The sequence below is a fragment of the Pseudomonas sp. ADAK2 TE3594 genome, from assembly GCF_053628675.1.
In genome coordinates, this window is the sequence record NZ_JBRJGV010000001.1 from 5,640,426 (window position 1) to 5,696,561 (window position 56,136).

Below are 56,136 nucleotides of genomic sequence, written 5' to 3' on the forward strand. Positions count from 1 at the left end.
ATACGTCATACACCGGCTTGATGCCGGTTTCTTTCTGGAAGTCGGCCAGGGTGGTCTCACCAATGTAGTCCGACCAGTTATAAATATGCACCGTGCCGGCGGCCTGAACACTGACGGCAAGCGTCAGTCCGGCGCCGACCAGCAGGGCATTGCGCAACAAAGAAAAAATAGGCAAGTGGAGGTCCTCTAAAATTAGTTGGGCCCAAGTTGCCCCGCGTTACATGACAGCCATGGCTGCCTGGCAACAAAACCGGCGCGCAACTTACCCTCGAAAAACCGTTCCAGCAAACTTTATGAAGATCCTGTAGCAGCTGCCGCAGGCTGCGTTCAACTGCGAAGCCGTTGTGCTGTCGAAAAGCGGAGGTCCTTCGGACCTCAACGCAGCCTTCGGCAGCTGCTACAGGGTTTATTACTTATTTACCGGATTTGATCTTGGTCCAGCTGCGAGTCAGGATCCGCTGGGTCGCGGCCGGCAAGTCGGCAATCGCGTACAGCTTGGCCAGCACTGCCGCAGGCGGATAGATGCCTGGGTCGCTGGTGATTTCTTTATCGACCAGTGGAGTGGACGCCGCGTTACCGTTCGGGAAACGCACGGCGTTGGTGATCTCGGCCATGATTTCCGGCTTCTGCAGGAAGGTCATGAACTTGTAGGCGCCTTCGACGTTTTCGGCATCTTTAGGGATGGCGACCATGTCGTAGAAGCTGCCGGCACCTTCTTTCGGAATGTTGTAGCTGACTTTCACCTTGTCACCGGCTTCAGCGGCACGAGCCTTGGCCTGGTAGATATCACCCGAGTAACCCACGGCCACGCAGATGTTGCCGTTGGCCAGGTCGGAGATGTACTTGGACGAGTGGAAGTAGCCCACCGAAGGACGAATCTTCAGGAACAGCGCTTCGGCTTCAGCCAGTTGTTTCTTGTCCTGGCTGTCGGTTGGATAGCCCAGGTAATGCAACGCCACCGGAATCATCTCGGTTGGCGAATCGAGGAAGCTGATACCGCACGACTTCAACTTGGCAGCGTTTTCAGGTTTGAACAGCAAGTCCCAGGAGTTGGTTGGCGCATCGGCACCCAGTGCAGCCTTGACCTTCTCGGCGTTGAAACCGATACCGATCGAACCCCACATGTAAGGGAACGCGTGTTCGTTACCCGGGTCGCTCACCGACACCGCTTTGAGCAGGTCCGTGTTCAGGTTTTTCCAGTTAGGCAGCTTGGACTTGTCCAGCTTCTGGTAGACGCCGGCCTTGATCTGCTTGGCCAGGAAGTTGTTCGACGGCACGACGATGTCGTAGCCGGACTTGCCTGCCAGCAACTTGGCTTCAAGGGTTTCGTTACTGTCGAATACGTCGTAGACGACTTTGATACCCGACTCGGCCTCGAACTTCTTGACGGTATCCGGTGCGATGTAATCGGACCAGTTGTACACGTGCAGCACCTTGTCGTCGGCCTGAACGGCACCCGCCATCACGCCCATCAGGGACATGGCGAGGAGGGTCTTGCCAGCTATCTTCATACCTAATGCCTTCATGGGTAATGCTCCAATTTTTCTTTTTAACCACGTGCTCAGCGGCCTGTTACTGGGCATCCGAACAACCGGTAGTCTGGCAAGATCCAAGGCAGGCTTTCAAGGAAAGACCCATCCTTTGTTTGCACTGAGCGAAGTGCAATCTTCGCACCTCGCTCAGAGCCTAGCACTTAGCCCTGCAACGCACTCAGGGTCAGGTCCAGGCACTTGCGCGCCTTGGTCACCAACTCGTCGATTTCAGCCGGTGTAATCACCAGTGGCGGAGAAATGATCATGGTGTCGCCGACGGCGCGCATAATCAGGCCGTTTTCGAAGCAGAACGTGCGGCAGATCATGCCAACGCCCTTGCCTTCGTAACGTTTGCGGGTGGCTTTGTCCTGAACCAGTTCGATGGCCCCCAACAGACCGACCCCACGCACTTCCCCCACCAACGGGTGATCGCTCAGTTCCCGCAGACGCTTTTGCAAATAAGGTGCCGTTTCTGTCCGCACGCGCTCGACAATTTTCTCATCGCGCAAGATGCGGATGTTTTCCAGCGCTACCGCAGCGGCCACCGGGTGCCCGGAATACGTGAAACCGTGGTTGAAATCACCGCCTTCGTTGAGCACCTCGACCACATCGTCGCGCACGATCAGGCCACCCATCGGGATGTAGCCGGACGTCAGGCCTTTGGCGATGGTCATCATGTGAGGTTTGAGGTCGTAGAAATCGGTACCGAACCACTCACCGGTACGGCCGAAACCGCAGATCACTTCGTCGGCCACGAACAGAATGTCGTACTTGGCGAGGATTTCCTTGATGCGCGGCCAGTAGCTGTCTGGCGGAATGATCACGCCGCCGGCACCCTGGATCGGCTCGGCAATAAAGGCACCGACGTTGTCGACGCCGACTTCGAGGATTTTCTCTTCCAGCTGATTGGCCGCCCAGATACCGAACTCGTTCGGCGTCATGTCGCCGCCTTCGCCGAACCAATACGGCTGGGCGATGTGGACGATGCCCGGGATCGGCAAGTCGCCTTGTTCGTGCATGTACGTCATGCCACCCAGGCTCGCGCCGGCCACGGTGGAACCGTGATAGCCGTTCTTGCGACTGATGATGACTTTCTTCTTCGGCTGGCCCTTGATCGCCCAGTAGTGGCGAACCATCCGCAGCATGGTGTCGTTGCCTTCAGACCCGGAACCGGTGAAGAACACATGATTCATGCCTTCAGGCGCGACGTCGGCGATCACCTTGGCCAACTCCAGCACCGGCGGGTGAGCCGTCTGGAAGAACAGGTTGTAATAAGGCAGTTCGCGCATCTGTTTGCTGGCGGCATCGGCCAGCTCATCGCGACCGTAGCCGATCGCTACACACCACAGGCCGGCCATGCCGTCGAGGATCTTGTTGCCTTCGCTGTCCCAGAGGTAAACGCCCTTGGCGCTGGTGATGATGCGCGGGCCTTTCTCTTTCAGCTGCTTGAAGTCGCTGAACGGGGCCAGGTGGTGATCGCTGCTCAGGGCTTGCCATTCACGGGTTTGCGGGTTGTTGCTGGTCATGCGAATTCTCCTAAGATTCGAGTGGAGGGCGCCGCCAGGAACAGCGGCGCCCGGCGCATCAGACGGCGAAGAGCAGGAATTCCCGCTCCCACGAACTGATCACGCGCTTGAAGTTTTCATGCTCGGCCCGCTTGACCGCGATGTAGCCCGTGATGAATTTCTTGCCCAGGTACTTTTCGATGGTCTTGCTGTTTTCCATGCGATCCAGGGCATCTTCAATAGTCAGTGGCAGGCGCAGGTTGCGCCGCTCGTAACCACGACCCACGACCGGAGCACTCGGGTTGTGCCCTTCGACCATGCCGATAAAGCCGCACAACAGGCTGGCGGCGATGGCCAGGTAAGGGTTGGCATCGGCACCCGGCAGACGGTTTTCCACCCGACGATTCTGCGGCCCGGCATCCGGAACCCGCAGGCCCACGGTGCGGTTCTCTTCGCCCCACTCCACGTTCACTGGTGCCGAGGTATCCGGCAGGAAGCGGCGGAACGAATTGACGTTGGGTGCGAACAACGGCAGCAGCTCAGGAATGAATTTCTGCAAGCCGCCGATGTGGTTGAGAAACAGCTGGCTCATGGTCCCGTCGTCATTGGAGAAGACGTTTTTGCCGGTCTCGATGTCGATGATGCTCTGGTGCAAGTGCATGGCGCTGCCCGGCTCGCCGGTCATGGGTTTGGCCATGAAGGTCGCCGCCACGTTGTGCTTGAGCGCGGCTTCACGCATGGTGCGCTTGAACACCAGAATCTGGTCGGCCAGGGACAGGGCATCGCCATGACGGAAGTTGATTTCCATCTGCGCGGTGCCGTCCTCATGGATCAGCGTGTCGAGGTCCAGCTCTTGCAGTTCGCACCAGTCATAGACGTCTTCGAACAACGGATCGAATTCGTTCGCGGCTTCAATCGAGAAAGACTGACGACCGGTTTCTGGACGACCAGAGCGGCCGATTGGCGGTTGCAGCGGGTAGTCCGGGTCATCGCTGCGCTTGGTGAGATAGAACTCCATTTCCGGCGCCACGATCGGCTGCCAGCCGTGGTCGGCGTAGAGTTTCAGCACCTTCTTGAGCACGTTGCGCGGCGACAGCTCGATCGGATTGCCCTGCTTGTCGTAGGTGTCGTGGATCACCTGGGCGGTGGGTTCAATGGCCCAGGGCACCAGAAACACCGCGTTCTGGTCGGGGCGGCAGATCATGTCGATGTCGGCCGGGTCGAGCAGTTCGTAATAGATGTCATCTTCGACATAGTCGCCCGTCACGGTCTGCAACAGAACGCTTTCAGGCAGGCGCATGCCTTTTTCGGCAATGAACTTGTTGGTCGGCGAGATCTTGCCCCGGGTAATCCCGGTCAAGTCGGCGATCATGCATTCGACTTCTGTGATCTTGTGGTCTTTCAACCAATCGGTGAGCTGGTCGAGGTTGTTACTCATAAATGCCTCTTAGGCTGAGTTTCCTGACTCTTATAAGTCAGGCGTTGTTTGACGCATCGGCGTCGCGTTGTAGAGCGTGCTTGCGGCAGGCATCGCCAAATGCCTGGAAAATCGCAAGGTAGTCCGGATTCAAGCTTACCTGCCATTCGGGATGCCATTGCACACCTAAAGCAAAAGCCTTGCCTTGGATAACAGAGACAGCTTCGATCAACCCGTCGGGCGCCACGGCTTCCACACGAAGGCCCGGCGCCAGACGATCAATACCCTGGCCATGAATCGAATTGACTTGAATCTCGCTCGCCAGGCCCAGCCCGGCCAGCACACCGCCCGGCTGAACGTGCATCGGGTGACTGGGTGCGTACTGCCCTTCCAGCGGCAGATTGTCGTCTTCACGGTGATCCATGAATGGACCGGCCTCGTGGACCTTCTGATGCAGACTGCCGCCGAACGCCACATTCATTTCCTGGAAGCCGCGGCAAATGCCGAGCACGGGAACACCGGCCTCGACAGCGGCGCGGATCAGCGGGAGAGTGGTGGCATCGCGTGCAGAATCATGAGCGGTACCCGGCGCACTGGCCGGGCCGTTATAGTGAAACGGTTCTATATTAGAAGGAGAGCCTGTAAAGAGAATGCCGTCCAGAGCGTCCAGAATATCGGACGGCGCCAGCTGATCCGCCAGGGATGGAAGAATCAACGGCAGGCCCTTGGCAGCTGATGCCACGGCGCGTACGTATTTGTCGCCACTGATGTGATAAGCATGCAGACCGATCTGCTTTGAGCAGGCGGTGACGCCGATTAACGGCAGGCGAGACATGAAGCACCCCGGTATTATTGCTGTTATGGGTTTAAATCGAGCTTAGCCTTGTTCATTTTTTTACACAACACCCCCGTAAAAAATACAACACGGCCCGCTCAAGCTCGCGGGCGCCAAGACGACTGAAGGCAAAAAAACGCCCCAAAGTGCCTCAAAAATGCCTCACGAGTGCTTTTTTAGGGCAAAAAAGGCCTCGCTTGACTTCGGCATGCCGTTCGGGTTGACTGGAATCCGAAGAGATCAATGATTGATATTTTTAACAACAAAGGTGTTGCATCATGTCGGTACCCCCGCGTGCCGTTCAGCTTAACGAAGCGAACGCGTTCCTTAAGGAACATCCTGAGGTTCTGTACGTTGACCTTCTGATTGCGGATATGAATGGTGTGGTGCGCGGCAAGCGCATTGAACGCACCAGCCTCCACAAGGTTTACGAGAAAGGCATCAACCTGCCGGCCTCTCTATTTGCTCTGGATATCAATGGCTCGACGGTGGAAAGCACCGGCCTGGGCCTGGACATCGGCGATGCTGACCGAATCTGCTATCCAATCCCCGACACCCTGTGCAATGAGCCCTGGCAGAAGCGCCCGACCGCGCAACTGTTAATGACCATGCACGAACTCGAAGGTGATCCTTTCTTCGCCGACCCGCGCGAAGTCCTGCGACAAGTCGTAGCCAAGTTCGACGAGATGGGCCTGACCATCTGCGCTGCGTTCGAACTGGAGTTCTACCTGATCGACCAGGAGAACGTGAACGGCCGCCCACAACCACCGCGCTCGCCGATCTCCGGCAAACGCCCGCATTCGACACAGGTCTACCTGATCGACGACCTCGACGAATACGTCGACTGCCTCCAGGACATTCTGGAAGGTGCGAAAGAGCAAGGCATCCCTGCCGACGCGATCGTCAAGGAAAGTGCCCCGGCACAGTTCGAAGTGAACCTGCATCACGTGGCCGACCCGATCAAGGCCTGCGACTATGCGGTCCTGCTCAAGCGCCTGATCAAAAACATCGCCTACGACCATGAGATGGACACTACCTTCATGGCCAAGCCTTACCCAGGCCAGGCGGGTAACGGTCTGCATGTCCACATCTCGATTCTTGATAAAGATGGCAAAAACATTTTTGCCAGCGAGGATCCCGAGCAGAACGCCGCACTGCGTCACGCGATCGGCGGTGTGCTCGAGACCCTGCCGGCGCAGATGGCTTTCCTCTGCCCGAACGTCAACTCCTACCGTCGTTTCGGCGCACAGTTCTACGTGCCGAACTCGCCGTGCTGGGGCCTGGACAACCGCACCGTGGCCATCCGCGTACCGACCGGTTCCTCCGATGCCGTACGCATTGAACACCGTGTAGCCGGCGCCGACGCCAACCCGTATCTGTTGATGGCTTCGGTTTTGGCGGGCGTGCACCACGGCCTGATCAACAAGATCGAGCCGGGCGCACCCGTGGAAGGCAACTCCTACGAGCAGAACGAGCAAAGCCTGCCAAACAACTTGCGTGATGCATTGCGCGAGCTGGATGACAGCGAAGTCATGGCCAAGTACATCGATCCAAAATACATCGACATTTTTGTCGCCTGTAAAGAGAGCGAGCTGGAGGAGTTCGAACACTCCATCTCCGACCTCGAGTACAACTGGTACCTGCATACCGTGTAAGCGATTGCAGTAAAAAAACGCCGCCGGCTGATAAGGCCGAGCGGCGTTTTTTTATGGCCGCCTGCGGCGGATCGCGGGCAAGCCCGCTCCCACAGGGATCGTCTGCGTATTCAATATCTGCATTCAACACATGACATTGTGGGAGCGGGCTTGCCCGCGATGGCGGCCGAGAAGACAACACACAACTCGACTCGTACAATGCCCGCTGCCCCGCAGGAGACTTCAATGACGCGCACCGCCACCATTCGCAAACCCCGCGCCCGCAGTCAGGCCCGGATCGATTCGATACTCGATGCCGCCCGCACGCTGCTGGCCGCCGAGGGCGTGGCCAGCCTGTCGATCTACAGCGTCGCCGAACGCGCGGAGATCCCGCCCTCCTCCGTCTACCATTTTTTCGCCAGCGTCCCGGCCCTGCTCGAAGCCCTGACCGCCGACGTCCACGCCGCGTTTCGCGCCTGCTTGCAAGCGCCCATCGACCACCACGCCCTCAACGGCTGGCGCGATCTGTCGCGACTGGTGGAACAACGCATGCTCGCCATCTACGACGAAGACGCCGCCGCCCGCCAACTGATCCTCGCCCAGCATGGCCTGACCGAAGTCACCCAGGCCGACCGCCAGCACGACATCGAACTCGGCGACCTGATGCACAAGCTGTTCGACCACCACTTCGAATTGCCGACGCTGCCAAGTGATGTCGATGTGTTTGCGCTGGCCATGGAGCTGGGCGATCGGGTGTATGCACGCTCGGTGCAACAGCATGGACAGATCACGCCGCGAATGGCTGAGGAAGGGATGCGGGTGTTTGATGCGTATCTGGGGCTTTATCTGCCGCCATATTTGCCCAAGCGCGAAGTGCTTTGATCGTTCCCACGCTCTGCGTGGGAATGCCTCTTCGGACGCTCCGCGTTCGGCTTTTGGGACGCAGAGCGTCCCGGGCTGCATTCCCACGCAGAGCGTGGGAACGATCAGGGCTCACACCCTCCAGGGTTGTTGTTTGCGCACGCGCTTACAACTTGGCGATCGACACCTCGGTGGATTTCACAAACGCGATCACTTCACTGCCGACCACCAGTTCCAGCTCTTTCACCGAGCGAGTGGTAATCACCGAAGTGACGATGCCGGAGGCCGTCTGCACGTCGATTTCCGACAGCACGTCACCCAGCACGATTTCCTTGATCGAGCCTTTGAACTGGTTACGAACGTTGATGGCTTTGATAGTCATGATGTTGATTCCTGTCGTTGGATGAATCTCTAAGTTATTGAGCCCAACGCAATTGCGTAGGCAGTGGTGAAACAGGTTCCGGTTCCGGCGGTTGGCCCGGCAGGGACAGCACGCGGTTGAGTACTTCGGTTTCCAGCGCCGCCAGCCGATGGGAGCCACGGACCCGAGGGCGCGGCAGTTCCACATGCAGGTCGAGGCCGACTTCGCCCTCTTCAATCAGAATCACCCGATCGGCAATTGCCACCGCTTCACTGACATCGTGGGTCACCAGCAACACGGTGAAGCCATGCTGTTGCCAGAGCCGTTCGATCAGTTGCTGCATTTCGATTCGGGTCAGGGCATCCAGTGCGCCCAGAGGTTCGTCGAGCAACAGCAAGCGCGGTTGATGGATCAACGCGCGAGCCAGGGCCACACGTTGTTTTTGCCCGCCGGACAAGGCTGCCGGCCACTCGTTGGCGCGATCCGCCAGGCCGACCGCTTCCAGCGCTTGCAATGCTTGCGGCCGCCAGTTGCCCTTGAGCCCGAGACCGACGTTGTCGATGATCTTCTTCCAGGGCAGCAGGCGGGCTTCCTGGAACATCAGTCGAGTGTCTTCCCGCGCATCACTCAGTGGCGCTGCGCCTGCAAGCAGCTCACCCCCCGTGGGCTTGTCGAGACCGGCGAGCAAGCGCAGCAAAGTACTTTTGCCGCAGCCGCTACGCCCGACCACCGCGACAAACTGCCCGGCCGGAATGTGCAGGTCGATTTCACGCAGCACTTGCCGCGAACCGAAGGTTTTTTGCAGCTTGCGCACAACCAGCGGAATACCGCGCAGCAGGCGTGGAGGTTGTTGAGCCGTCATGCGGCACCTCCCTTGGTTACCTGATAGGCCGGATGCCAGCGCAGCCACACACGTTCAAGCCCACGTGCCGCAAGGTCGGCCAGCTTGCCGAGCACCGCGTACAAAAGAATCGCCAGCACCACCACGTCGGTTTGCAAGAACTCCCGGGCATTCATCGCCAGGTAGCCAATGCCGGAGCTGGCGGAGATGGTTTCGGCGACGATCAGGGTTAGCCACATAAAGCCCAACGCGAAACGCACGCCGACCAGAATCGAAGGCAATGCACCCGGCAAAATCACTTGGCGAAACAGGCTGAAACCGGACAGGCCATAACTGCGGGACATTTCCACCAGCGCCGAATCGACGTTGCGGATGCCGTGATAGGTGTTGAGGTAGATCGGGAACAACGTGCCCAACGCCACCAGAAAAATCTTCGCCGACTCGTCGATGCCGAACCACAGGATCACCAGTGGAATCAGCGCCAGGTGCGGCACGTTGCGGATCATCTGCACCGAACTGTCGAGCAGGCGCTCGCCCCATTTCGACAAGCCGGTGATGAAGCCCAGGGTCAGACCGATGCCGCCGCCGATGGCGAACCCGAGCGCCGCGCGCCAGCCACTGATCGCCAGGTGAGTCCAGATTTCACCGCTGCGGACCAGGTTCACACCGGCCTCGATCACCGCGATCGGCGCCGGCAGAATCCGCGTCGACAACCAGCCCGCCGACACCGACAACTGCCACACCGCCAGCAACAAGACCGGCAACGCCCAAGGCGCGAGGTTGTGAATGATTTTCTTCATGGCGGCGCCTCAGCTCTGGGACGCGGCTTTGGGAAGAATGTCGTTGTCCACCATCTCGCCAAACGGGCTAACGTAGTTGGCGCCTTTGGGCAGCTCCGGACGCTCGATGTCCAGGTGCGGGAACAACAACTCGGCCACCCGATAGGATTCTTCCAGGTGTGGATAACCGGAGAAGATGAACGTATCGATGCCCAGGCCCGCGTATTCCTTCACCCGAGCCGCCACGGTCGGACCGTCGCCGACCAGCGCCGTACCGGCACCGCCGCGCACCAGACCGACACCGGCCCAAAGGTTGGGGCTGACTTCCAGATGGTCGCGGCTGCCGCCATGCAAGGCGGCCATGCGTTGCTGGCCGACCGAATCGAAACGCGCCAGAGACGCCTGGGCACGGGCGATGGTTTCATCGTCCAGATGCGAGATCAGTCGATCTGCCGCTTGCCATGCCTCGGCATTGGTTTCGCGAACAATCACATGCAGGCGAATACCGAAGCGCACAGTGCGGCCGAGCTTCGCGGCTTTGGCGCGAACCTGCTCGATTTTTTCTGCCACGGCGGCTGGTGGCTCGCCCCAGGTCAGAACCATTTCGACCTGTTCTGCCGCGAGGTCTTGCGCGGCTTCCGACGAACCGCCGAAATACAGCGGCGGACGCGGTTGCTGGATCGGCGGGTAGAGCAATTTGGCGCCCTTCACGCTGATGTGCTGACCGTCATAGTCGACGGTTTCACCTTCCAGCACCCGGCGCCAGATGCGGGTGAATTCCACCGAGGCCTGATAGCGCTCTTCGTGACTGAGGAACAAACCGTCACCGGCCAGCTCTTCCGGATCGCCACCAGTGACCAGGTTGAACAGCGCACGACCGCCGGACAGACGATCCAGCGTCGCGGCCTGACGCGCCGCCACCGTCGGGGAAATGATCCCGGGGCGCAGGGCGACAAGGAATTTCAAACGCTGGGTCACCGGGATCAGCGATGCGGCCACCAGCCACGAGTCTTCGCAGGAGCGCCCGGTGGGAATCAGCACCCCGCCAAAACCCAGACGATCCGCCGCTTGCGCGACCTGTTGCAAGTAACCGTGGTCGACGGCGCGAGCGCCTTCGGCGGTGCCAAGGTAATGGCCGTCGCCGTGGGTAGGCAGGAACCAGAAGATATTAAGGCTCATGGAGTGGTCTCCTTGGGAAGTCGAATTACGGCGCTTTGGCAACGGCCGCCGGGGGCGTCCAGATCACGTCCTTGATGCTCAAGGGTTTGGGAATCAGCTTGAGCTGGAAGAAGCTGTCGGCGATTTTTTGCTGGGCAGCGACTACTTCCGGCGTAAGGAACAGCGCGCCGTAACCCTGGCGTTTCACCGAGGTCAGGGTGATGTCCGTTGGCAGGCCGAGCAGCGGCGAAACTTGCTTGGTCACGTCCTCGGGATTGGCCTTGGACCATTCGCCAACCGCGCGTACTTCTTCCACCAGAGCCTTGATCACTTCAGGATTTTTCTGCGCATAAGGTTTGGTCGCCAGGTAGAACTGGTGGTTGTCGACGAGGCCTTTGCCATCGCGCAGGGTGCGTGCTTGCAGTTGTTGTTCGGCGGCGGCCTGGTACGGGTCCCAGATCACCCAGGCATCGACACTGCCACGTTCGAACGCGGCACGGGCATCGGCTGGCGGCAGGAACACGGTCTGGATGTCGGTGTATTTGAGGCCGGCGTCTTCAAGTGCACGCACCAACAGGTAGTGCACGTTGGAGCCTTTGTTGAGCACGACTTTCTTGCCCTTGAGTTCCTGCACCGATGTGATCGGCGAGTCCTTCGGTACCAGGACCGCTTCGCTATGGGGCGCTGGCGGTTCGTAGGCGACATAAAGTAGATCGGCGCCAGCGGCTTGGGCGAATACGGGCGGCGTTTCACCGGTGACGCCAAAGTCGATGGAGCCTACGTTCAGGCCTTCGAGCAGTTGCGGGCCACCGGGGAATTCAGTCCATTGCACGTCCACGCCTTGGGCGGCGAGACGTTTTTCCAGGGTGCCTTTGGCTTTGAGCAGCACCAGGGTGCCGTATTTCTGATAGCCGATTCGTAATGTCTCGGCCTGAGCTTGAGTAATGGCGCCGAAGGTGACAGCCGCAGCAAACAGAGCGACCAGACCACGACGCAAAATGACAGGGCGCATGGCGCTCTCCTTTTTGCAGTTGGGTTTTGGCTGCACCTGCTTGCCCGTTAGCGGGCCAGTAAGGTGGAGTACTTCAAATTCAGATATGGCTTGAGGGCTGGCTTAAATGCTCCAGCGAGCACTCAACAAACGTTCGTTCAACAGGTTCGGATCGAGCGGCTTGGGCCGTCGGGCCATGGCGCTGAAAAACTGCTCCAGCGCTTCAAACAATCGTTGCGCAAGCTCCGGCGCCAACTGCGCCTGGGCACTGCCTTCGCCGTAAGCGATCTGGCTGTCCACGGCGAAAATCCCCTGCAGCATTTCCTGGGCTTTCAACGCCGACAGCACCGGTTTGAGCGCGTAATCCACCGCCAACATGTGGGCGATACTGCCGCCGGTAGCCATCGGTAAAACCACCTTGTGGCTCAAGGCGCGTTCGGGCAGCAGATCGAGCAAGGTTTTCAGCGCACCGGAGAACGACGCTTTGTAAACCGGCGTGGCGATCAGCAAGCCATCGGCGTTTTCAATCTGTTGCAACAGGTCGATCACTTTCGGGCTGTCGAAGCGGGCATGCAGCAAATCTTCGGCCGGGAAGTCCCGTACCTGGTAACTCACCACTTCTACCCCTTGCTCTTGCAACCAGCGTCGCGAGCGCTCCAGCAAAACTCCGGAACGGGAGCGTGGACTGGGACTGCCACCGAGTGAGACGACCAGCATTCAGACAATTCCTTGAGCGGTGTTGGCGATTCGCGGCTTGCGATCTCGCTTCGATGGAGTGACCTTAACAGCTGATTTATATATCCATAAATCATATTTATTCATTTGGTTATGCATTGTAGATCTATGCGCAACTGCTTTTTCCAGGCAAAAAAAAGGCCGTAGAAACGGCCCAAAATCCCCTGCTTTATGGATGACATGAAATTTTCACTGGCCGGTCTGCCGCCTTCGCGGGCAAGCCCGCTCCCACAGGGATTCAGGTCTGCCACACATCTCTGATCCTCCCCAATCCACTGTGGGAGCGGGCTTGCCCGCGATAGCGATTTTAGCCACACCGCAAAATTCGGATGATTACCTGTTCGGCTGTGGCGTCAGACGCAGGTACGGCTTCACCGCGCGATAACCCTTGGGAAAACGTCGTTTGATTTCATCTTCATCCTTGAGCGACGGCACGATCACCACTTCATCACCGTCCTGCCAGTTGGCCGGGGTGGCCACCTTGTAGTTGTCGGTGAGCTGCAGCGAATCGATCACCCGCAAAATTTCATTGAAGTTGCGACCGGTACTCGCCGGGTAAGTAATCGTCAGCCGAATCTTCTTGTTCGGATCGATCACGAACAGGGAACGTACGGTCAGGGTGTCGTTGGCATTCGGATGGATCAGGTCGTACAGGTCGGACACTTTACGGTCCGCATCGGCGAGGATCGGGAAGTTGACGATGGCGTTCTGGGTTTCGTTGATGTCCTTGATCCACTTATGATGCGAGTCCACCGGGTCTACCGAAAGAGCAATGGCTTTGACGCCGCGCTGGGTGAATTCATCCTTGAGCCTGGCGGTGAAGCCCAGCTCGGTGGTGCACACCGGCGTGAAGTCCGCCGGATGGGAAAACAACACACCCCAGCTATCGCCCAGCCATTCGTGGAAACGGATAGTGCCGGCGCTGGAATCCTGTTCGAAATCGGGGGCGATATCGCCAAGTCTGAGGCTCATGCTGCTGCTCCTTGTGAGTGCTTGTTGAGCCCAACTGTGCCTGCGTTCGATATTAATTAAAAAGAATAAATATCGATTTATTTAGATCTAAAGTGAATATTAAATATCTGTTCACTGGACCTGAATAGCCATCGAGACGAACATCGATCACAAGGTTCGAGAAGGCCTTGAGTTGCTACAAAAGAGGGGAATTTCAAGGAGGGTTTACGGGGGTGAGCCCGCCTTGAAAACGCAAAAGCCCCGCCCGGCGTGATGCCGGGCGGGGCTTTTTTTACGTCGGTTACGCGAGCGCTGTTACAACAGCGGGATCGAGTAGCTGACGATCAGGCGGTTTTCGTCCTGGTCGCGCTGACCAGGGACGTCGTTGCGCCACATGGCGTTTTTCCAGGTGAAGCCCAGGTTCTTCAGCGGACCTTCTGGCACTACGTACGCCAGGGTCAGGTCGCGTTCCCACTCGGAACGGCCGGAACCGTTCTCGCGACCGTTGGTACCAACGGTGTCAATGTTGTCGCCACGCAGGTAAACGATGCCGGCAGTAGCGCCTGGCAGGCCAACCTTGGCGAAGTCATACGAGTAGCGAGCTTGCCAGGTACGTTCGCCGGCACGGGCGAACTTGGCGATCTGGCTGTCGGTAGTTATGTAAGCCGACGAGCCGTCACCCTGGTTCAGCCAAGGGAAGTCGCTGTTGCCATTGCTGACCTGATAACCGCCGCCGAAGGTGTGACCGGCAACGGAGTACAGGAACAGGCCGCTGTACAGGTTGTTGTCGACTTTACCGCGACCGGAACGGAAACCCTCATCGTTACCGGAGCTGAAATAAGCCGAGTCGTGACCGTTGGCACCGTCATCGGAGCTGTTGAAGTAACGCAAGTCAGACTTCAACACACCAGGACCGATCGACCAGTTGTGAACCAGGCCCAGGAAGTGTTGCTTGTAGAAATCTTCCAGGTTGCCGTAGTAGTACTGGGCAGTCAGGTCTTTGGTGATTTTGTAGTCACCGCCACCGTAGATGAACTTGTTGCTGTCACGACCGGCAGCAGTGTGAGCGTTCGCACCAGCAATCGACAACTCTTCGTTGTTGCTGGAGTTACGGCCCTTGGCGTGCTCGATCTGACCACCGACCAGTGTAAGGTCCTTGATCTCGCCCGAAGTGATCTGACCGCCCTGGAAGGTTTGCGGCAACAGACGACCATCGTTGGTCACAATCACCGGCAGTTTTGGCTGCAGGGTGCCCAACTTCAGTTCGGTCTGGGAGATCTTGGCTTTCGCAGTCAGGCCCAGGCTGGAGAAGTTATCAACCGCTTCGCCGTTGGATTTGCTTGGGAAAACAGTGCCGCCGTAAGAAGTCGAAGTGGCGCCGTTAGTGCCGCCGCCCGAGTCCAGACGCACGCCCAGCAGGCCGATAGCATCAATACCGAAGCCAACGGTGCCTTGGGTGTAGCCCGAGGTGAAACGCAGATCGAAGCCTTGGCCCCATTCTTCGCTCTTGTTCTGAGCGCCAGCAGCTTTGGTGCCCGAATCGCGGTTATCCGTGTTGATGTAGAAGTTACGCAGCCCCAATGTGGCCTTGCTGTCTTCGATGAAACCGGCGGCGCCTGCCTGCTGCGCCAAAACCCCTACGGCCACAGCCAGGGCCAAGGTGGACTTCTTCATTGTTTCGCTCCTCTCGTTCTAATTTTTGTGTTCTTTGGTCTCGGGTCTAACGCCCCAGATCCACAGATGCGCGATTAGCGCCAGACCGTGACTGACAAGTCAATCGTAACCATGTGTGTCTACGACCAAGGTCTAACCGCAGTGATTTGGTCCCTGCAGGGTAATGAATTTCTCATAAACCCAAAAAGAATTATTTCATTCTTTTTAATGCCCTTTAGGAATATAGCTCGCTATCGATGATCCGAACCGGGATCACAAAGTATCGGCTCATAAGCTAATTCCTAAATGGTATTTATTGGCCTTTTTTTAGATCGATTAGCGTTTGCGCATTCCTCATACGTCAATCACTTTCGAAAAGGCGACGCCATCATGGCCAAACGCGCACTATCTAGTCAATTTGTTACAGTTTGTATATCGCTGATATTTTCTTTTTCCGCCCAGGCGGGGACTCTCACTGTCGGTTATCAAACCGGTATCGACCCCAGCAAAGTCCCTCAGGCCGATGGCGTTTACGAGAAAACCATTGGCCAGAACATCGATTGGCGTCGTTTCAACAGTGGCCCGCAAGTGGTCACTGCCATTGCGTCCGGCGATGTGCAGATTGGCAACCTCGGTTCAAGCCCACTGGCGGCGGCCGCTTCGCGCAACCTGCCGATTGTCGCGTTCATTGTTTCTGCTCAGATCAACGCTGCCGAAGCACTTGTGGTGCGCAACGGCAGCGGCATTGATAAACCGGAAGATCTGATCGGCAAAACCATCGCCACGCCCTTCGTTTCAACCTCCCATTACAGCCTGCTCGGCGCGCTGAAGCACTGGGGGCTGGATGCCTCGAAAGTCAAAGTGGTGAACCTGCAACCGGCGGAAATCGCCGCAGCCTGGAAACGTGGCGACATCGATGGCGCGTTTGTCTGGTCGCCGGCGCTGGGGGAAATCCGCAAGACCGGCAAGACGTTGACCGACGCGGCGCAGGTCGGCCAATGGGGCGCGCCGACCTTCGAGGTATGGGTCGCTCGCAAGGATTACGCCGAGAAGCATCCTGAGGTCGTGGCCAAATTTGCCAAGGTCACCCTGGATTCATTTGCCGACTATGCCGCCCATAAAGACAGCTGGACCGCCGATTCGGTACCGGTGCAGAAAATCGCCAAATTGACCGGTGCCAATGCCGCCGATGTGCCTGAGCTGCTGGCCGGCTCCGCATTCCCGGATGCCAAGGCACAACAGACCACCGCGCTACTGGACGGAGGCACAGCCAAGGCAATTGGCGAGACGGCGAAGTTTTTGAAGGAGCAAGGGAAGGTCGAGACGGTGCTGCCGGATTATTCGCCCTATGTCAGCGCGAAATTCGTCACGGAATAACACCCCGCCCCTCTGTAGGAGCGAGGCTTGCCCGCGAAGAGGACATATCTGCCGACACAAGTGTTGAATGTCAGGCAGCCTTCGCGGGCAAGCCTCGCTCCTACAAGGTTCGGGGCATCAGAGGGCTTTTTCGAAGATCTTCGAATTACGCTGGTAGTTGTAAAGCGACGCCCGCGCCGATGGCAGGCGTTCGACGCTGCTCGGCACGAAGCCCCGCTCGCGAAACCAGTGAGCGGTCCGGGTGGTCAGCACGAACAAGGTTTTCAGCCCCTGAGTCCGGGCGCGGGTTTCGATGCGTTCCAGCAGTTCATCTCCGCGACCGCCATGACGGTACTCCGGGTTCACGGCCAGACACGCCAACTCCCCAGCATCCGAATCGGCAATCTGATACAGCGCCGCGCAGGCGATGATCATGCCTTCACGCTCTACCACGCTGAACTGCTCGATCTCACGCTCCAGCACCTCGCGGGAACGCCGTACCAGAATCCCCTGCTCTTCCAGCGGGCTGATCAAGTCCAGCAAACCGCCGACATCCTCGATGGCCGCCTCACGCACAACCTCGAATTGCTCCTGGGCCACCAGCGTACCGCCACCGTCACGGGTGAACAGTTCGGTTAGCAGCGCGCCATCTTCGGCGTAGCTGACGATGTGACTGCGCGCCACCCCGCCCCGGCACGCTTCAGCGGCTGCATCCAGCAGCTCGGCTTGATAGTTGCTGCCCAAACGCTGCAAATGCGCCGGTACTTGTTGCGGGCGCAATTCGCGAACCAGCCGGCCATTTTCATCGATCAAGCCCAGATCGGCACCGAACAGCAGCAGCTTGTCCGCCCCCAGATCGATAGCCGCGCGGGTAGCGACATCTTCACACGCGAGGTTGAAGATCTCACCGGTCGGCGAGTAACCCAATGGCGACAACAGCACGATGGAGCGTTCGTCCAGCAGGCGATTGATGCCCTTGCGATCGACCCGGCGCACTTCGCCGGTGTGGTGATAGTCGACACCTTCAAGTACGCCGATCGGCCGTGCAGTGACCAAATTGCCGCTGGCCACCCGCAGGCGCGACCCCTGCATTGGCGATGAGGCCATGTCCATGGACAGCCGCGCTTCGATGGCGATGCGCAGTTGACCGACCGCATCGATCACACACTCAAGCGTCGCTGCATCGGTGATGCGCATGCCGTGGTGGTAATGCGGGGTCAGGCCGCGAGCAGCGAGGCGTGTTTCAATTTGCGGACGCGAACCGTGAACCAGCACCAGACGCACGCCCAGGCTGTGCAGCAGCACCAGGTCGTGGACGATGTTGCCGAAGTTCGGGTGCTCCACGCCGTCGCCGGGCAGCATGACGACGAAGGTGCAATCGCGGTGGGCGTTGATGTAAGGCGAAGCGTGACGAAGCCAATTGACGTATTCGGGCATGAACCTGGGCCTGTAATAAATAGCAGCCGAAAAAAGGGTAACGCAGTAAACGCACAGCGGGCTGATGGTTATCGTCGGAACAGGCTTGGCGACACGCGCGCTCTCCTCATGAATACGGGTTGGATGACCGGCAATTTACAGCGTTTGATAGGACAAAACACAATCCCTGTGGGAGCGAGCCTGCTCGCGATAGGGCCAGCACATTCAAGATTGATGTGTCTGACCTGACGCTATCGCGAGCAGGCTCGCTCCCACAAGGACACATCATCGTTTGGCCGGCGTCAGGCAGTAATGTTCAATCAGTTGACGTAATAGATGCACGGTAGGCTGCAAACGTGACATTTCGAGGTATTCCCCCGGTTGGTGTGCGCAGGCGATATCACCCGGCCCCAATACCAGTGTTTCACAACCAAGACGCTGAAGATAAGGCGCTTCCGTGCCGAACGCCACTGCTTCGGCGCGATGGCCGGTGAGCTTTTCGGCAACCCTCACCAATTCCGAGTCCTCGGCCTGCTCGAAGGGTGGCACTTCGGGGAACAGCGGCGCGTAATCGATCTTCACCTTGTGCCGTTCGGCAATCGGATTGAGCTTCTGCAGAATCGCCGCGCGCAGGGCTTTGGGGTCCATGCCCGGCAACGGACGCAAGTCGAACTCCAGCGAGCACTGGCCGCAGATCCGGTTGGGATTGTCGCCCCCATGGATGCAGCCGAAGTTAAGGGTCGGCTGCGGCACGCTGAACTGCGGGTTATGGAATTCGCGCTGCCACGCCAGGCGCAAGCCGCGCAGTTCGCCGATGGCATCGTGCATGGCCTCGAGGGCGCTGTGGCCCAGGCGCGGGTCCGAGGAATGGCCGCTCTGACCGAGGATGTCGATGCGCTCCATCATCACGCCTTTGTGCATCCTGATCGGCTTCAACCCGGTCGGCTCGCCGATCACCGCGGCCCGGCCCAGCGGACGTCCGGCTTCGGCCAGAGCGCGAGCGCCAGACATCGAGCTTTCTTCATCGCAAGTGGCGAGGATCAGCAAGGGTTGCTTGAACGGTTGGTCGAGCAAGGGTTTGACGGCTTCGATGGCCAGGGCGAAAAAACCCTTCATGTCGCAACTGCCCAAGCCGACCCAGCGACCGTCCACTTCCGTCAGTTTCAACGGGTCGGTCTGCCACAACGCCTCGTCGTAGGGCACCGTATCGCTGTGACCGGCCAGCACCAGGCCGCCGGGGCCGGAGCCAAAACTGGCCAGCAGATTGAATTTGCCGGGGCTGACCTGCTGGATATCGCAGGCAAAACCCAAGTCCCCGAGCCATGTCGCCAACAAGTCGATGACCGGCCGATTGGTTTGATCCAGGCTGGGTTGGGTACAGCTGACAGACGGCGCGGCGATCAGCGCAGCGAACTGATCTTTCATGGACGGCAAAGGCATCGCTGACTCCCAACTCCCGAATTGAACTCCATCATAGAACCATCCGGCGACAGGAATAAACCGTCGCGGCTCGTCACCAAGCGTCAACAGACCCTATCTCGAATGAGTCCTGTACACTGCACGACCTTGGCAGCCACACATTCCCCCCGGCTGCGCTCCCGATCCTGGATTTTCCGGCCATGCAGAAAGAAACCGAAATCAAACTCCGCGTCAGCCGCGAAACCCTCGCCGCCCTGCGCGAGCACCCGTTACTGAAGAAACGCAACAAAAGTGGCTGGGAACGCCGTGAGTTGATGAATCAGTACTTCGACACGCCTGAGCGCGACCTGGCCCGCGCCAAGGTTGCCCTGCGCCTGCGCCGCGATGGCGAAGAAGTGATTCAGACCCTCAAGACCCGTGGCCAGAGCGTCGCCGGTCTGTCCGAGCGCCACGAGTACGACTGGAATTTGCCCAAAGCCAAGCTCGACGTGAAGAAACTCGACGGTGAATGCTGGCCCGAAGAGCTGGCCGAGTTGGACAAGAAAACCCTGAAAGCCATCTTCACCACCGATTTTGTGCGCGAACGCGCGGAAATCGCTTGGGGCCGTGGCAAGACCAAAGTGGTCATCGAAGCCGCGCTGGACCTGGGCCACGTGGTGGTCGGCAAGCAGAAAGAAGAAATCTGCGAGCTGGAACTGGAGCTGCGCGAAGGCGAACCGGCCGCGCTGCTGGAACTGGCCGCCGAACTGGCTGCGACACTGGCGCTGATGCCATGTGACATCAGCAAGGCCGAACGCGGTTATCGCTTGTTCGACGCCAACAGCTACTCGCTGAGCTTGCCGGCACCGCAGATCACCGCCGAAATGCCGCTGGACGATGCGTTCGCCGCCCTGAGCTGGCATTTGCTGAGCAGCAGCCAGCGTCTGGCCGAGCAGTATCGCTTCAATGGCCACTGGCGCCTGTTGCAGGACTGGGTCGAGAACCTCGCTGAAATGCGCGCGTTGATCAGCAGCCTCGGTCAGGCCGCACCGCGTCAGTCGACTCACGATCTACGGGTCGCGCTGGATGCCCTGCTGGAAGACTGGCGCCCGCTGGTACAAGCCGGCCTGGACGACGAAGACGTGCGCAAAGCCGCGCCGGAGCAATTCCTCGAAGAGCTGGAAGACGTGCGCTGGGGCCTGTTCTCCCTGAACACTTCGCGCTGGTTGCTGGCTCGCACCTGGGCCGCCGATCGCAACACCCGCGGCAATCGCCAGGGCGCTGCACAACTGGGCAGCTGGCTGCCGCGCATGCTGGGCGAAGAAGCCAACTCGCTGCAATTGCAGCGTTACCAGCAACAGCCGGAAGACTTGGCCGAGCAACTGCCGCGTATCGAGCGCATCCAGGCCTGGCTGCACCATGCCCGCGGCGTACTGGAGATCCCGGAAATGGATCGCCTGTATGGTGAGTTGAACAAACTGACGCAACTGGCCAACGAGCCGATCACCGATGAATCGCTGGATGCGCGCAAGCACCAGGCGATCGCGGTGTATCAGAATCGCGCCTGGAAGACTTTGCTGCGTCTGTAAGACCGCCATCGCGGGCAAGCCCGCTCCCACAGGGTTATCTGTCGCTCACATATTCGTGGACGCTGAAGATCAATGTGGGAGCGGGCTTGCCCGCGATGAGGCCAGCACATTCACCGCAAAAGCTTCAGACCGGCAAACTCGTCGTGGATTTGATTTCGGACAAAGCCACGATCGAGTTGACCTCCTGAATCCCCGGCACCATCGACAGCTTCTCGAAGAAGAAGCGCTCATAAGCCTCGATGTCCGCCGTGACGATCCGCAGCAAGAAATCCACCGACCCCATCAGCACATAACATTCCAGCACTTCGGGAAAACCGCGAATCGCCTCGGTGAACTCGGTGAAGTTCGAACGTCCGTGGGCGTTGAGTTTGATCTCGGCGAAGATCTGCGTGTTAAGGCCGATTTTCTTGCGGTCAAGCAACGTCACCTGACCACGAATGATCCCCTCCTCCTTCATCCGTTGAATTCGCCGCCAGCACGGCGACTGCGAGAGCCCCACCTGTTCGGCGATCTGCGCGCTGGAGAGCGAAGCGTCCTCTTGCAGCAACGCGAGAATCTTGCGGTCGTAGCCATCCAGCTCGCTGTGCATAGAAAAACCTATAGTTGGTACTAAATCGAATTGATCTATTCGATAAATGGTCAATAAGCCCAATCATAGATAAGAAATGCCCGGCACCGAATGTAAAAATTCCTCCAGTAATTTTGGAGCCCGACCATGCCACCTTTAGAAGCCGTGAACACCCCGCCCGCCCGCGCCGATGTCTGGAACGTCAGCAACGCCCACCGCCGCGTTCACTATCAATTACTGGCCGAGGCCGAGCCGGATCTGCTGTGTCGGGTGCTCAATCTTTTCGCCTTGCAGTTCCTGACGCCGCAGCAGGTCAACGTGCAGCGCATGGACGATCTGCTGTCGGTCGATATCGTCATGGACGGCCTGAGCTGGCACCGTGCTCAAGTGATCGCGGAAAAATTACGTAACCTGATCAGCGTCTGCTCGGTGAACCTGCAAGCGGCTGATTCTGCGTGGGAAGAGCCGGCTCAGGCGGCAGGCTGAAAAGAATCGACATGCCTTGGTCGGGTAGTGGCCCAACGGTCTACGGGTGCGCGACTATCCTTTGCGAACGGTTGTTCAAAAGGAGCCCGCATGTCCGTTCAACTCGCCACTCAGGACCGCTGGCTGGACCTCAATGATTTGCTGCGTGAATTGGTCGCCCAAGGCTTTATCAGCCAGGATTCGGCCGAACACGCGCTCAACGCCCGCCGCCGTCACGCCATAAATGGTCAGCAGCACCCGCTGGAGTTCATCGCCAGCCAACATCTGGACGACCTCAGCCGTCCCGGCAAACACCTCGATCTGGAAAGCCTGACGCTCTGGTTGTCTCAGCAGGCCGGTCAGCCTTACTTGCGCATCGATCCACTGAAAATCAACGTCGCTGCCATCACGCCGCTGATGTCCTATGCCTTCGCCCAACGCCACAAGATTCTGGCGGTATGCATCGACCGCGACGCCGTCACCGTGGCCAGCGCCCAGCCCTTCGTCAGCAGCTGGGAAGCCGACCTGACCCACGTGTTGAAGCTGCCAATCAAGCGCGTGGTGGCCAACCCCGTGGACATCCAGCGCTTCAGCGTGGAGTTTTTCCGCCTGGCCAAATCGGTCACCGGCGCCACCAACGCTGATCAGCAAATAAGCACCCTGGGCAACTTCGAACAGTTGCTCAACCTCGGCGCCAGCGACCAGGAGCCGGACGCCAACGATGCGCACATCGTCAACATCGTCGATTGGCTGTTCCAGTACGCGTTCCAGCAACGGGCCAGCGATATCCACATCGAGCCCCGGCGCGAGCAAGGCACGGTGCGCTTTCGCATCGACGGCGTGCTGCACAACGTCTATCAATTCCCGCCCCAGGTGACCATGGCTATCGTCAGTCGCCTGAAAAGCCTGGGGCGGATGAACGTCGCGGAAAAGCGCAAACCCCAGGACGGCCGGGTAAAAACCAAAACCCCGGATGGCGGCGAAGTCGAGCTGCGACTGTCGACATTGCCGACGGCGTTTGGCGAAAAAATGGTCATGCGGATCTTCGACCCGGAAGTGCTGCTCAAGGATTTCGATCAGTTGGGTTTTTCCGCCGATGACCTGCGTCGCTGGCAAGACATGACCCGCCAGCCCAATGGCATCATTCTGGTGACCGGGCCGACCGGTTCAGGCAAGACCACCACGCTGTACACCACCCTGAAGAAACTGGCGACGCCGGAAGTCAACCTCTGCACCATTGAAGACCCGATCGAAATGGTCGAACCGGCGTTCAATCAGATGCAGGTCCAGCACAACATCGACCTGAGCTTTGCCGCCGGCGTGCGCGCGCTGATGCGCCAAGACCCCGACATCATCATGATCGGCGAGATCCGCGACCTCGAAACCGCCGAAATGGCGATTCAGGCCGCACTCACTGGCCACTTGGTGTTGTCGACGTTGCACACCAACGACGCCCCGAGCGCCATCAGCCGCCTGCTGGAACTCGGCGTGCCGCATTACCTGATCAAGGCCACGGTGCTCGGGGTCATGGCTCAGCGTCTGGTCCGGACCCTTTGCCCGCATTGCAAGGCACCGCTGACCCTGGGCGAAGACGACTGGCAAACCCTGACCCGGCCTTGGCAAGCGCCACTGCCAGGTAACGCACAACGCGCCATCGGTTGCCTGGAATGCCGCGAAACCGGCTATCGCGGCCGCGCCGGGGTGTACGAAATCATGCAGCTGACTGATGGCATCAAAGCGCTGATCAACCCCGATACCGATTTGCTGGCGGTCCGGCGTCAGGCCTTCAAGGAAGGCATGCGCAGTTTGCGGCTGTCGGGGGCGCAGAAAGTGGCGGCGGGTTTGACCACGATCGAAGAGGTGTTGCGAGTGACGCCGCAGAGTGAGCAGAAATAAACAGCCCCCAAGGCCGGTAAGTCAAGACGCATAACCTGTGGGAGCGCGGCTTGCCCGCGAAGAATGCACCGCGGTTTTTCAGGTATTACGCGTCATCGTTCTTCGCGGGCAAGCCTCGCTCCTACAGGATTTTCGTCGCTCAAACTTCTTGACTGACTGGTATCAGCCATAGTTCCTGGCCCCTCCAAGTCACGTACAAGCCTTTTGCCCTACACTCTGCTCATCGCAACTCCACCAGACTGGACAGGGACCGTTATGGGTATTGCATTAAGTCTTTTCGTCGCACTGACCGTAGCCATTCTTTTCATGGGCTTCAAAGTGGTGCCTCAGGGTTTTGAATGGACGGTCGAACGTTTCGGCCGTTACACCAACACCCTCAAACCAGGCTTGAACATCATCATTCCGGTGATGGACCGCATCGGTCGCAAGATCAACGTGATGGAAAGCGTGCTGGACATCCCGCCTCAGGAAGTCATCACCGCCGACAACGCCACCGTGCAAATCGACGCCGTGTGCTTCTTCCAGGTGGTCAACACCGCCCAGGCCGCCTATGAGGTAAACAACCTCGAACACGCCATCCGCAATCTGCTGCAAACCAATATCCGTACTGTGCTTGGCTCCATGGAGCTGGACGCGATGCTCAGTCAGCGCGACAACATCAACGAAAAACTGCTGCGCACCGTTGATGAAGCCACGGCACCGTGGGGCATCAAGATCACCCGGATCGAGATCAAGGACATCAGCCCTCCCGCCGACCTGATGGCCGCCATGTCCGGCCAGATGAAAGCCGAGCGGATCAAACGCGCACAGATTCTTGAGGCCGAAGGTTTGCGCGCCTCGGCGATCCTCACCGCCGAAGGCAAGAAACAGGCACAAATTCTGGAAGCCGAAGGCAGCCGTCAGGCGGCGTTCCTCGAAGCCGAGGCCCGGGAGCGTCAGGCCCAAGCCGAAGCCCAAGCCACCAAAGTGGTGTCCGAAGCCATCGCCGGCGGTAACGTGCAGGCGGTCAATTACTTCGTTGCGCAGAAGTACATCGATGCCTTGGGCAAACTGGCCTCGGCCAACAACAGCAAAGTGATCCTGATGCCGCTCGAGGCCAGTTCAATGATCGGCGCAGTCGGCGGCATTGGCGAAATCGTCAAAGCCACGTTCGACGGCAAGAAAGGCTGAGGTCGGTGCCCATGGAGCTGTTTTCGTTCTGGAGTTGGTTGGCCCTGGGCACGCTGCTGCTGATCCTCGAGGTGTTCGGGGCCGGTGGTTATCTGTTGTGGATCGGCATGGCAGCCGCCGCCGTCGGCGTGCTGACCTTCGTGATACCGGGCTTGCCCTGGGAATTGCAGGTGTTGTTGTTTGCAGTCTTTTCAATCCTCACCGCCCTGTACTGGTGGAGACGTCAGCGCAGCGTGGTACGGGCCAGCGATCAGCCGAATCTGAACCTGCGAGGACAAGAGCTGATCGGCAAGGTGTTCGTGGTCACCGAAGCGATTGTCAACGGCCGTGGCAAGATCAAGGTCGCCGATGGCGTGTGGATGGCCCGAGGGCCTGACACCGCATCCGGCAGCCGTGTTCGGGTGATCGGGCAACAAGGGGCGATTTTACTGGTGGAGCGAGCCGACTAACGTCACGGAACTCGATTGGGTTATTGGCAATCAAAGCCCGCAGTTAAAACCCAGTGGAGTCACCTTTTATGCGTCTCAAACTTGCTGTCGCTACCTTCGCCGTGTTGTCCCTTCAAGTCGGTTCGGCGATGGCTGATGACAGCTTTTTGCGTAACGTTCTTACTTCCGGTGCCACCACCGGTACCTCCTACCTGACCTCCAGGGATCACAAGTTGGTCGTCGCCGCCCAGGACGACGCCGGCAGCTTTGTCGCCAGTGACGGCGCCATTCGCGGCCCCTATCTGGAAGCCGCCATACAGAAAGTCCGTGCCGACAATCCTGGCCTGCAAGCCACGGACATGGAACTGGCGAACGCCATCCTGGCGAAGAATGCCATCGCCTCGAAATAAGGTTCGTTGCTGAACAAAAAATGCCGCTCTAAATGAGCGGCATTTTTTTGCGTGCGATACCTGTAGGAGCGAGGCTTGCCCGCGAAAGCGGTGAATCAGTCGACATAAATGTTGAATGTTAAATCGCTTTCGCGGGCAAGCCTCGCTCCTACAGGGGACAGCGACTTCAGCGGTATTCATCCACCGGCACACACGCGCAAAACAGATTGCGGTCACCGTAGACATTGTCCACACGGTTCACCACCGGCCAGTACTTATGGGCCTTGGTGTGAGCATCCGGCGTCACCGCCCGCTCAATGCTGTACGGCCGCTCCCAAACCCCGGTGATGTCGGCCAAGGTATGCGGCGAGCGTTTCAGCGGGTTGTCCTCTGCCGGCCAGTTGCCGTTCTGCACCTCGGTGATTTCCGCGCGGATACTCAGCATCGCGCCGATAAAACGGTCCAGCTCCGCCTTCGATTCACTCTCGGTCGGTTCGACCATCAACGTCCCCGGCACCGGGAATGACATGGTCGGCGCATGGAAGCCGTAGTCCATCAGGCGTTTGGCAACGTCCTCTTCACTGATGCCGGTCTGCGCCTTGAGCGGTCGCAAATCGAGAATGCACTCGTGGGCCACTCGCTCGTTGCGCCCGGTGTAGAGCACTGGAAATGCGCCGGCCAAATGCTGCGCCAGGTAATTCGCGGCGAGAATCGCCACCTCGCTCGCATCCGCCAGTTGCGGCCCCATCATCGCGATGTACATCCAGCTGATGGGCAGAATGCTTGCGCTGCCCCAAGGTGCCGCGCTCACTGCGCCGTTTTCCGGCAGCGGGCCATCGATTGGCACTACCGGGTGATTGGCAACGAATGGCGCCAGGTGCGCCCGAACGCCGATCGGGCCCATCCCCGGTCCGCCACCGCCGTGGGGAATGCAGAAGGTTTTGTGCAGGTTCATGTGCGACACGTCGGCACCGATGTCTGCCGGCCGTGCCAATCCAACCTGCGCGTTGAGGTTGGCGCCATCCATGTACACCTGACCGCCATGGCTGTGGATAACTTCACAGATCTCGCTGATGCCTTCCTCGTAGACCCCATGGGTCGAAGGATAAGTCGCCATCAGGCAGGCGAGTTTATCCCCCGCCTCCGTGGCCTTTTCCTTCAGATCATCCAGATCGACATTACCTCCCTCGTCGCACTCGACGATCACCACCCGCATCCCGGCCATTTGCGCCGAAGCCGGATTGGTGCCGTGGGCCGAGGACGGGATCAGGCAGATATCCCGCGCGCCCTGATGGCGGCTCTCGTGATATTTGCGAATCGCCAACAATCCAGCGTATTCGCCCTGAGCGCCCGAGTTGGGTTGCATGCAGATCGCATCGAAACCGGTGATCGCGCAGAGCCAGCGCTCCAGTTCCGCGATCATCAAGGAATAACCCACCACCTGCTCTTTCGGCACGAACGGATGCAGGTTGGCGAACTGCGGCCAGGTGATGGGGATCATCTCGCTGGTGGCATTGAGCTTCATGGTGCAGGAGCCCAGCGGGATCATCGATTGGTTGAGCGCCAGGTCTTTGTTTTCCAGTTGCTTGAGGTAACGCAGCATTTCGGTTTCGCTGTGATGAGCGTTGAACACCGGATGACGCAGATAAGGCGTGCTGCGCTGCAACCCGGCAGGAATACCGGACACCAGGGTTTCAGCGTCCAGTTCGTCGACGTTGAGCCCATGATCGGCCCCGAGAAACACATCGAACAGCTTCGCCACGGTGGTTTCGTCACAGGTTTCGTCGAGGCTCAGCCCCAGTTGCCCACGGCCGAGAATGCGCAAGTTGATCTGCGCCGCCTGGGCACTTTCGATGATCGCGGTCTGAGTGCCACCGACCTCCAGGGTCAGGGTGTCGAAGAAATGTTGGTTGAGACGAATGATCCCATGACGCTCCAGGCCGGCAGCGAGGATGCAGGTCAGCCGATGGACGCGCTGGGCAATCCGTTTGAGCCCTTCCGGGCCATGGTAGACCGCGTAGAAACTGGCGATATTGGCCAGCAGCACCTGGGCGGTACAGATGTTGGAATTGGCCTTCTCCCGGCGGATATGTTGCTCGCGGGTTTGCAGGGCCATGCGCAGGGCGACGTTGCCGCGAGCATCTTTCGACACGCCGATGATCCGCCCGGGAATCGCCCGTTTGTACTCGTCGCGACTGGCAAAAAAAGCCGCGTGGGGACCGCCGTAACCCATGGGCACGCCGAAGCGCTGGGACGAACCGAACACCACGTCAGCACCCAGCTCCCCCGGCGGGGTCAGCAACAGCAGGCTTAGCAGATCGGTCGCCACACAGGCCAAGGCTTGCTGGGCATGCAGATGATCGATAAATGGGCGCAGATCACGCACTTCACCGTGGGTATCGGGATATTGCAGCAGCGCGCCGAACACCTGGTGCTGTTTCAAGTTATCCACAGCGTCGACGATCAGTTCGAAACCGAACCCTTCGGCCCGGGTTCGCACCACGGAAATGGTCTGCGAGTGGCAATTCTCATCGACGAAAAACAGGTTACTTCTGGATTTGGCCACGCGCTTGGCCAGCGCCATGGCCTCGGCTGCCGCCGTGGCTTCATCCAGCAGCGAGGCGTTGGCCAGTTCCAGGCCGGTCAGGTCGATGGTCAGCTGCTGGAAATTCAGCAACGCTTCGAGGCGGCCTTGAGCGATCTCCGGTTGATAGGGTGTATAGGCGGTGTACCAACCGGGATTTTCCAGCACGTTGCGCAGGATGACGGCCGGCGTGAGGGTGCCGTGGTATCCCATGCCTATCAGACTGGTCCAGACCTGGTTCTGCTCGGCGTAGCCCCGCAGCTTGGCCAGCGCGGCTTCTTCGTCGAGGGCCGGTGGCAAGTCCAGTGGCCGGTTGAGGCGGATTCCCGGCGGCACCGTCTGCTCGATCAGCTCGACCCGGCTGCCAAGACCAAGGCTGTCGAGCATCGCCTGCTGCTCGGCGGCATCGGGGCCCAGATGGCGGCGCAGGAAGGTATTGGGGTCGCGTAACTGGCTCAAGGACGGCAACTGGGACATGACGGGCTCTCTCTTGACTGGCGCTCGGCGTCGATGCAATGCGGTCAAACCAGCATAGCAGTCGATACCCGCACCGATGGCGTGGCGCCGTTGGTCAATCCGGATCATCATGCTCGGCGCCTATAAACGTTCGCTGACCGGGTATCCACATTTATGAGCCAACTGCCTTTCCTGCCCTTCTCCAAACCCACCATTGATGAAGCCACGATTGCTGCTGTCAGCGATGTGCTGCGCTCGGGCTGGATTACCAGTGGCCCCAAGGTGCAGGCTTTTGAAGCGCAACTCTCGGAATATTTTGGCGGGCGCCCGGTGCGTACGTTCAATTCCGGCACCTGTACCATGGAGATCGCATTGCGCATTGCCGGAGTCGGACCGGGCGATGAAGTGATCACCACGCCGATTTCCTGGGTGGCCACCGCCAACGTGATTCTGGAAGTTGGCGCTACGCCAGTGTTTGCCGATATCGACCCGGTCACCCGCAATATCGACATGGCGCAGCTTGAAGCTGCGATTACCCCGCGCACCAAAGCCATCATCCCAGTGTTTCTCGCGGGATTGCCCGTGGACATGACGCGCCTTTACGCGCTGGCAAAGAAGCACGGTTTACGAGTGCTGGAAGATGCAGCCCAAGCCTTGGGTTCAAGCTGGAACGGGCAGCGAATCGGTGCGACTGGCGATTTCGTGTCCTTCAGTTTCCAGGCGAACAAGAACGTCACCTGCTCGGAGGGCGGTTGCCTGGTGCTGAACAATGCCGAGGAAGTGCGGTTGGCGGAAAAGTACCGGTTACAGGGCGTCACCCGCAGCGGTTTCGATGGGCTGGACGTTGACGTGCTGGGCGGCAAGTTCAACATGACTGATGTCGCGGCAGCCATTGGCCTGGGGCAATTTGCCCACATCGAGGCGATCACCGCTCATCGTCGTGAGCTGGCCAAACATTATTTCGCCTGTTTTGGCGCAGACTTCGAAGCGCAATACGGGGCTCAACTGCCCCCGGCGGATTTCGAGAACAGCAATTGGCATTTGTTCCAGCTGGTGCTCCCGGAGCGCCAGGATGGCAAACCGGCACGGGCTACTTTCATGGAGCAGATGCAGGCACTGGGCGTCGGTATCGGCTATCACTACCCGCCAATCCACCTGCTGAGTCTTTACCGCGAACGCGGGTTCAAGGAAGGCATGTTCCCGGTAGCCGAACGGGTCGGACGACTGATCGTCTCGCTGCCGATGTTCACGGCCATGGATAAAGCGGATGTCGAGCGTTCGGTGGTCGCTGTGAAAACCGTTCTAAAGCCGTAGAACCTGCTCGCGAAGTGGGCGTGTCAGTTGGCATAAATGTTTACTGACACACCGCTTTCGCGAGCAGGCTCGCTCCCACATGAATTACTCGCCGATGGCGGCCTTGTAGGCAACTGCATCGAGCAGCAGATTGTCCAGTTCGGTGGTATCGCTTGGCTCGAGCTTGAAGAACCAGCTGTCATAAGGCGCGCTGTTGACCAGTTCAGGGTTGTTGGCCAACTCTTCGTTGACGGCAATGACTGTGCCGGAAACTGGCGAGTAGATATCGGAGGCAGCCTTGACCGACTCGACGACACCCGCAGCCTCGCCGGCAGCGAACACTTTGCCGATTTCCGGCAGCTCAACGAACACTACGTCACCCAAGGCTTCCTGAGCATGGTCTGAAATACCCACTTTCACGCCGCCATCATGGTCTAGACGGGCCCATTCGTGACTTTCGGCAAAACGCAGGTCGACAGGGATTTCGCTCATGTTCTGTGTCCTCAAGAAAAATGTCAGCGGTCATTGCCCGCCAAAAATAGTTAGATCAAGGTTTTGCCGTGGCGTACGAAGGTCGGTTTGACCACTCGAACCGGGTACCACTTGCCACGGATTTCCACTTCGGCGCGGTCGGCGGTGGCCACCGGCACGCGCGCCAGTGCAATCGACTTGCTAAGCGTAGGAGAGAAACTACCACTGGTGATCTCCCCTTCGCCAACATCGGCGATGCGAACCACCTGATGCGCCCGCAAAACCCCACGTTCTTCCAGGACCAGACCCACCAGTTTGTGCTGTACGCCAGCGGCCTGCTCGGCTTCCAGGGCAGTGCGGCCAATGAACTGGCGCGTGGCCGGTTCCCAGGCAATGCTCCAGGCCATGTTGGAGGCCAATGGCGAGACTTCTTGATGAATGTCCTGACCGTAGAGGTTCATGCCGGCTTCAACACGCAAGGTATCGCGGGCGCCGAGGCCGATCGGGGAAATACCCGCACCCACCAGATCGTTGAAAAAGCCCGGTGCCTGATCGGCGGGCAGCACGATTTCCAGACCATCCTCACCGGTGTAACCGGTGCGCGCGATGAACCAGTCACCGTCGGTCTGACCTTCGAAATATTTGAGCTGCTGAATCAGCGTGCCACGGGACTGAGTCACCAGTTCGGCAATCTTGTGCCGGGCGTGAGGCCCTTGAATGGCCAGCATCGCCAACTCGGAGCGCTCGTTGAGCCGCACATCGAAGTCGCCGAGATGAGCTTGCATCCAGGCCAGGTCCTGATTACGGGTGGAGGCGTTCACCACCAGGCGATAACCTTCCTCGAGGCGGTAGACGATCATGTCGTCGACGATGCCGCCGTGCTCGTTGAGCATGGCGCTGTACAAGGCACGGCCGGGGCTGTGCAGACGCTCGACGTCATTGGCCAGTAAATACTGAAGCCAGGCCTTAGCCTGGGGGCCGTCAACATCGATCACGGTCATGTGGGATACATCGAAAACCCCGCAATCGCGGCGCACCTGATGGTGTTCCTCGACCTGCGAGCCGTAATGCAGAGGCATATCCCAACCGCCAAAATCGACCATCTTCGCGCCGAGGGCGAGATGAAGGTCATACAGAGGCGTACGCTGTCCCATGGGTTTCTCCTTCCGGGCGTGGCGAAGGTGCGGACAGGCGCTGTCCGGGTTGAAATGCCTTGAAATAAAGGCTTTCAGCCGTTTCAGCGACCCGGTCTGAAAGACGGACCGCACCGAATGCCGCGCATTGTAGCCGCAAGGTGTAGGACTGACACCTACGCGTTTCGATGCGCCGAACGTCGGATCAATCCGATGACCGGTAACAACCCGACCAACACCAGGGTCAGTGCCGGCAACGAGGCCCTCGCCCACTCGCCTTCGCTGGTCATTTCAAAGATCCGCACCGCCAGCGTGTCCCAGCCAAACGGGCGCATCAGCAGGGTCGCGGGCATTTCCTTGAGCACATCGACGAACACCAGCAACGCTGCGCTCAATGTGCCCGGCAGCAGCAACGGCAGATACACTTTGAAAAACAGTCGTGGCCCACTGACGCCAAGGCTACGTGCTGCTTCGGGCAAAGATGGCCGTATTCGCGCCAGGCTGCTTTCCAGCGGTCCATAGGCCACCGCGATAAAACGCACCAGATAGGCCAGCAACAACGCCGACAGACTGCCCAGCAGTAACGGTTTGCCCGCGCCGCCAAGCCATCCCGACAGCGGGATCACCAGTTCGCGATCCAGGTAACTGAACGCCAGCATGATCGACACCGCCAGCACCGAGCCCGGCAAGGCGTAGCCAAGGTTGGCCAGACTGATGCCGGAACGGATCGCCCGGGTCGGCGCCAATCGACGGGCAAAGGCCAGCACCAGAGCGACACTGACGGTGATCAACGCCGCCATGCCGCCCAGGTACAGGGTGTGGATGATCAATCCGGCATAACGCTCATCCAGATCGAAGCGCCCACGTTGCCAGAACCACACCATCAGTTGCAGCACGGGAATGACGAAGGCGCAGGCAAATACCAGACCACACCAGCTCATGGCCGCCAGCGCCTTGACCCCGCGCAGGTGATACAACGCCTTGACCCGCGGTCGTTCGTTGCTCGCCCGATTGGCCCCACGGGCACGGCGCTCGCCATACAGTACGATCATCACCACCAACAGCAACAGGCTGGCCAGTTGCGCGGCCGTGGAAAGACTGAAAAAGCCATACCAGGTTTTGTAGATAGCGGTGGTGAACGTGTCGAAGTTGAATACCGACACCGCACCAAAATCCGCCAGGGTTTCCATCAGCGCCAACGCCACTCCCGCGCCAATGGCCGGACGTGCCATGGGCAACGCCACTCGCCAGAACGCCTGCCACGGGGATTGCCCAAGGACTCGCGCTGCTTCCATCAAGCCTTTGCCCTGAGCCAGGAAAGCGGTACGCGCCAACAGGTAAACGTACGGATAGAAAACCAGCACCAGCACCAGAATCACACCGCTGGTGGAGCGCACTCGGGGCAGCCTCAGGCCACTGCCGAACCATTCGCGCAGCAAGGTTTGCACGGGGCCGGCAAAATCCAGCAGGCCAACGAAGACGAATGCCAGCACGTAAGCAGGAATCGCAAAGGGCAACATCAACGCCCAGTCCAGCCAACGCCGCCCGGGGAATTCGCAGAGGCTGGTGAGCCAGGCCAGGCTGACGCCCAGCAGCGTTACGCCGAAACCGACGCCGAGGACCAGCGTGAGGGTATTGCCCAGCAGTCGCGGCATCTGGGTGTCCCACAAGTGGGACCAGATCTGCTGATCGATGGTTTGCCAGGAAAGAAGCAGGACACTCAGGGGCAGCAGGACCAGCGCAGCAATGGCGAAGACCAGAGGATACCAGCGGCGTTGGGCGGGGTGGGCCAAGGAAAAGCTCTCGGGTAAATCAACGAAGTGTATGCAAACCGCAAAAAGATCGCAGCCTGCGGCAGCTCCTACATTGGGATGATGTACACCCGGTAGGAGCCGCCGCAGGCTGCGATCTTTTGACCTTTAAAACAACAGACTCAGTTCCAGCCAGCCCGATCCATCAGCCGGATCGCTTCGGCCTGACGCTTGCCGGCGATTTCTACCGGCAAGGTGTCGGCCACGAATTTGCCCCAGCTCGCTACTTCAGCTGAAGGCTGAACGGCAGGATTGGCCGGGAATTCCTGGTTCACGTCAGCGAAAATCTTCTGTGCTTCAGGCGTGGTCATCCATTCCACCAGCGCCTTGGCAGCTTCCAGATGCGGTGCGTGTTTGGTCAGGCCGATGCCCGACAGGTTGACGTGCACGCCACGGTCGCCCTGATTCGGCCAGAACAGCTTCACCGGCAGGTCCGGCTTCTGTTTGTGCAGACGGCCGTAGTAGTAAGTGTTGACGATGCCGACATCGCACTGACCGGCGTTGATCGCCTCCAGCACGGCAATGTCGTCGGAGAACACGTCAGTGGACAGGTTGTTGACCCAGCCCTTGAGGATCTTCTCGGTTTTCTCGGCGCCATGGACTTCGATCATCGTGGCGGTCAGGGACTGGTTGTAGACCTTCTTCGCCGTGCGCAGGCACAGGCGGCCTTCCCACTGCTTATCGGCCAGCGCCTCGTAGGTGGTCAGCTCACCGGGTTTCACCCGGTCGGTGGAGTAGGCGATGGTCCGCGCCCGCAGGCTCAGGCCGGTCCAGGCATGGGAGGAAGCGCGGTATTGCAGCGGAATGTTGGCATCGATCACCTTGGACGTGAACGGCTGGAGGATGCCCATCTGCTCGGCCTGCCAGAGGTTGCCGGCGTCGACGGTCAGCAGCAGGTCGGCGGTGGCATTTTCGCCCTCTGCCTTGATCCGCTGCATCAGCGGCGCTTCCTTGTCGGTGATGAACTTCACCTGCACGCCGGTTTTCTGGGTGTAGGCATCGAAGACTGGCTTGATCAGCTCATCGATACGCGAGGAGTAAACCACCACCTCGTCGGCGGCCTGGGCGGCGGTGCTGCCAATCAGGGTCAGGGCCAGTGCGGTCAGTAGACGCTTGGGTGCCAACATGGAAGCGGTCTCTCGAATGGGGAAAGTGGGGCCAAATGATAAGGACTCACATTTCGCTTCTCAATCGAACAGTGAGTGGAGGAGTTACCGGATGTTGCACAGTTAGGGATATGAGGTGGCTGATCTGCCGCCATCGCGGGCAAGCCCGCTCCCACAGGTATTCAGGTGTTAATGCACTAGGTGTGAGCGCTGAAGATCCTGTAGGAGCGAGGCTTGCCCGCGAAGAGGCCATCAGCCCCAGCGAAGATCTCAGGCCTTGGCCAACGCCGGCAAATCCCCAATCAACCCAAGCGCTTCACGGACGAACAACGCCTTGGCCTCGGGCATCTGGTCGACCATCTTCAACCCGGTATTACGCAACCAGCGCACCGGCAACGGATCGGCCTGGAACAGTCGCTCGAACCCTTCCATCGCCGCCATCAATGCCAGATTGTGGGGCATGCGCCGACGCTCATAGCGACTGAGCACTTTCACGTCCGCCAACCGCTCGCCGCGCGTGGCCGCTTGCAGCAGCACTTCGGCCAGCACCGCGGCATCGAGGAAACCGAGGTTCACGCCCTGCCCGGCCAGCGGATGGATGGTATGGGCCGCGTCGCCGATCAGCGCCAGGCCTTCAGCCACGTAACGCTTGGCATGACGCTGACGCAGCGGCACGCACAGACGCGGGTCGGCGCTGAGCACCGTGCCGAGGCAGCCCTCGAAGGCCCGCTCCAGCTCCTTGCAGAAGCCTTCGTCATCCAGCGCCATCAAGCGCTCGGCTTCGCTCGGCGTGGTCGACCAGACGATCGAGCACCAATCCTGCCGGCCGTCCCGCTCCAGCGGCAGAAACGCCAGCGGGCCATTGTCGGTGAAACGCTGCCAGGCGGTCATTTGATGAGATTTTGAGCTGCGCACACTGGTAACGATCGCGTGATGCATGTAATCCCACTCGCGAGTCGCAACGCCGGTCAGGCGCCGAACGGCCGAGTTGGCGCCATCCGCCGCGATCACCAAAGGTGCCCGCAAGGTGCGGCCATCGGCCAGGGTCAGCAACCAGTCGTCACCGGAGCGGCGCATCTGCTCCAGACGCGCATTGGCCAGCATCCCGAGATCGCAGTCGTGCAATCGGTCGAGCAAGGCGTCCTGCACCACGCGGTTTTCGACGATGTGCCCGAGCACTTCGGCGTGCACGCTGGTCGCCGAGAAATGAATCTGCCCGGTGCCGCTGCCGTCCCAGACGTGCATGTCGGTGTAAGGACTGCTGCGTCGATTGGCGATGCCATCCCAGACACCCAGGCGTTCGAGTATTCGCTGGCTGGCGGCCGACAAGGCGCTCACCCGCGGTTCGAACGGAGCTTGCCCATCGAAGGGCTTGACGCTCAGGGGACTGCCGTCCAGCAACAGGACTTCGAGCCCGCTGTTTTGTAACGCCAGCGCCAGGGCGCTGCCGACCATTCCGGCCCCGACAATCAGCAGATCTGCGCGCATTTCCATGCTTTAAGCCTGTCTCGCTTGCGGCTTGAGCCGCACGTAAAGGGTTCTCTCGACGCACGCCACCAAGGTGCCTGCGTCGTCGTGAATTTCGACTGGGTTCGCCAGCCACTCAAGCATCGGGACGCGTACCCAGCCCCATGGCCTGCCGGGCAAACCAGCGCTTGGCCGGTGGCAGCAGATCAAGGCCAAGCAGGCCGATGTTGCGGCCCAGGGAAACCAGCGGCTGAGTGCTGCCGAATAACCGGGTGACCTGATCGGAGAAGCCCACGGTCAGGTTCTGATCCATTCGCTGACGCTCGCGATAGGCCTGCAAGGTGGCGAAGTCGCCGGGCGCTGTCTCGCTGCCCAACAAACTGTCGGCCAGCGCCTGGGCGTCACGCAACGACAGGTTGAACCCTTGCCCGGCAATCGGATGCAGGCTGTGAGCGGCGTTGCCGAGGATCGCCAGATGCGGGCGGACTTGTTCCTCGGCCTCGATCAGCGACAACGGATACAAATGCCGGGCGCCGACCTGCTTCAGCGTGCCGAGGCGATAGCCGAATATGCCCTGCAACTCGCCGAGAAAGCTGCGGTCATCAAGGGCTGCCAACCGTTGCGCGTCCATGCCCAGGCGGGTCCAGACCAAGGCGCAGCGGTTTTCCGGAAGCGGCAGCAAGGCCATCGGGCCGTCGTCGGTGAAGCGTTCGAAAGCCATGCCGTTGTGCGCTTCGCTCGGGGTGATATTGGCGATCAGCGCGCTCTGGTTATACGGGCGTTTCTTGATGCCGATCCCCAGTTGCTCACGCAAGCCGGAACGGCCGCCATCGGCGAGCACCGCAAGGTCGCATTCCAGGATGGTTTCATCGTTGAGCGTCAGACGATAGCCGTCGGTCAGCGGCTCCATGCGGGTAACTTCCGCCGGGCAGCGCCAACTGATCACGTCCTTGTCCAGTCCTTGCCAGAGGCATTGGCCAAGCCAGGCGTTTTCAACCACATAACCCAGCGCCGGAACGCCCTCTTCCATCGCCGACAGCCGCGCGGTGGAGAAACGTCCACGGTCGGAGACATGAATCTGCTTGATCGGCTCGGCGCGGCGGGAGATTTCCTGCCACACGCCCAACCGTTGATAAATCTGTCGTGCACCGAAGGACAGCGCCGAAGAGCGGGCGTCATAACTCGGTTGATAGGTGTCGCCGGGGGCAAACGGCTCGATCAGCACGATCTTCCAGCCACGGGCCTTGGCCCCAGCCTGCAACGCCAACGCCAGACTGGCGCCGACCAGGCCACCACCGATAATTGCCAGATTGACTCGACTCATGCCGCTTGTGTCCGTGCGGCGGCCATCAAGGCTTCGATCTCGGCGACCGTTTTCGGCACGCCGTTAGTCAGGATTTCACAACCGGTTTTGGTGACCACTACGTCGTCCTCGATGCGCACGCCAATGCCGCGCCATTTCTTCGCTACGTTCTGGTTGTCCGCAGCAATGTAAATGCCCGGCTCGACCGTCAGCGCCATGCCGACTTCCAGCACGCGCCATTCGCCGCCGACCTTGTATTCACCGACATCGTGCACATCCATGCCCAGCCAGTGGCCGGCGCGGTGCATGTAAAATGCTTTGTAGGCTTCGCTGGCGATCAACTCGTCGACGTCGCCCTGCAACAGGCCCAACTTCACCAGACCGGCGGTAATCACCCGGACCGTGGCTTCGTGCGCCTGATTCCAGTGTTTGTTCGGCGCGATCTCGGCAAACGCTGCTTCCTGGGAAGCCAGCACCAACTCGTAAATCGCCTTCTGCTCCGGGGAATACTTGCCGTTGACCGGCCAGGTGCGGGTGATGTCGCTGGCGTAGCAGTCGATCTCGCAACCGGCGTCGATCAGCACCAGATCGCCGTCCTTGAGCACCGCGTCATTTTGCTGGTAATGCAGGATGCAGCTGTTGCGCCCCGCCGCGACGATCGAGCCATAGGCCGGCATCTTCGCCCCGCCCTTGCGGAACTCGTAATCGAGCTCGGCTTCCAGACTGAATTCATGCAAACCGGCACGACTGGCCTGCATTGCACGAATATGTGCCTGGGCGGAAATCCGTGCGGCTTCGCGCATCACTTTCACTTCTGCCGCCGATTTATACAGGCGCATGTCGTGAAGCAGATGATCCAGGGCAACGAATTCGTTCGGCGGCTGGGCGCCGAGGTGCGCTTTAGAGCGGATCACGTTGATCCAGTCCATCAGGTGCCGATCGAATTCCGGGTTGCTGCCCATGGCCGAGTACACCCGGTCACGGCCTTCGATCAGGCCCGGCAGGATGTCGTCGATATCGGTGATGGGGAATGCGTCATCGGCGCCGAAGTCGCGGATCGCGCCTTCCTGGCCGGCGCGCAAGCCGTCCCACAATTCCCGTTCGGCATTACGTTCCCGGCAAAACAGCACGTATTCGCCATGCTCACGGCCGGGCATCAAGACGATGACGGCTTGAGGCTCGGGGAAACCGCTGAGGTACTGGAAGTCGCTGTCCTGACGGTAGACGTGCTCGACGTCACGGTTGCGGATGGCCACCGCGGCGGCAGGCAGGATGGCGATGCTGTTGGGTTCCATCTGCGCCATCAGCGCCTTGCGGCGACGGCTGTATTCCGATTTCGGGATATGAATCATGGGCAGATGGCTTTCCCTGGCACGCGATTAATGCAACGACGGTTTGGCAGCCGCTTCGTCGGTTTTCTTGGTTTCGGTGAACAGCAGCAACGGAGCGACGCGCAGGTACTCCATCACTTCCATGTAGTCGCTTTCGCCGTCGTCGGACTCTTCCAGCGCGTCTTGCACTTGGGCAATGGCCGCCAGATCCTGCAGCACTTCGGTGGCTTCAGTGCTCAAGGCATATTCACGGCGGGTCAGACCGAAGCCGGTAAGGAAGCCCTGGCACCACTGGCCCAGTGCGGCCGCACGCTCGGTAAGCGGCGCGTCATCGGTCGGCAGCAGCAGAACAACGGTCATGTCGTCGCTGGTAAGCTCACCCTTGACCATCTCTTGCAGGCCGATCAAGGCGTTGCGAACGTTGTCTTGCGGCTCGCCTTCGAGCAGCTCGGCGGCATCGGCCAACCAGCTGTCGGCTTCGAAGCCGGCACCGGCGCAACTGCGGCCGAGCAACAGGCCGTGCAGTTCGGCAGGCGAGACGGGATGGCCGCTGGTGCTCAGCAGGGTGGCAAAGGCTTGGTACGGAGAATTCTGAATGGGCATGGGCAGCTAGGCGCCAGACGGCGCTATGTCTAGAATGAAGGCCTTGTATCCTACATCGACAGACTCGCCAAGACTATTAAAGGCTGTCCGCCAGCTACCACCCATCAGACGAACACGTGGACACAATGGAAGACACCGACCTGCAAGCGCTGATGGCCAGACTCGAACTGCTAATTACTCGAGTCGAGCAACTAAAGAGTCAGAATGGACTCCTATTAGCTCAGGAAAAGAGCTGGCGCGAAGAACGCGCGCACCTCATTGAAAAAAATGAAATCGCCCGGCGTAAGGTCGAATCGATGATTTCGCGCCTCAAGGCCCTGGAGCAAGACTCATGAGTTCAAGCAATAGCGTTACCGTGCAGATCCTCGACAAAGAATATTCGATCATTTGCCCCCAGGAAGAGCGCAGCAACCTGGTGAGCGCTGCCCGTTATCTGGACGGCAAGATGCGCGAAATTCGCAGCAGCGGCAAAGTCATCGGCGCCGACCGCATCGCCGTGATGGCCGCACTGAACATCACGCACGATCTTCTGCACAAGGAAGAACGCCCGGATGTGCAGGCCAGCGGTTCGACCCGCGAGCAAGTTCGCGACCTGCTGGACCGCGTCGATCTGGTGCTGTCGACCGATCCGGATGTCACCAAGGGCTGAAACGCGAAACCGCTTGGGGTATACTCGCATCACTCCCTGGGGTGCTTGCCAGTTGACGACGTCCCTGAGCCGATTCGCACTACCCTGGAGGTTGCACGTTGGGCTGGTGTGCATGTCCGCTAGACGGAAAGCCTTAAAGCCTACTGCATCTTCCACCTTGAACTTTCGGGTTCAAGGGCTAAGTCGACAGCGGTTCATCCGGGGAGCCTGATTCCAGTCCGATGCCGGTTTAAATACCGGCATCGGCTTTTTTACGGGTACGCTTTAGTACTCGCACCTCGAAGCCTGAATCCATGACCGAACCTGCGCTGCTGCCCCGCCCGCAACTTCGACGCATGCTGCGCAAGGCCCGCCGCGCACTGACCCCTTGTCAGCAGCGCGAGGCCGCTCGCGGGCTGTATAAACAATTGGCCCGGCACCCGCTGTTCCGTCGCGCAAAACACATCTCTCTATACCTGCCCACCGACGGTGAAATCGATCCGCGCCTGCTGATGCGTGCCGCGCAACGTCGGGGCAAGGCGACGTATCTGCCAGTGCTCAGTGCCTGGCCAAGAACCAAAATGGTGTTCCAGCGGATTCGTCCCGGCGAAAAGCTCAAACCCAACCGTTTTCGCATCCCCGAACCTCGGCACAACATCGCCCGACAACGCAAGGTCTGGGCGCTTGACCTGGTGTTGTTGCCGCTGGTGGGGTTTGACGATGTCGGCGGACGCCTGGGAATGGGCGGTGGTTTCTACGACCGAAGCCTGGCGTACCTGGCGCGCCGCAAAAACTGGCGCAAGCCGACGCTGCTGGGCCTGGCCCATGAATGTCAGAAGGTTCAACGTTTGGCTCAGGCGAGCTGGGATGTGCCGCTGCAGGGAACAGTCACGGACAAGGCGTGGTATTTCGCGGACTAGACGCCACTGACATCAGCGGCGTCCAAAAGACAGGTTCAGCGTTTGAAGGCCGACGGCTGTTGCTGCGCGATCTCGACGGGAGCATCGGTCTTGTTGGCCCACAGGCTTTGGGCATAGCCGGTGGTCACGACGCCCAAACCGAACAAAATAACCAATATCCATAGTAAATCCGGTTTGCGTTTCATCGATAGCCCCCCTCAAGGCACATCAACACGATGACAGCAGCGGTTTCCGTTTAGGTGTAGGCCGTGCAGCAGCGTCAAGCTTGGAAGGCCGGCATTTTGCGACAACGTGAACCGACACGCAAACGCTGGCGTCAACCGACTGTCGGTTTGTCATAAAATTGCCCGACAACTTGCCCACTCACCTCGCAAGGAGCAAAACCATGGCCTATTGGCTGATGAAATCCGAGCCCGACGAACTCTCGATCAAAGACCTGGAGAAGCTTGGCCGAGCGCGCTGGGACGGGGTTCGTAACTATCAGGCGCGCAACTTTCTGCGCGCCATGGCGGTGGGCGACGAGTTTTTCTTCTATCACTCCAGTTGCCCGGAGCCGGGGATTGCCGGGATCGGAAAGATTGTCGAAACCGCGTACCCGGACCCGACGGCACTGGAGCCGGAGAGTCATTACTTCGATCCGAAGGCCACTGCCGAGAAAAACGCCTGGAGCGCGATTGATGTTGCGCATGTCGAGACGTTTCCCAAGGTGCTGAAGCTCGATTATCTGAAGCAGCAAACGGCGCTGGCCGAGATGCCACTGGTGCAGAAGGGTTCGCGGCTATCGGTGATGCCAGTGACAGCCGAGCAGTGGGCGGCGGTGATTGCACTCAAACCATGAAATCTCCAGCGCTACTTCGAATGTCATCGCGGGCAAGCCCGCTCCCACAGGGATCTGGGGTGGATGCAAAGGCTGCATTCACTGGAGATCATTGTGGGAGCGGGCTTGCCCGCGATGAGGCCCGCCCGGACAGCAAAAGACTTATTGAATGATCAGGTTGTTGAACAACAAATCCTCAACCACCGGCTTGCCGGTTTCGTCGTTCATCACTTGCTGGGTCTGCTTCAAGGCTTCCTGACGCAGCTTTTCCTTGGCTTCGACGTTGTTCATGGTTTCAGTGGTCTGCTGGGCAAACAACGCCACCAGCTGATTACGGATCAATGGCTCATTGGCCTTTACCGCTTTGGTCGCCTCGTCACCGGTCACCCGCAACGCCACATCGGCCTTGTAGACCTTGAGCTTCGGCGTGCCGTCCAGCCCATAGTTGCCCACGAATGGCGGGCTCAGGGTGATGTAGTTGACCTTCGGGGCTTCACCTTCTTTGGCTTCTTCGGCCATCGCTGCCACGGGCAGAGACAGGGCCAGCATCAACATGATCCACGCTTTCACAATTCGCTCCTTATCCGGTTTGCGGCCAAGCATAACGGCCCGCCGCTCAAGCACAAGCTTATGGCTGACTATCAGGGTCGGGCATGCTCGTTGACCCAATGACTCACACACCTACACTTATCGGCCATCACTCCCAAAGGAATAGCCCTGATGAAAGCCGTGCTGTGCAAAGCCTTCGGCCCTGCCGAATCGCTGGTGCTGGAAGACGTCGCCAGTCCTGTCGCGAAGAAGAATGAAATCCTGCTGGACGTGCATGCGGCTGGGGTGAATTTCCCGGACACGTTGATCATCGAGGGCAAGTACCAGTTCAAACCGCCCTTCCCGTTTTCTCCGGGTGGCGAAGCGGCCGGCGTGGTCAGTGCGGTAGGCGAAAAGGTCAACCACCTCAAGGTCGGTGACCGGGTCATGGCCCTGACTGGCTGGGGCAGTTTTGCCGAGCAGGTCGCGGTGCCGGGCTACAACGTGCTGCCGATCCCGCCATCAATGGACTTCAACATCGCCGCCGCATTCAGCATGACCTACGGCACGTCGATGCACGCCCTCAAGCAACGGGGCAACCTGCAACCTGGCGAAACCTTGCTGGTGCTCGGCGCTTCCGGCGGTGTCGGCCTCGCCGCGGTGGAAATCGGCAAAGCCATGGGTGCTCGAGTTATAGCCGCCGCCAGCAGCGCAGAAAAACTCGCGGTGGCCAAGGCTGCCGGTGCCGATGAGTTGATCAACTACAGCGAAACCAGCCTCAAGGACGAGATCAAACGCCTGACCGACGGCCAGGGCGCCGACGTGATCTACGATCCGGTGGGCGGCGACCTGTTCGACCAGGCGATCCGCGCCATTGCTTGGAACGGCCGTCTGTTGGTGATCGGTTTCGCCAGCGGACGAATCCCGGAGCTGCCAGTGAACCTGGCGCTGCTCAAAGGCGCCGCGGTAGTCGGCGTGTTCTGGGGCTCCTTTGCCCAGCGCCAGCCACAGGACAACGCGGCAAACTTCCAGCAGTTGTTTGGCTGGTTTGCCGAGGGCAAGTTGAAGCCGCTAGTGTCTCAGGTGTATCCCCTGAGCAACGCGGGCCAGGCCATCAATGATCTTGGCCAGCGCAAGGCGGTCGGGAAAGTGGTCGTGCAGGTTCGCTGATTATTTTCTAGCCAGGTCGCAGCCCTGCGACCTGGCTCCGTCATCCCTACACCGACCCTCATTTATACCTGAGCGACATGTTCATAAAGGAACATGCGATCTCCAACATTTCCGCTGTTTTGCCGATGCGAACCGGTGCTATTTTCGGTAACGAAACTGTAACATTCGCATCCGCAGTCAAAACAAGAAATCTGGAGCTCTTGAATGTTTGCTTTCTTTCGTCCTGCCGCACATCAGGCTCCATTGCCTGAAGAAAAAATAGACGACACCTACAAACGACTTCGCTGGCAGATCTTCGCCGGGATTTTCATTGGGTATGCGGGTTACTACCTGCTGCGCAAGAACTTCACCTTGGCGATCCCGGATCTGATCGCCCAAGGCTATACAAAAGGCCAACTGGGTGTGGCCATGTCGGCGATTGCGATCGCCTACGGCCTTTCCAAGTTTTTGATGGGCATCGTGTCCGACCGTTCCAACCCTCGTTACTTCCTGCCTTTTGGCCTGATAGTGTCCGCTGGGGTGATGTTCGTTTTCGGTTTCGCACCGTGGGCGACGTCCAGCGTGACCATGATGTTCATCCTGTTGTTCATCAACGGCTGGGCGCAAGGCATGGGCTGGCCACCGAGCGGGCGCACCATGGTGCACTGGTGGTCGCAGAAAGAACGCGGCGGTGTGGTTTCGGTATGGAACACCGCGCATAACGTCGGCGGTGGCTTGATCGGCCCGCTGGCGATACTCGGCATGGGTTGGTTCAACGACTGGCACAGCAAGTTCTACGTACCGGCAGCGGTGGCGTTGCTGGTCGCTGTATTTGCCTTCATTGTCATGCGCGATACCCCGCAATCGACGGGCTTGCCGCCTATCGAGAAGTACAAGAACGACTACCCGGAAGGCTACGACGCCAGCCACGAAGAAGAATTCAGCGCCAAGGACATCTTCGTCAAATACGTGCTGCGCAACAAAATGCTCTGGTTCATCGCGTTGGCCAACGTCTTCGTCTACTTGTTGCGCTATGGCATCCTGGATTGGGCGCCGACCTACCTTAAAGAGGTCAAGCACTTCGACTTCGACAAGACGTCCTGGGCTTACTTCCTGTACGAGTGGGCAGGCATTCCCGGCACGCTGCTGTGTGGCTGGATGTCGGACAAGGTCTTCCGGGGCAACCGTGGTCTGACCGGCATGGTGTTCATGGCACTGGTGACCGTTGCGACGATCGTTTACTGGCTGAATCCACCGGGCAACCCGATGGTCGACATGATCTCGCTGTTCGCGATCGGCTTCCTGATCTATGGTCCGGTGATGCTGGTCGGTCTGCAGGCGCTGGAACTGGTGCCCAAGAAAGCCGCGGGCACGGCTGCCGGGTTCACTGGTTTGTTTGGTTATCTGGGTGGTTCAGTCGCGGCCAGTGCGCTGATGGGCTACACGGTGGACTACTTCGGCTGGGATGGCGGCTTCATCCTGCTGGTCGTCGCCTGCCTGCTGGCGATGGCGTTCCTGGCGCCCACTCTGGGTCACAAGAACGTCGCCAGTCAGAGCCGCGAAGCGATCGCCTGATCGGCCTTCGATTTGCAGCGCTTGAGCCGCGCCTCCAGATTCCGGTCTGGCATGGCGTGGCTACGCAGGGCGTGCGCGGTCTGCTCGACATATTCGCGAGTGGTGCCATAACGCCCGCAAGCGCTTTCGAACACTTGGCTCAGCACATGATCCGGCAAGTTGCCGGCATAGCTGGGCAGGTGCCGTTCCAAGACGAATCCCAATGCCTGAACCTGGCTTCCGTCCTCGAGACGGCAGTTGAGCCAGTGTGGGCGATAGGACGGGAATGGCATTTCACGCTGCCAGAGCGCATAAAGCGAAGCTTCGAGTTGCTCTTCGGGCAAGCGATAGGCAAACCCGCTGCATGAGCCGCCGCGATCCAGGCCAAACACCAGCCCGGGCACTTCCGGTGTACCGCGATGCTCGTGGGACCACAGGTACAAACCGCGATGGTAGCCATGCACGCGACCGCGCACTCGCTCCACAGCCGCGCATTCTGGACGCCAGATCAGCGAACCATAAGCAAACAGCCACACCGGCCCACCCTTGTGGCGCGCCATGGTCGATTGCATCGAGCTGAGCAATTGTTCGTGCGTAAGCTGCGGCCCCAGATCGAGCCGCGGAGGGTAAGCCAGATTCAAAAAAGCAGATTCAATGGCGCTCATGGCGAATAGCGTTCAGCTCCCCGCGGGTAAAGAATTACTTAATAGAACGCACCGCTGTAACAATAAGGCACATATGGTTTAAGGCAATTTAAGTGCCATGGCGGAGTTCGAAACGTATTGCCTGAATGAGATATAACCTACCGGCATTTATATAAATTTATAAATACCGATCGGCTATATGGGGAGTTATAACGATTTAAAATCACGGATCAAGATCGAGGATCAAGATCGGGGCGCGTAAGCGAACACATCCGCGCGCATTTGATGGGCATCCATCCCCGCTTCGACCAGCGCATCCAGCGTGCCATAGACCATGGCCGGAGAGCCGCTGGCGTAGACGTGCAGAGATTTCAGATCAGGGAAATCTTCACACACCGCCTCATGCAACATGCCGCAGCGCCCTCCCCAGCCGCATTGATCGCTGACGACTTTATGCAGGAACAGATTGGACAGCTTTTCCCATTCATCCCAATGCTCAATGTCATAAAAGTCTTCGGGACGACGCACCCCCCAATACAGATGCACCGGATGCTTGAATCCCGTGGCCCGGCAATGTTCGATCAGACTGTGGATCTGACCCATGCCGGTACCGGCGGCAATCAGTACCAGTGGACCGTCCGGCAGTTCCGCCAGATGGGTATCGCCGAATGGCATCTCGATGCGCACCATCGGGTTGCGCTGAAGCTGTTCGATCAGGCTCAGCGCACTGCTTTCGCGCGCCAGTACATGAATTTCCAGATCGCGTCCGGAATGCGGCGCAGAGGCCAGGGAGAAGGCGGATTTCTCGCCACTCTCACGCTCGATCATCAGGTACTGACCGGCGTGATAGCGTGGCGGCTTGCCCGCAGGCGCACGCAGACGCACGCGCCAGGTATCGCCGCCGACGTCCCTGCATTCAATGACCTGACACGACACGCTGCGCACCGGCAATTCTCCCAGCGCGAGCACGCCATCCCACAGCACGATGCAGTCTTCCAGCGGCTCTGCAATGCAAGTGTAGAACTCGCCATGGTCACGCACATCACCGGCCTGTTCGACCCGCCCTTCCACCAGCAATGCACCGCACACATGACAATTGCCGTTGCGACAGCTCTGCGGGCATTCATAGCCCAGGCGCCGCGCGCCATCGAGAATCCGCTCGCCGGGCAGAATCTCTAGCACTGCTCCGGAGGGCTGCAAGGTTACACGCATCAATCTATTCCTAACTGATTCCAGATGGCATCGATCCGTTGGGTAACGGCTTCATCCTTGACGATGACCCGGCCCCACTCGCGGGTGGTTTCGCCTGGCCATTTATGCGTGGCATCGAGCCCCATCTTCGAGCCCAGGCCGGAAACCGGCGAGGCGAAGTCGAGGTAGTCGATCGGCGTGTTGTCGATCATCACCGTGTCGCGCTTGGGGTCCATGCGCGTGGTGATGGCCCAGATCACGTCGTTCCAGTCCCGTGCGTTGATATCGTCGTCAGTGACGATAACGAACTTGGTGTACATGAACTGTCGCAAAAACGACCAGACACCCAGCATTACCCGCTTGGCATGCCCGGGATACGACTTCTTCATGGTCACGATGGCCATGCGGTACGAACAGCCTTCGGGCGGCAGGTAGAAGTCGGTGATCTCCGGAAACTGCTTTTGCAGGATCGGTACGAACACTTCGTTCAGCGCCACGCCGAGAATTGCCGGCTCATCCGGTGGACGGCCGGTGTAGGTGCTGTGGTAGATCGGCTTGATCCGGTGGGTAATGCGTTCGACGGTGAACACCGGGAAGCTGTCGACTTCGTTGTAGTAGCCAGTGTGGTCGCCATACGGGCCTTCGTCGGCCATTTCGCCCGGATGGATCACGCCTTCAAGGATGATCTCGGCGGTGGCCGGCACTTGCAGGTCATTGCCGCGGCACTTCACCAGTTCGGTGCGGTTACCGCGCAATAGGCCGGCGAAAGCGTATTCGGAGAGGCTGTCCGGCACAGGTGTCACGGCGCCAAGAATGGTTGCCGGGTCAGCGCCCAGAGCCACAGAGACCGGGAATGGCTGGCCGGGGTGTTTCTCGCACCACTCACGGTAATCCAGCGCGCCGCCACGGTGGCTCAACCAGCGCATGATCACTTTGTTGCGGCCGATCACTTGCTGACGGTAGATGCCGAGGTTCTGGCGATCCTTGTTCGGGCCTTTGGTGACGGTCAGGCCCCAGGTGATCAGCGGACCGACGTCGCCCGGCCAGCAGGTCTGTACCGGCAACATCGCCAGATCGACATCGTCGCCTTCGATGACCACTTCCTGGCACACCGCGTCTTTGACGACTTTCGGTGCCATGGCAATGATCTTGCGGAAGATCGGCAGCTTGGACCAGGCGTCCTTCAAGCCCTTCGGCGGCTCGGGCTCCTTGAGGAATGCCAACAGCTTGCCGATTTCGCGCAACTCGCTGACCGACTCTGCGCCCATGCCCATGGCTACCCGCTCGGGGGTGCCGAACAGGTTGCCGAGTACCGGAATGTCATAACCGGTGGGTTTTTCGAACAACAGCGCCGGCCCTTTGGCGCGCAGCGTACGATCACAGACTTCGGTCATCTCCAACACTGGAGAGACGGGGATCTGGATGCGTTTCAACTCTCCGCGCTGCTCAAGCTGCTGCACGAAATCCCGAAGATCCTTGAATTTCATTGACGATGGCACCCCTAAAATAGGCGTACATCCTACCTGCTCTGCCGACCAAACAGCAGCCTGTCAGTGCATAGCCAGCAATCAATTGTGATTTGCACCCAGCAGCACCGGAGCAAACAAGAGGCTCAACCGGGCACTGCCTGTGTCTGACAGATGGTCCTCGTCTTTGTACTGCGAACGGCCATTGACCTCGATACTGCAAATCTGGTCCGCACACATCAACGGCGTAGGATCGATAACATGTACGCCTGGGTCGGCCGCGCTCATCGAGTTGAACAAGGTACTGAGAAAATGCTGGCGCGCCAGGTGCTCTTCGAGTGGTCGGCCCAACCCCTCGGCCAAACGACCGACCTGGGCCAGACTCGTCAGTCGATCGATGGAGCCCTTGCGCTGCAGCGGTACTTCCTTGAACAACCAGACTTGCGCGCCCGCCGCCCTTAATGCCGTCACCCGTGCCTTGAGCGCCGTGGCCATGCGCTCCTCGGCCCGGGCCGTATTGTCATGCTGATTGAGCAGAACCTTTTTATCGCCGTCTTCGCGACCGTAAACGTAAAGACTCCAATTGGCTGCCAGCACCACATCCTTAATCTGCAGGCTACGAACCCGCTCCATTGTCTGTTCGTTGAAGTCCTTGCAACGCTGACGCACATCATCGCTCTGGATCGGCGGACAGGCACTCATGCTGTAAAGCCACACCGCGCGACTCTCGCGCTTTGCGCTACTTTCGATCGCAGGCAACAGCGCAGCTGCGTGACTGTCGCCCCAGAGCATTTGCGTCGCCGGAACCTCTTCGTTACCACCCACCAGACACGCCTTGTCCAGTTTTTTGTCCGAGGTCACCGACATGCATTTCAACTGCCCCGCCCGCCAATCCCGAGACAGTGCATATTCCAGCGCTTTGCCGGTAAGGCGTTGAGGAAAACCGTCCGCCGATCGCACTATCGAACCGGTGACCACCAGAGCGACCATGGTCAGCAAGCCCCCCAACAACACGGGTTTGCGTCCAGCCAGCAGGCGTCGTTCACGAAATGGAAGTTCGACGAAGCGCCAGCTCAACCATGCAAGACCCAGCGCCAACAGTATCCAGCCCGTAGCCTCCAAGGGCTGAATGCCGTCGATCGAAATGGCATTGGCGTAGACGTAGACCGGCCAGTGCCACAGATACAAGGAATAGGAGAGCAAGCCGATCCATATCAGCGCGCGAGCACTCAACACCTGACCGGCCCATGTAGAACCGTGCCCGCCTGACCAGATCAGCGCGGTGGCACCGAGCACAGGCAGTAAAGCCGCCCAGCCTGGGAACACCGTAGCCTTGTCAAAGGTGAAAACTGCCACCAGGACCGCCATTAACCCGGCCACTCCCACAGACTGATAGAGCCAGGGCCGTACAGCCTGTTTTGACGCCGGCAAGACCGCGAGCATGGCACCGCACAGCAACTCCCAGGCGCGTGTCGGCAGCGAAAAGAAAGCGACGTCGGGCTTGCGGTCGATATAAGCGATATTGAGCCCGAAAGATATCAGCAGCACGACAAACAGCATCCAGCGCCAATAGCGAACATGGCGCATCAACAACACCATCAACAGCGGAAAGAAGATGTAGTACTGCTCTTCAACGGCCAGGGACCAGGTATGAAGCAACGGTTTCAAATCCGATGCGGGCTGGAAGTAACCGTCTTCGCGCATGAACAGAATGTTTGAAATAAACAGCGCCTGATAACGAACCGTCCTTCCCAACTCGGAGAAGTCCTTGGCCGTCAGCAACAACCAGCCCAGAACCAGCGTCGCCAGCAATACCACGCTCAAGGCCGGAATGATCCGTCGGGCACGGCGAGCCCAGAAATCGACGAAACTGAAACGCTGGGCGCCGATCTCACGAAACAGAATGCTGGTAATCAGGAATCCGGAAATGACAAAGAAGACATCAACGCCGACAAAGCCACCGCTGAAAGTGCTGAAGCCAAAATGAAACAGCACAACCGGAATAACGGCCAGAGCCCGCAACCCGTCAATATCACGGCGATTGCCAAATGTGTGCATAACGTCCCTTGTCATTTCAGATACAAAGCCGATTGAAAAAGGGACTCGCCGTTAGCGCGACTGCGGATATTCGACGAAGGTCAACGTGGGGAACGACCTGTCAGAACACTTGATTCAATCGCCGGCAAGATTGAATGCAGCGGCGATAGATCAGCTATTAGCGGGCGGCGGCACCCATTGAATGGGCGCCAGTTTACAGCACGGTAAGTATCAATCCAGATACAAAATATCCTGCGAAAAAAAAAGAGCGCCCTTTTCGGGGCGCCCTTCTTTGAAGCGTATGTCCCGTCCTGAATGGGTTTAACCTGCTTCAGGGCGAGACAGTACTTCGTGTTACTTACGTTTCATCGACAAGAAGAACTCGTCGTTGGTCTTGGTCTGTTTCAGCTTGTCGACCAGGAACTCGATGGCAGAGACTTCGTCCATCGGGTGCAGCAGCTTGCGCAGGATCCACATACGCTGCAGTTCGTCGTCGGCCGTCAGCAACTCTTCGCGGCGAGTACCGGAACGGTTGATGTTGATGGCCGGGAACACACGTTTTTCAGCGATCTTGCGATCCAGAGGCAGTTCCATGTTGCCGGTGCCTTTGAATTCCTCGTAGATCACTTCGTCCATCTTCGAGCCGGTTTCAACCAGCGCGGTAGCGATGATGGTCAGCGAGCCGCCTTCTTCGATGTTCCGTGCAGCGCCGAAGAAACGTTTCGGTTTCTCCAGGGCGTGGGCATCGACACCACCGGTCAGTACCTTGCCAGAGCTCGGGATCACGGTGTTGTAGGCACGCGCCAGACGGGTGATGGAGTCGAGCAGGATCACCACGTCCTTCTTGTGTTCGACCAGGCGCTTGGCCTTCTCGATCACCATTTCGGCAACCTGCACGTGGCGGGTTGGCGGCTCGTCGAACGTCGAGGCAACCACTTCGCCGCGCACGGTGCGCTGCATTTCGGTCACTTCTTCCGGACGTTCGTCGATCAGCAATACGATCAGATGAACTTCAGGATTGTTACGTGCGATGTTCGCCGCGATGTTCTGCAGCATGATCGTTTTACCGGCTTTCGGCGGGGCAACGATCAGGCCGCGCTGGCCTTTGCCGATCGGGGCGCACAGGTCGATGACACGACCGGTCAAGTCTTCGGTGGAACCGTTGCCGGCTTCCATCTTCATGCGCACGGTCGGGAACAGCGGGGTCAGGTTCTCGAAGAGAATCTTGTTTTTCGCGTTCTCGGGACGATCGTAGTTGATCGTGTCGACCTTGAGCAGTGCGAAATAACGCTCGCCTTCCTTTGGAGGACGGATCTTGCCAACGATGGTGTCACCGGTGCGCAAGTTGAAGCGGCGGATCTGGCTCGGCGAGACGTAGATGTCGTCTGGGCCGGCGAGATAGGAAGCGTCAGCGGAGCGCAGGAAGCCGAAGCCGTCCTGGAGAATCTCCAGCACGCCATCACCGGAGATTTCCTCGCCGCTTTTAGCGTGCTTTTTGAGCAGGGAGAAAATCACGTCCTGCTTGCGCGAACGGGCCATATTTTCTATGCCCATCTGTTCGGCCAATTCGAGCAGTTCGGTAATCGGCTTTTGCTTGAGTTCAGTCAGATTCATATAGGAATGACGTAATCATTTATGGAGGGGGGAAATTAAGCTTTTGGCTTAATGAGGCCGCGCCGCAGAGAAGGCGACAGGATCGCGTACTTATTCGAAAAGGAGTGCGTCGGCGACGGCTAGCAGGGGGCAGTGGAGAAACCAGTGCGGGGCCGAATGTACCACCTGAGTTTCGGAGCGTCTAGCCCTCAATAACGAAAAGGCCCCGCATTATGCGGGGCCTTTTCATGACGCTTTATAACAACGCTTAGATGTTGGCGTCGAGGAAAGCAGCCAATTGCGACTTCGACAGCGCGCCGACCTTGGTGGCTTCGACGTTGCCGTTCTTGAACAGCATCAGCGTCGGGATACCACGTACGCCGTGCTTGGCCGGGGTTTCCTGGTTTTCGTCGATGTTCAGCTTGGCAACGGTCAGCTTGCCAGCGTAGGTGCCAGCGATCTCGTCCAAAACCGGGGCGATCATTTTGCAAGGGCCGCACCACTCAGCCCAGTAGTCAACAAGCACAGGGCCAGCAGCCTTCAGTACTTCTTCTTCGAAGTTAGCGTCGGTGACGTGCTTGATAAGATCGCTGCTCATGGATGTCTCCGGGTTGTAAGCAATAAAAAACGTGGCCCATCATAGCTGCCCTTCCCGTGTTCAGGAAGCCGCAGATGATTGAGTCTCGCTATGGTGGCCCATGAGTTTGGGTATAGCTCAAGTCATGAGGTGGCGGGAGCGACGAAAGCAATTCCAGTACGCAGGGCGGCGTTGCGCACATGCTCCTGCATGGCCTTCTGCGCGGCGCCAGAGGCCCGACGAGCCAGCGCACGGAGGATTTTACGGTGTTCCTGCCAGGTTTCCATGGCCCGTTCGGCCCGGATGAACGGTAGCTTTTGACTCTCCAGGAAGATGTCGGCGCTGGCCGTCAGAATGCTCAGCATCGCCTGGTTGCCGCTGGCCAGGAGGATGCGTCGGTGAAACTCGAAGTCCAGTCGCGCCGCGGCCTCGAAGTCGCCGGCCTTCAATTCGATGCGCATCGCGGCGACATTGTCTTCCAGTGCGTCGAGTTCATCGGTGCTCAGGGTCACCGCTGCCAGCCCGGCGGCAAACCCCTCCAGCGCATAGCGCAACTGGAAGATGTCCAGCGGCGATGCCTGGGCCGCGAACGGCCAGCCCGGCGCCGCATCGCCCCGGGGCAGATCCACCGGTGATTGCACAAACACGCCCTTGCCCGGCTGGATACTGATCACGCCCAGCGCACTCAGGGACGATAACGCCTCACGCAACGACGCCCGACTGACCCCCAATTGCACCGCCAGATCCCGTTGCGAGGGCAAGGCATCCCCCGCCCCGAAACCTTGCTCGGTGATCAGTTTGCGGATGGCTTGCAGCGCCACTTCGGGTACGGCGCGAGAGATCGAGTTCATGGTTTTTTCAGACGAGCCAGGCCAATAAGCGGCTAGTTGTAAAGCTATTCGCGGCGTCCGGCAAGTCGTGCCCCATGGGGGTTCGGGAATTTTCACGGGTGCGCCATCAGGGTGCGAAACACTCCCAACTGTTCAGACCAGTAAGACCGAACGACACCAGCAAAACCGTGGCCTGCGGCCCCCAAAACCGAATCTTGGCATGGCCTGTGCTCTGTCGATCCGCAGAAATCACTTCCCGCCGATCCGGAGATTTGCCATGACCATGCGTTACAGTGCCCTCCTCGCCGCTCTGTTTGCCAGCCTGATGCTGAGCCAGGCACCCGCCCACGCCGACGGTCTGGAGGATGTGGTCAAACGCGGCACCCTCAAAGTCGCGGTGCCCCAGGACTTCCCACCATTCGGTTCGGTCGGTCCGGACATGAAACCTCGCGGCCTGGACATCGACACCGCCCAACTGCTGGCCGACCAACTCAAGGTCAAACTCGAACTGACCCCGGTCAACAGCACCAACCGCATTCCGTTCCTGACCACCGGCAAAGTCGACCTGGTGATTTCCAGCCTCGGCAAGAACCCTGAGCGCGAGAAAGTCATCGACTTCTCCCGTGCCTACGCACCGTTCTACCTCGCCGTGTTCGGCCCGCCAGACGCCGCCATCAAGGGCCTGGACGATCTCAAGGGCAAAACCATCAGCGTCACCCGTGGCGCCATTGAAGACATCGAGTTGACCAAAGTTGCCCCCGAAGGCGCGACCATCAAACGCTTCGAAGACAACAACTCGACCATCGCCGCCTACCTCGCCGGCCAGGTCGACCTGATCGCCAGCGGTAACGTGGTGATGGTGGCAATCAGCGAGAAAAACCCGAAACGCGTGCCGGCGCTGAAAGTGAAGCTCAAGGACTCGCCGGTTTACGTTGGCGTGAACAAGAACGAGCCGGCGCTGCTGGGCAAGGTCAACGACATCCTCACCACGGCCAAGGCTGACGGTGCGTTGGAAAAGAACTCGAAAACCTGGCTGAAAGAGCCGCTGCCGGCCGATCTCTGATCGTTCGCGGAGACGACTTATGGCTTATCAGTTCGATTTCTTGCCGGTGGTGGAAAACACCGACCTGCTGCTGCGCGGTGCGCTGTTCACCCTTGAGTTGACGGCCATTGGCGCGATGCTCGGGGTCGGCCTGGGTATCGTCGGGGCACTGGTGCGGGCGTGGAATATCCGCCCGTTCGCCGGCATTTTCGGGGTTTACGTCGAGTTGATCCGCAACACGCCATTCCTGGTGCAGTTGTTTTTCATCTTCTTCGGTTTGCCGTCGCTGGGCCTGCAGATTTCCGAATGGCAGGCGGCGGTGCTGGCGATGGTGATCAACCTTGGTGCCTATTCGACCGAGATCATCCGCGCCGGCATTCAAGCGATCCCCCGCGGGCAGCTGGAAGCCGCAGCCGCCCTGGCAATGACGCGCTTCGAAGCCTTCCGCCACGTGGTTCTGTTGCCAGCGCTGGGCAAGGTCTGGCCGGCCCTGAGCAGCCAGATCATCATCGTCATGCTCGGCTCGGCGGTCTGCTCGCAGATCGCCACCGAAGAGCTGAGCTTTGCCGCCAACTTCATTCAGTCGCGCAACTTCCGCGCCTTTGAAACCTATGCCCTGACCACACTGATCTACCTGTGCATGGCGCTGCTGATCCGCCAATTGCTGAACTGGATCGGCCGGCGCTACATAGCAAGGAGCAGCCAATGAGCGATTTCACCTTCTGGGACATCCTGCGCAACCTGCTCACGGGCCTGCAATGGACTCTGGCGTTGTCGCTGGTGGCGTTTATCGGCGGTGGGCTGATCGGTCTGCTGATCATGGTGATGCGGATTTCAAAAAAATCCCTGCCCAGCCACTTCGCCCGCACCTACATCGAACTGTTCCAGGGCACGCCGTTGTTGATGCAGCTGTTTCTGGTGTTCTTCGGTGTGGCGTTGGCCGGTGTGGAGATTTCGCCGTGGATGGCGGCGGCGATCGCCTTGACGCTGTTCACCAGCGCCTACCTGGCGGAGATCTGGCGCGGTTGCGTCGACTCGATCCCCAACGGCCAGTGGGAAGCCTCGTCGAGCCTGGCACTCAACCCGCTGGAGCAACTGCGTTACGTGATCCTGCCGCAAGCCCTGCGCATCGCCGTGGCGCCGACCGTGGGCTTCTCGGTGCAAGTGGTCAAAGGCACCGCCGTCACCTCGATCATCGGCTTCACCGAACTGACCAAGACTGGCGGCATGCTCGCCAACGCGACCTTCGAGCCCTTCATGGTCTACGGCCTGGTGGCGCTCGGTTACTTCCTGCTCTGCTACCCCTTGTCCCTCAGTGCGCGCTACCTGGAAAGGAGACTGCATGCCTCTGCTTAGAATTTCCGCCCTGCATAAATACTACGGCGACCACCATGTGCTCAAAGGCATCGACCTGAGTGTCGACGAAGGCCAGGTGGTGGCGATCATCGGCCGTAGCGGCTCGGGCAAATCCACCTTGCTGCGCACCCTCAATGGTCTGGAGTCGATCAATGACGGCGTGATCGAAGTCGATGGCGAATACCTCGACGCCGCCCGCGCCGACCTGCGCAGCCTGCGGCAGAAAGTCGGGATGGTGTTCCAGCAGTTCAATCTGTTCCCGCACCTGACCGTGGGCGAAAACGTCATGCTCGCGCCGCAAGTGGTGCAGAAAGTGCC

At 59.3% G+C, this 56,136-nt stretch carries 54 protein-coding genes, 1 other RNA gene and 1 pseudogene (2 of these 56 running past the window's edge); 21 read left to right on the forward strand and 35 right to left on the reverse strand.

The features are described 5' to 3' along the window. The 5 genes from AB7M22_RS25380 to AB7M22_RS25400 form a co-directional block, all read right to left on the reverse strand. Positions 1-175 carry the 5' end (the start) of a polyamine ABC transporter substrate-binding protein gene (locus tag AB7M22_RS25380; protein WP_454188128.1) on the reverse strand. Its footprint begins 923 nt before the window's first position, so 175 of the gene's 1,098 nt are visible here — the first part of the coding sequence; its start codon is at positions 173-175; its stop codon lies beyond the left edge, outside the window. 238 nt (positions 176-413) lie between these two features. Beyond that, positions 414-1,511 (reverse strand): polyamine ABC transporter substrate-binding protein, encoded by a 1,098-nt coding sequence (locus AB7M22_RS25385; protein WP_032835874.1) that lies wholly within the window; start codon positions 1,509-1,511, stop codon positions 414-416. Positions 1,512-1,693: 182 nt separating this feature from the next. Beyond that, positions 1,694-3,058, reverse strand: a complete 1,365-nt coding sequence (locus AB7M22_RS25390; protein ID WP_454188129.1) for an aspartate aminotransferase family protein — start codon at positions 3,056-3,058, stop codon at positions 1,694-1,696. Positions 3,059-3,116: 58 nt separating this feature from the next. Continuing rightward, on the reverse strand, positions 3,117-4,475 hold the full coding sequence (locus tag AB7M22_RS25395; RefSeq protein ID WP_008012598.1) for a glutamine synthetase family protein: 1,359 nt from the start codon (positions 4,473-4,475) through the stop codon (positions 3,117-3,119). A 37-nt stretch (positions 4,476-4,512) separates the two neighbouring features. Beyond that, positions 4,513-5,289, reverse strand: coding sequence for a gamma-glutamyl-gamma-aminobutyrate hydrolase family protein (locus tag AB7M22_RS25400; protein WP_454188130.1), 777 nt, complete (start codon positions 5,287-5,289; stop codon positions 4,513-4,515). Positions 5,290-5,567: 278 nt separating this feature from the next. Here AB7M22_RS25400 and AB7M22_RS25405 point away from each other — a divergent pair, with 278 nt between their 5' ends. Then, the gene (locus tag AB7M22_RS25405) at positions 5,568-6,944 is read left to right on the forward strand and encodes a glutamine synthetase family protein (protein ID WP_008012595.1); all 1,377 of its coding nucleotides are present in this window, start codon (positions 5,568-5,570) and stop codon (positions 6,942-6,944) included. Positions 6,945-7,169: 225 nt separating this feature from the next. Beyond that, positions 7,170-7,805, forward strand: a complete 636-nt coding sequence (locus tag AB7M22_RS25410; protein ID WP_447795219.1) for a TetR/AcrR family transcriptional regulator — start codon at positions 7,170-7,172, stop codon at positions 7,803-7,805. A gap of 145 nt (positions 7,806-7,950) precedes the next feature. Here AB7M22_RS25410 and AB7M22_RS25415 read toward each other — a convergent pair whose 3' ends face one another. From AB7M22_RS25415 to AB7M22_RS25450, 8 genes are all read right to left on the reverse strand, one after another. Further along, positions 7,951-8,166 (reverse strand): TOBE domain-containing protein, encoded by a 216-nt coding sequence (locus tag AB7M22_RS25415; protein ID WP_003229256.1) that lies wholly within the window; start codon positions 8,164-8,166, stop codon positions 7,951-7,953. Positions 8,167-8,200: 34 nt separating this feature from the next. After that, entirely contained in the window at positions 8,201-9,007 is an 807-nt protein-coding gene (ssuB, locus tag AB7M22_RS25420; protein ID WP_454188131.1) for an aliphatic sulfonates ABC transporter ATP-binding protein, read from the reverse strand. Further along, entirely contained in the window at positions 9,004-9,786 is a 783-nt protein-coding gene (gene ssuC, locus AB7M22_RS25425) for an aliphatic sulfonate ABC transporter permease SsuC (protein WP_454188132.1), read from the reverse strand. The genes ssuB and ssuC overlap by 4 nt, the downstream gene beginning before the upstream one ends. Positions 9,787-9,795: 9 nt before the next feature. Next, positions 9,796-10,944: an FMNH2-dependent alkanesulfonate monooxygenase gene (gene ssuD / locus AB7M22_RS25430; protein ID WP_454188133.1), complete on the reverse strand. Its 1,149-nt coding sequence runs from the start codon at positions 10,942-10,944 to the stop codon at positions 9,796-9,798. 25 nt (positions 10,945-10,969) lie between these two features. Beyond that, entirely contained in the window at positions 10,970-11,935 is a 966-nt protein-coding gene (locus tag AB7M22_RS25435) for a sulfonate ABC transporter substrate-binding protein (protein WP_454188134.1), read from the reverse strand. A gap of 102 nt (positions 11,936-12,037) precedes the next feature. Further along, positions 12,038-12,631, reverse strand: coding sequence for an NADPH-dependent FMN reductase (gene ssuE, locus AB7M22_RS25440; protein ID WP_007899466.1), 594 nt, complete (start codon positions 12,629-12,631; stop codon positions 12,038-12,040). A gap of 351 nt (positions 12,632-12,982) precedes the next feature. Continuing rightward, a complete protein-coding gene (locus tag AB7M22_RS25445; protein WP_454188135.1) occupies positions 12,983-13,621 on the reverse strand; it encodes a peroxiredoxin in 639 nt (212 codons plus the stop codon). A 294-nt stretch (positions 13,622-13,915) separates the two neighbouring features. Next, on the reverse strand, positions 13,916-15,274 hold the full coding sequence (locus AB7M22_RS25450) for an OprD family porin (RefSeq protein ID WP_454188136.1): 1,359 nt from the start codon (positions 15,272-15,274) through the stop codon (positions 13,916-13,918). Between the two features lie 369 nt (positions 15,275-15,643). On the opposite strand from AB7M22_RS25450, the gene tauA reads away from it, so the two are divergent. Beyond that, positions 15,644-16,630 carry a taurine ABC transporter substrate-binding protein gene (tauA, locus tag AB7M22_RS25455; protein ID WP_454188137.1) on the forward strand — a complete coding sequence of 329 codons (987 nt, stop codon included), beginning with the start codon at positions 15,644-15,646 and terminating at the stop codon, positions 16,628-16,630. A 117-nt stretch (positions 16,631-16,747) separates the two neighbouring features. Here the strand turns inward: tauA and argA are convergent, their stop codons facing one another. Then, positions 16,748-18,046, reverse strand: a complete 1,299-nt coding sequence (gene argA / locus AB7M22_RS25460; protein WP_454188138.1) for an amino-acid N-acetyltransferase — start codon at positions 18,044-18,046, stop codon at positions 16,748-16,750. Between the two features lie 264 nt (positions 18,047-18,310). Continuing rightward, a complete protein-coding gene (gene argE, locus AB7M22_RS25465) occupies positions 18,311-19,465 on the reverse strand; it encodes an acetylornithine deacetylase (RefSeq protein ID WP_008012571.1) in 1,155 nt (384 codons plus the stop codon). A gap of 179 nt (positions 19,466-19,644) precedes the next feature. On the opposite strand from argE, the gene AB7M22_RS25470 reads away from it, so the two are divergent. Continuing rightward, positions 19,645-21,012: a CYTH domain-containing protein gene (locus tag AB7M22_RS25470; protein WP_454188139.1), complete on the forward strand. Its 1,368-nt coding sequence runs from the start codon at positions 19,645-19,647 to the stop codon at positions 21,010-21,012. Positions 21,013-21,136: 124 nt separating this feature from the next. On the opposite strand, the gene AB7M22_RS25475 is transcribed toward AB7M22_RS25470, so the two are convergent. After that, on the reverse strand, positions 21,137-21,601 hold the full coding sequence (locus tag AB7M22_RS25475; RefSeq protein WP_046045137.1) for an Lrp/AsnC family transcriptional regulator: 465 nt from the start codon (positions 21,599-21,601) through the stop codon (positions 21,137-21,139). Between the two features lie 126 nt (positions 21,602-21,727). Here AB7M22_RS25475 and AB7M22_RS25480 point away from each other — a divergent pair, with 126 nt between their 5' ends. The 5 genes from AB7M22_RS25480 (at position 21,728) to AB7M22_RS25500 (ending at position 25,949) form a co-directional block, all read left to right on the forward strand. Continuing rightward, entirely contained in the window at positions 21,728-22,066 is a 339-nt protein-coding gene (locus AB7M22_RS25480) for a hypothetical protein (RefSeq protein ID WP_454188140.1), read from the forward strand. Between the two features lie 90 nt (positions 22,067-22,156). Further along, complete coding sequence (locus AB7M22_RS25485; RefSeq protein WP_454188141.1) at positions 22,157-23,941, forward strand: GspE/PulE family protein; 1,785 nt, start codon at positions 22,157-22,159, stop codon at positions 23,939-23,941. Between the two features lie 255 nt (positions 23,942-24,196). Then, entirely contained in the window at positions 24,197-25,111 is a 915-nt protein-coding gene (locus tag AB7M22_RS25490) for an SPFH domain-containing protein (protein ID WP_454188142.1), read from the forward strand. Between the two features lie 11 nt (positions 25,112-25,122). After that, complete coding sequence (locus AB7M22_RS25495; protein ID WP_454188143.1) at positions 25,123-25,560, forward strand: NfeD family protein; 438 nt, start codon at positions 25,123-25,125, stop codon at positions 25,558-25,560. Between the two features lie 68 nt (positions 25,561-25,628). Beyond that, complete coding sequence (locus tag AB7M22_RS25500; protein ID WP_008076034.1) at positions 25,629-25,949, forward strand: DUF2388 domain-containing protein; 321 nt, start codon at positions 25,629-25,631, stop codon at positions 25,947-25,949. Positions 25,950-26,115: 166 nt separating this feature from the next. On the opposite strand, the gene gcvP is transcribed toward AB7M22_RS25500, so the two are convergent. Further along, on the reverse strand, positions 26,116-28,989 hold the full coding sequence (gcvP, locus tag AB7M22_RS25505; protein WP_454188144.1) for an aminomethyl-transferring glycine dehydrogenase: 2,874 nt from the start codon (positions 28,987-28,989) through the stop codon (positions 26,116-26,118). A gap of 153 nt (positions 28,990-29,142) precedes the next feature. On the opposite strand from gcvP, the gene AB7M22_RS25510 reads away from it, so the two are divergent. Continuing rightward, the gene (locus AB7M22_RS25510) at positions 29,143-30,282 is read left to right on the forward strand and encodes a DegT/DnrJ/EryC1/StrS family aminotransferase (RefSeq protein ID WP_454188145.1); all 1,140 of its coding nucleotides are present in this window, start codon (positions 29,143-29,145) and stop codon (positions 30,280-30,282) included. 84 nt (positions 30,283-30,366) lie between these two features. Here AB7M22_RS25510 and gcvH read toward each other — a convergent pair whose 3' ends face one another. From gcvH to AB7M22_RS25555, 9 genes and pseudogenes are all read right to left on the reverse strand, one after another. Then, positions 30,367-30,753 (reverse strand): glycine cleavage system protein GcvH, encoded by a 387-nt coding sequence (gene gcvH, locus AB7M22_RS25515; RefSeq protein ID WP_192344978.1) that lies wholly within the window; start codon positions 30,751-30,753, stop codon positions 30,367-30,369. Positions 30,754-30,803: 50 nt separating this feature from the next. After that, positions 30,804-31,886, reverse strand: a complete 1,083-nt coding sequence (gene gcvT, locus AB7M22_RS25520) for a glycine cleavage system aminomethyltransferase GcvT (RefSeq protein ID WP_454188146.1) — start codon at positions 31,884-31,886, stop codon at positions 30,804-30,806. A gap of 155 nt (positions 31,887-32,041) precedes the next feature. Beyond that, the gene (locus AB7M22_RS25525) at positions 32,042-33,658 is read right to left on the reverse strand and encodes an ABC transporter permease (protein WP_454188147.1); all 1,617 of its coding nucleotides are present in this window, start codon (positions 33,656-33,658) and stop codon (positions 32,042-32,044) included. A gap of 140 nt (positions 33,659-33,798) precedes the next feature. Then, the gene (locus tag AB7M22_RS25530; RefSeq protein ID WP_454188148.1) at positions 33,799-34,803 is read right to left on the reverse strand and encodes an extracellular solute-binding protein; all 1,005 of its coding nucleotides are present in this window, start codon (positions 34,801-34,803) and stop codon (positions 33,799-33,801) included. Between the two features lie 249 nt (positions 34,804-35,052). Beyond that, positions 35,053-36,270 (reverse strand): 2-octaprenyl-3-methyl-6-methoxy-1,4-benzoquinol hydroxylase, encoded by a 1,218-nt coding sequence (locus AB7M22_RS25535; protein WP_454188858.1) that lies wholly within the window; start codon positions 36,268-36,270, stop codon positions 35,053-35,055. 9 nt (positions 36,271-36,279) lie between these two features. Beyond that, positions 36,280-36,369, reverse strand: a pseudogene (locus AB7M22_RS25540) (tetrameric acyl-CoA thioesterase); the annotation flags it as partial. Between the two features lie 16 nt (positions 36,370-36,385). Further along, positions 36,386-37,573, reverse strand: a complete 1,188-nt coding sequence (ubiH, locus tag AB7M22_RS25545) for a 2-octaprenyl-6-methoxyphenyl hydroxylase (RefSeq protein WP_008012541.1) — start codon at positions 37,571-37,573, stop codon at positions 36,386-36,388. After that, entirely contained in the window at positions 37,570-38,904 is a 1,335-nt protein-coding gene (gene pepP, locus AB7M22_RS25550) for a Xaa-Pro aminopeptidase (protein ID WP_454188149.1), read from the reverse strand. Before pepP ends, ubiH begins: the two co-directional genes overlap by 4 nt. A gap of 27 nt (positions 38,905-38,931) precedes the next feature. Next, the gene (locus tag AB7M22_RS25555; protein WP_008012538.1) at positions 38,932-39,486 is read right to left on the reverse strand and encodes a YecA/YgfB family protein; all 555 of its coding nucleotides are present in this window, start codon (positions 39,484-39,486) and stop codon (positions 38,932-38,934) included. Between the two features lie 125 nt (positions 39,487-39,611). Here AB7M22_RS25555 and AB7M22_RS25560 point away from each other — a divergent pair, with 125 nt between their 5' ends. The 4 genes from AB7M22_RS25560 (at position 39,612) to AB7M22_RS25575 (ending at position 41,034) form a co-directional block, all read left to right on the forward strand. Continuing rightward, positions 39,612-39,821, forward strand: a complete 210-nt coding sequence (locus tag AB7M22_RS25560) for a TIGR02449 family protein (protein WP_007899405.1) — start codon at positions 39,612-39,614, stop codon at positions 39,819-39,821. Beyond that, a complete protein-coding gene (locus AB7M22_RS25565; protein ID WP_007899404.1) occupies positions 39,818-40,135 on the forward strand; it encodes a cell division protein ZapA in 318 nt (105 codons plus the stop codon). Before AB7M22_RS25560 ends, AB7M22_RS25565 begins: the two co-directional genes overlap by 4 nt. A 30-nt stretch (positions 40,136-40,165) precedes the next feature. Further along, positions 40,166-40,344, forward strand: a non-coding RNA gene (gene ssrS, locus AB7M22_RS25570) — 6S RNA. An 84-nt stretch (positions 40,345-40,428) separates the two neighbouring features. After that, the gene (locus AB7M22_RS25575) at positions 40,429-41,034 is read left to right on the forward strand and encodes a 5-formyltetrahydrofolate cyclo-ligase (protein WP_454188150.1); all 606 of its coding nucleotides are present in this window, start codon (positions 40,429-40,431) and stop codon (positions 41,032-41,034) included. Positions 41,035-41,069: 35 nt separating this feature from the next. Here the strand turns inward: AB7M22_RS25575 and AB7M22_RS25580 are convergent, their stop codons facing one another. Beyond that, the gene (locus AB7M22_RS25580) at positions 41,070-41,219 is read right to left on the reverse strand and encodes a hypothetical protein (RefSeq protein ID WP_007899400.1); all 150 of its coding nucleotides are present in this window, start codon (positions 41,217-41,219) and stop codon (positions 41,070-41,072) included. Positions 41,220-41,419: 200 nt separating this feature from the next. On the opposite strand from AB7M22_RS25580, the gene AB7M22_RS25585 reads away from it, so the two are divergent. Further along, positions 41,420-41,872 carry an EVE domain-containing protein gene (locus tag AB7M22_RS25585; protein ID WP_454188151.1) on the forward strand — a complete coding sequence of 151 codons (453 nt, stop codon included), beginning with the start codon at positions 41,420-41,422 and terminating at the stop codon, positions 41,870-41,872. 141 nt (positions 41,873-42,013) lie between these two features. Here AB7M22_RS25585 and AB7M22_RS25590 read toward each other — a convergent pair whose 3' ends face one another. Then, entirely contained in the window at positions 42,014-42,421 is a 408-nt protein-coding gene (locus AB7M22_RS25590; protein ID WP_019580533.1) for a flagellar basal body-associated protein FliL, read from the reverse strand. Positions 42,422-42,571: 150 nt separating this feature from the next. Here AB7M22_RS25590 and AB7M22_RS25595 point away from each other — a divergent pair, with 150 nt between their 5' ends. Together AB7M22_RS25595 and glpT are read left to right on the forward strand one after the other, a co-directional pair. Continuing rightward, positions 42,572-43,549: an NADPH:quinone oxidoreductase family protein gene (locus tag AB7M22_RS25595; RefSeq protein WP_454188152.1), complete on the forward strand. Its 978-nt coding sequence runs from the start codon at positions 42,572-42,574 to the stop codon at positions 43,547-43,549. A gap of 204 nt (positions 43,550-43,753) precedes the next feature. Beyond that, positions 43,754-45,103 (forward strand): glycerol-3-phosphate transporter, encoded by a 1,350-nt coding sequence (glpT, locus tag AB7M22_RS25600; RefSeq protein WP_454188153.1) that lies wholly within the window; start codon positions 43,754-43,756, stop codon positions 45,101-45,103. Here glpT and AB7M22_RS25605 read toward each other — a convergent pair. The 7 genes from AB7M22_RS25605 to AB7M22_RS25635 all read right to left on the reverse strand — a co-directional run bounded on the left by AB7M22_RS25605 (position 45,079) and on the right by AB7M22_RS25635 (position 53,441). After that, entirely contained in the window at positions 45,079-45,747 is a 669-nt protein-coding gene (locus AB7M22_RS25605; protein ID WP_008012527.1) for a gamma-glutamylcyclotransferase, read from the reverse strand. The two genes, glpT and AB7M22_RS25605, sit on opposite strands and share 25 nt — an antisense overlap. A gap of 222 nt (positions 45,748-45,969) precedes the next feature. Continuing rightward, positions 45,970-46,938 (reverse strand): CDP-6-deoxy-delta-3,4-glucoseen reductase, encoded by a 969-nt coding sequence (locus AB7M22_RS25610; RefSeq protein WP_454188154.1) that lies wholly within the window; start codon positions 46,936-46,938, stop codon positions 45,970-45,972. After that, positions 46,938-48,404 carry a 4-hydroxy-3-polyprenylbenzoate decarboxylase gene (gene ubiD, locus AB7M22_RS25615; protein ID WP_105340703.1) on the reverse strand — a complete coding sequence of 489 codons (1,467 nt, stop codon included), beginning with the start codon at positions 48,402-48,404 and terminating at the stop codon, positions 46,938-46,940. The genes AB7M22_RS25610 and ubiD overlap by 1 nt, the downstream gene beginning before the upstream one ends. An 81-nt stretch (positions 48,405-48,485) precedes the next feature. Further along, positions 48,486-50,441, reverse strand: coding sequence for an acyltransferase family protein (locus tag AB7M22_RS25620; RefSeq protein ID WP_454188155.1), 1,956 nt, complete (start codon positions 50,439-50,441; stop codon positions 48,486-48,488). A 333-nt stretch (positions 50,442-50,774) separates the two neighbouring features. Next, positions 50,775-52,034 carry a transcription termination factor Rho gene (gene rho / locus AB7M22_RS25625; protein WP_007899384.1) on the reverse strand — a complete coding sequence of 420 codons (1,260 nt, stop codon included), beginning with the start codon at positions 52,032-52,034 and terminating at the stop codon, positions 50,775-50,777. A 247-nt stretch (positions 52,035-52,281) separates the two neighbouring features. Next, on the reverse strand, positions 52,282-52,611 hold the full coding sequence (gene trxA / locus AB7M22_RS25630) for a thioredoxin TrxA (protein ID WP_007899382.1): 330 nt from the start codon (positions 52,609-52,611) through the stop codon (positions 52,282-52,284). Between the two features lie 122 nt (positions 52,612-52,733). Continuing rightward, complete coding sequence (locus AB7M22_RS25635; RefSeq protein WP_454188156.1) at positions 52,734-53,441, reverse strand: FadR/GntR family transcriptional regulator; 708 nt, start codon at positions 53,439-53,441, stop codon at positions 52,734-52,736. Between the two features lie 256 nt (positions 53,442-53,697). On the opposite strand from AB7M22_RS25635, the gene AB7M22_RS25640 reads away from it, so the two are divergent. The 4 genes in view from AB7M22_RS25640 to AB7M22_RS25655 are tightly spaced (at most 19 nt apart) and all read left to right on the forward strand, a layout consistent with a single transcriptional unit that may run on beyond the window. Further along, on the forward strand, positions 53,698-54,483 hold the full coding sequence (locus tag AB7M22_RS25640; RefSeq protein WP_008012517.1) for a transporter substrate-binding domain-containing protein: 786 nt from the start codon (positions 53,698-53,700) through the stop codon (positions 54,481-54,483). 19 nt (positions 54,484-54,502) lie between these two features. Next, positions 54,503-55,171 carry an amino acid ABC transporter permease gene (locus AB7M22_RS25645; RefSeq protein ID WP_454188157.1) on the forward strand — a complete coding sequence of 223 codons (669 nt, stop codon included), beginning with the start codon at positions 54,503-54,505 and terminating at the stop codon, positions 55,169-55,171. Next, on the forward strand, positions 55,168-55,818 hold the full coding sequence (locus tag AB7M22_RS25650) for an amino acid ABC transporter permease (protein WP_007899375.1): 651 nt from the start codon (positions 55,168-55,170) through the stop codon (positions 55,816-55,818). The genes AB7M22_RS25645 and AB7M22_RS25650 overlap by 4 nt, the downstream gene beginning before the upstream one ends. Beyond that, positions 55,805-56,136 carry the start of an amino acid ABC transporter ATP-binding protein gene (locus AB7M22_RS25655; protein ID WP_454188158.1) on the forward strand. It continues 406 nt past the right edge of the window, so the window shows 332 of its 738 coding nt (coding positions 1-332); the start codon lies at positions 55,805-55,807; its stop codon lies beyond the right edge, outside the window. The genes AB7M22_RS25650 and AB7M22_RS25655 overlap by 14 nt, the downstream gene beginning before the upstream one ends.

Bases quoted from the DNA above. Each gene is read 5' to 3' on its own strand.
- AB7M22_RS25385 (WP_032835874.1), bottom strand. From the start codon at position 1,511: ATGAAGATAGCTGGCAAGACCCTCCTCGCCATGTCCCTGATGGGCGTG.
- AB7M22_RS25390 (WP_454188129.1), bottom strand. From the start codon at position 3,058: ATGACCAGCAACAACCCGCAAACCCGTGAATGGCAAGCCCTGAGCAGC.
- AB7M22_RS25395 (WP_008012598.1), bottom strand. From the start codon at position 4,475: ATGAGTAACAACCTCGACCAGCTCACCGATTGGTTGAAAGACCACAAG.
- AB7M22_RS25400 (WP_454188130.1), bottom strand. From the start codon at position 5,289: ATGTCTCGCCTGCCGTTAATCGGCGTCACCGCCTGCTCAAAGCAGATC.
- AB7M22_RS25405 (WP_008012595.1), top strand. From the start codon at position 5,568: ATGTCGGTACCCCCGCGTGCCGTTCAGCTTAACGAAGCGAACGCGTTC.
- AB7M22_RS25410 (WP_447795219.1), top strand. From the start codon at position 7,170: ATGACGCGCACCGCCACCATTCGCAAACCCCGCGCCCGCAGTCAGGCC.
- AB7M22_RS25415 (WP_003229256.1), bottom strand. From the start codon at position 8,166: ATGACTATCAAAGCCATCAACGTTCGTAACCAGTTCAAAGGCTCGATC.
- ssuB (WP_454188131.1), bottom strand. From the start codon at position 9,007: ATGACGGCTCAACAACCTCCACGCCTGCTGCGCGGTATTCCGCTGGTT.
- ssuC (WP_454188132.1), bottom strand. From the start codon at position 9,786: ATGAAGAAAATCATTCACAACCTCGCGCCTTGGGCGTTGCCGGTCTTG.
- ssuD (WP_454188133.1), bottom strand. From the start codon at position 10,944: ATGAGCCTTAATATCTTCTGGTTCCTGCCTACCCACGGCGACGGCCAT.
- AB7M22_RS25435 (WP_454188134.1), bottom strand. From the start codon at position 11,935: ATGCGCCCTGTCATTTTGCGTCGTGGTCTGGTCGCTCTGTTTGCTGCG.
- ssuE (WP_007899466.1), bottom strand. From the start codon at position 12,631: ATGCTGGTCGTCTCACTCGGTGGCAGTCCCAGTCCACGCTCCCGTTCC.
- AB7M22_RS25445 (WP_454188135.1), bottom strand. From the start codon at position 13,621: ATGAGCCTCAGACTTGGCGATATCGCCCCCGATTTCGAACAGGATTCC.
- AB7M22_RS25450 (WP_454188136.1), bottom strand. From the start codon at position 15,274: ATGAAGAAGTCCACCTTGGCCCTGGCTGTGGCCGTAGGGGTTTTGGCG.
- tauA (WP_454188137.1), top strand. From the start codon at position 15,644: ATGGCCAAACGCGCACTATCTAGTCAATTTGTTACAGTTTGTATATCG.
- argA (WP_454188138.1), bottom strand. From the start codon at position 18,046: ATGCCCGAATACGTCAATTGGCTTCGTCACGCTTCGCCTTACATCAAC.
- argE (WP_008012571.1), bottom strand. From the start codon at position 19,465: ATGCCTTTGCCGTCCATGAAAGATCAGTTCGCTGCGCTGATCGCCGCG.
- AB7M22_RS25470 (WP_454188139.1), top strand. From the start codon at position 19,645: ATGCAGAAAGAAACCGAAATCAAACTCCGCGTCAGCCGCGAAACCCTC.
- AB7M22_RS25475 (WP_046045137.1), bottom strand. From the start codon at position 21,601: ATGCACAGCGAGCTGGATGGCTACGACCGCAAGATTCTCGCGTTGCTG.
- AB7M22_RS25480 (WP_454188140.1), top strand. From the start codon at position 21,728: ATGCCACCTTTAGAAGCCGTGAACACCCCGCCCGCCCGCGCCGATGTC.
- AB7M22_RS25485 (WP_454188141.1), top strand. From the start codon at position 22,157: ATGTCCGTTCAACTCGCCACTCAGGACCGCTGGCTGGACCTCAATGAT.
- AB7M22_RS25490 (WP_454188142.1), top strand. From the start codon at position 24,197: ATGGGTATTGCATTAAGTCTTTTCGTCGCACTGACCGTAGCCATTCTT.
- AB7M22_RS25495 (WP_454188143.1), top strand. From the start codon at position 25,123: ATGGAGCTGTTTTCGTTCTGGAGTTGGTTGGCCCTGGGCACGCTGCTG.
- AB7M22_RS25500 (WP_008076034.1), top strand. From the start codon at position 25,629: ATGCGTCTCAAACTTGCTGTCGCTACCTTCGCCGTGTTGTCCCTTCAA.
- gcvP (WP_454188144.1), bottom strand. From the start codon at position 28,989: ATGTCCCAGTTGCCGTCCTTGAGCCAGTTACGCGACCCCAATACCTTC.
- AB7M22_RS25510 (WP_454188145.1), top strand. From the start codon at position 29,143: ATGAGCCAACTGCCTTTCCTGCCCTTCTCCAAACCCACCATTGATGAA.
- gcvH (WP_192344978.1), bottom strand. From the start codon at position 30,753: ATGAGCGAAATCCCTGTCGACCTGCGTTTTGCCGAAAGTCACGAATGG.
- gcvT (WP_454188146.1), bottom strand. From the start codon at position 31,886: ATGGGACAGCGTACGCCTCTGTATGACCTTCATCTCGCCCTCGGCGCG.
- AB7M22_RS25530 (WP_454188148.1), bottom strand. From the start codon at position 34,803: ATGTTGGCACCCAAGCGTCTACTGACCGCACTGGCCCTGACCCTGATT.
- AB7M22_RS25535 (WP_454188858.1), bottom strand. From the start codon at position 36,270: ATGCGCGCAGATCTGCTGATTGTCGGGGCCGGAATGGTCGGCAGCGCC.
- ubiH (WP_008012541.1), bottom strand. From the start codon at position 37,573: ATGAGTCGAGTCAATCTGGCAATTATCGGTGGTGGCCTGGTCGGCGCC.
- pepP (WP_454188149.1), bottom strand. From the start codon at position 38,904: ATGATTCATATCCCGAAATCGGAATACAGCCGTCGCCGCAAGGCGCTG.
- AB7M22_RS25555 (WP_008012538.1), bottom strand. From the start codon at position 39,486: ATGCCCATTCAGAATTCTCCGTACCAAGCCTTTGCCACCCTGCTGAGC.
- AB7M22_RS25560 (WP_007899405.1), top strand. From the start codon at position 39,612: ATGGAAGACACCGACCTGCAAGCGCTGATGGCCAGACTCGAACTGCTA.
- AB7M22_RS25565 (WP_007899404.1), top strand. From the start codon at position 39,818: ATGAGTTCAAGCAATAGCGTTACCGTGCAGATCCTCGACAAAGAATAT.
- AB7M22_RS25575 (WP_454188150.1), top strand. From the start codon at position 40,429: ATGACCGAACCTGCGCTGCTGCCCCGCCCGCAACTTCGACGCATGCTG.
- AB7M22_RS25580 (WP_007899400.1), bottom strand. From the start codon at position 41,219: ATGAAACGCAAACCGGATTTACTATGGATATTGGTTATTTTGTTCGGT.
- AB7M22_RS25585 (WP_454188151.1), top strand. From the start codon at position 41,420: ATGGCCTATTGGCTGATGAAATCCGAGCCCGACGAACTCTCGATCAAA.
- AB7M22_RS25595 (WP_454188152.1), top strand. From the start codon at position 42,572: ATGAAAGCCGTGCTGTGCAAAGCCTTCGGCCCTGCCGAATCGCTGGTG.
- glpT (WP_454188153.1), top strand. From the start codon at position 43,754: ATGTTTGCTTTCTTTCGTCCTGCCGCACATCAGGCTCCATTGCCTGAA.
- AB7M22_RS25605 (WP_008012527.1), bottom strand. From the start codon at position 45,747: ATGAGCGCCATTGAATCTGCTTTTTTGAATCTGGCTTACCCTCCGCGG.
- AB7M22_RS25610 (WP_454188154.1), bottom strand. From the start codon at position 46,938: ATGCGTGTAACCTTGCAGCCCTCCGGAGCAGTGCTAGAGATTCTGCCC.
- ubiD (WP_105340703.1), bottom strand. From the start codon at position 48,404: ATGAAATTCAAGGATCTTCGGGATTTCGTGCAGCAGCTTGAGCAGCGC.
- AB7M22_RS25620 (WP_454188155.1), bottom strand. From the start codon at position 50,441: ATGCACACATTTGGCAATCGCCGTGATATTGACGGGTTGCGGGCTCTG.
- rho (WP_007899384.1), bottom strand. From the start codon at position 52,034: ATGAATCTGACTGAACTCAAGCAAAAGCCGATTACCGAACTGCTCGAA.
- trxA (WP_007899382.1), bottom strand. From the start codon at position 52,611: ATGAGCAGCGATCTTATCAAGCACGTCACCGACGCTAACTTCGAAGAA.
- AB7M22_RS25635 (WP_454188156.1), bottom strand. From the start codon at position 53,441: ATGAACTCGATCTCTCGCGCCGTACCCGAAGTGGCGCTGCAAGCCATC.
- AB7M22_RS25640 (WP_008012517.1), top strand. From the start codon at position 53,698: ATGACCATGCGTTACAGTGCCCTCCTCGCCGCTCTGTTTGCCAGCCTG.
- AB7M22_RS25645 (WP_454188157.1), top strand. From the start codon at position 54,503: ATGGCTTATCAGTTCGATTTCTTGCCGGTGGTGGAAAACACCGACCTG.
- AB7M22_RS25650 (WP_007899375.1), top strand. From the start codon at position 55,168: ATGAGCGATTTCACCTTCTGGGACATCCTGCGCAACCTGCTCACGGGC.